Origin of the sequence: Stutzerimonas stutzeri, from assembly GCF_019090095.1 — a bacterium.
Taxonomy (GTDB): Bacteria; Pseudomonadota; Gammaproteobacteria; order Pseudomonadales; family Pseudomonadaceae; genus Stutzerimonas; species Stutzerimonas stutzeri_AN.
In genome coordinates this window covers 1,261,898-1,318,403 of the sequence record NZ_JAGQFP010000001.1, presented here as the reverse complement: position 1 = coordinate 1,318,403, position 56,506 = coordinate 1,261,898, and the positions used below count along the sequence as shown (strand labels likewise).

The 56,506-nt window shown below is 60.1% G+C and carries 54 protein-coding genes, 2 tRNA genes and 1 other RNA gene (2 of these 57 cut by a window edge); 46 read left to right on the top strand and 11 right to left on the bottom strand.

The window, feature by feature from the left end:
• The 9 genes from KVO92_RS05675 to KVO92_RS05635 form a co-directional block, all read left to right on the top strand.
• Window positions 1-1,818: the 3' portion of a chemotaxis protein CheA gene (locus tag KVO92_RS05675; RefSeq protein WP_217474649.1), read on the top strand. It extends 375 nt beyond the left edge of the window; the window shows 1,818 of its 2,193 coding nt (coding positions 376-2,193); its start codon lies off the left edge, out of view; it ends in the stop codon at window positions 1,816-1,818.
• A gap of 49 nt (window positions 1,819-1,867) precedes the next feature.
• On the top strand, window positions 1,868-2,974 hold the full coding sequence (locus tag KVO92_RS05670; RefSeq protein WP_217474648.1) for a protein-glutamate methylesterase/protein-glutamine glutaminase: 1,107 nt from the start codon (window positions 1,868-1,870) through the stop codon (window positions 2,972-2,974).
• A complete protein-coding gene (locus KVO92_RS05665) occupies window positions 2,974-3,714 on the top strand; it encodes a flagellar motor protein (protein ID WP_217474647.1) in 741 nt (246 codons plus the stop codon). The genes KVO92_RS05670 and KVO92_RS05665 overlap by 1 nt, the downstream gene beginning before the upstream one ends.
• 157 nt (window positions 3,715-3,871) lie before the next feature.
• Entirely contained in the window at window positions 3,872-4,699 is an 828-nt protein-coding gene (gene motD, locus KVO92_RS05660; protein ID WP_217474646.1) for a flagellar motor protein MotD, read from the top strand.
• An 89-nt stretch (window positions 4,700-4,788) separates the two neighbouring features.
• The gene (locus KVO92_RS05655; protein ID WP_217474645.1) at window positions 4,789-5,577 is read left to right on the top strand and encodes a ParA family protein; all 789 of its coding nucleotides are present in this window, start codon (window positions 4,789-4,791) and stop codon (window positions 5,575-5,577) included.
• Between the two features lie 85 nt (window positions 5,578-5,662).
• A complete protein-coding gene (locus tag KVO92_RS05650) occupies window positions 5,663-6,505 on the top strand; it encodes a chemotaxis protein CheW (protein WP_217474644.1) in 843 nt (280 codons plus the stop codon).
• A gap of 86 nt (window positions 6,506-6,591) precedes the next feature.
• A complete protein-coding gene (locus KVO92_RS05645) occupies window positions 6,592-7,071 on the top strand; it encodes a chemotaxis protein CheW (protein WP_122164264.1) in 480 nt (159 codons plus the stop codon).
• A gap of 3 nt (window positions 7,072-7,074) precedes the next feature.
• Window positions 7,075-7,488, top strand: coding sequence for a DUF2802 domain-containing protein (locus tag KVO92_RS05640; protein ID WP_217474643.1), 414 nt, complete (start codon window positions 7,075-7,077; stop codon window positions 7,486-7,488).
• A gap of 147 nt (window positions 7,489-7,635) precedes the next feature.
• Window positions 7,636-8,076, top strand: coding sequence for a rhodanese-like domain-containing protein (locus KVO92_RS05635; protein ID WP_217474642.1), 441 nt, complete (start codon window positions 7,636-7,638; stop codon window positions 8,074-8,076).
• Here the strand turns inward: KVO92_RS05635 and KVO92_RS05630 are convergent.
• Both KVO92_RS05630 and KVO92_RS05625 read right to left on the bottom strand, forming a co-directional pair.
• Window positions 8,057-8,380: an EscU/YscU/HrcU family type III secretion system export apparatus switch protein gene (locus KVO92_RS05630; RefSeq protein ID WP_217474641.1), complete on the bottom strand. Its 324-nt coding sequence runs from the start codon at window positions 8,378-8,380 to the stop codon at window positions 8,057-8,059. The genes KVO92_RS05635 and KVO92_RS05630 overlap by 20 nt on opposite strands.
• Window positions 8,377-9,900 carry a flagellar hook-length control protein FliK gene (locus KVO92_RS05625; RefSeq protein ID WP_217474640.1) on the bottom strand — a complete coding sequence of 508 codons (1,524 nt, stop codon included), beginning with the start codon at window positions 9,898-9,900 and terminating at the stop codon, window positions 8,377-8,379. Before KVO92_RS05625 ends, KVO92_RS05630 begins: the two co-directional genes overlap by 4 nt.
• Before the next feature lie 132 nt (window positions 9,901-10,032).
• Between KVO92_RS05625 and ccmA the strand changes: the two genes are divergently transcribed.
• The 15 genes from ccmA to KVO92_RS05550 all read left to right on the top strand — a co-directional run bounded on the left by ccmA (window position 10,033) and on the right by KVO92_RS05550 (window position 23,158).
• The gene (ccmA, locus tag KVO92_RS05620; RefSeq protein WP_217474639.1) at window positions 10,033-10,668 is read left to right on the top strand and encodes a cytochrome c biogenesis heme-transporting ATPase CcmA; all 636 of its coding nucleotides are present in this window, start codon (window positions 10,033-10,035) and stop codon (window positions 10,666-10,668) included.
• Window positions 10,665-11,336: a heme exporter protein CcmB gene (gene ccmB, locus KVO92_RS05615; protein ID WP_021207756.1), complete on the top strand. Its 672-nt coding sequence runs from the start codon at window positions 10,665-10,667 to the stop codon at window positions 11,334-11,336. The genes ccmA and ccmB overlap by 4 nt, the downstream gene beginning before the upstream one ends.
• 151 nt (window positions 11,337-11,487) lie before the next feature.
• Entirely contained in the window at window positions 11,488-12,243 is a 756-nt protein-coding gene (locus KVO92_RS05610) for a heme ABC transporter permease (RefSeq protein WP_217474638.1), read from the top strand.
• Window positions 12,240-12,416, top strand: coding sequence for a heme exporter protein CcmD (ccmD, locus tag KVO92_RS05605; RefSeq protein WP_217474637.1), 177 nt, complete (start codon window positions 12,240-12,242; stop codon window positions 12,414-12,416). The genes KVO92_RS05610 and ccmD overlap by 4 nt, the downstream gene beginning before the upstream one ends.
• Window positions 12,413-12,880, top strand: coding sequence for a cytochrome c maturation protein CcmE (ccmE, locus tag KVO92_RS05600; RefSeq protein WP_217474636.1), 468 nt, complete (start codon window positions 12,413-12,415; stop codon window positions 12,878-12,880). The genes ccmD and ccmE overlap by 4 nt, the downstream gene beginning before the upstream one ends.
• The gene (locus KVO92_RS05595) at window positions 12,877-14,850 is read left to right on the top strand and encodes a heme lyase CcmF/NrfE family subunit (protein ID WP_217474635.1); all 1,974 of its coding nucleotides are present in this window, start codon (window positions 12,877-12,879) and stop codon (window positions 14,848-14,850) included. Before ccmE ends, KVO92_RS05595 begins: the two co-directional genes overlap by 4 nt.
• A 1-nt stretch (window position 14,851) precedes the next feature.
• Window positions 14,852-15,382 (top strand): DsbE family thiol:disulfide interchange protein, encoded by a 531-nt coding sequence (locus tag KVO92_RS05590; protein WP_217474634.1) that lies wholly within the window; start codon window positions 14,852-14,854, stop codon window positions 15,380-15,382.
• On the top strand, window positions 15,379-15,852 hold the full coding sequence (locus KVO92_RS05585) for a cytochrome c-type biogenesis protein (protein ID WP_217474633.1): 474 nt from the start codon (window positions 15,379-15,381) through the stop codon (window positions 15,850-15,852). The genes KVO92_RS05590 and KVO92_RS05585 overlap by 4 nt, the downstream gene beginning before the upstream one ends.
• The gene (gene ccmI, locus KVO92_RS05580) at window positions 15,849-17,066 is read left to right on the top strand and encodes a c-type cytochrome biogenesis protein CcmI (RefSeq protein WP_217474632.1); all 1,218 of its coding nucleotides are present in this window, start codon (window positions 15,849-15,851) and stop codon (window positions 17,064-17,066) included. The genes KVO92_RS05585 and ccmI overlap by 4 nt, the downstream gene beginning before the upstream one ends.
• A gap of 23 nt (window positions 17,067-17,089) precedes the next feature.
• The gene (locus KVO92_RS05575) at window positions 17,090-17,518 is read left to right on the top strand and encodes a hypothetical protein (protein WP_217474631.1); all 429 of its coding nucleotides are present in this window, start codon (window positions 17,090-17,092) and stop codon (window positions 17,516-17,518) included.
• A gap of 123 nt (window positions 17,519-17,641) precedes the next feature.
• Window positions 17,642-17,938 carry a flagellar protein FliT gene (fliT, locus tag KVO92_RS05570; RefSeq protein ID WP_217474630.1) on the top strand — a complete coding sequence of 99 codons (297 nt, stop codon included), beginning with the start codon at window positions 17,642-17,644 and terminating at the stop codon, window positions 17,936-17,938.
• Window positions 17,939-18,251: 313 nt separating this feature from the next.
• Window positions 18,252-19,721 (top strand): sigma-54 dependent transcriptional regulator, encoded by a 1,470-nt coding sequence (locus KVO92_RS05565; RefSeq protein ID WP_217474629.1) that lies wholly within the window; start codon window positions 18,252-18,254, stop codon window positions 19,719-19,721.
• Between the two features lie 69 nt (window positions 19,722-19,790).
• Window positions 19,791-21,023, top strand: coding sequence for an ATP-binding protein (locus tag KVO92_RS05560; RefSeq protein ID WP_217474628.1), 1,233 nt, complete (start codon window positions 19,791-19,793; stop codon window positions 21,021-21,023).
• Window positions 21,024-21,027: 4 nt separating this feature from the next.
• The gene (locus KVO92_RS05555; protein ID WP_212619890.1) at window positions 21,028-22,428 is read left to right on the top strand and encodes a sigma-54-dependent transcriptional regulator; all 1,401 of its coding nucleotides are present in this window, start codon (window positions 21,028-21,030) and stop codon (window positions 22,426-22,428) included.
• 61 nt (window positions 22,429-22,489) lie between these two features.
• Window positions 22,490-23,158, top strand: coding sequence for a thiopurine S-methyltransferase (locus KVO92_RS05550; protein WP_217474627.1), 669 nt, complete (start codon window positions 22,490-22,492; stop codon window positions 23,156-23,158).
• Window positions 23,159-23,276: 118 nt separating this feature from the next.
• Here the strand turns inward: KVO92_RS05550 and htpX are convergent, their stop codons facing one another.
• The 3 genes from htpX to KVO92_RS05535 form a co-directional block, all read right to left on the bottom strand.
• Window positions 23,277-24,149 (bottom strand): protease HtpX, encoded by an 873-nt coding sequence (gene htpX / locus KVO92_RS05545; RefSeq protein ID WP_212619892.1) that lies wholly within the window; start codon window positions 24,147-24,149, stop codon window positions 23,277-23,279.
• Window positions 24,150-24,264: 115 nt separating this feature from the next.
• Entirely contained in the window at window positions 24,265-24,708 is a 444-nt protein-coding gene (locus KVO92_RS05540; RefSeq protein WP_217474626.1) for a hypothetical protein, read from the bottom strand.
• Between the two features lie 6 nt (window positions 24,709-24,714).
• Window positions 24,715-25,926, bottom strand: coding sequence for a pyridoxal phosphate-dependent aminotransferase (locus KVO92_RS05535; protein WP_212619894.1), 1,212 nt, complete (start codon window positions 25,924-25,926; stop codon window positions 24,715-24,717).
• Between the two features lie 263 nt (window positions 25,927-26,189).
• Here KVO92_RS05535 and msrB point away from each other — a divergent pair, with 263 nt between their 5' ends.
• From msrB to KVO92_RS05520, 3 genes are all read left to right on the top strand, one after another.
• Complete coding sequence (gene msrB, locus KVO92_RS05530) at window positions 26,190-26,588, top strand: peptide-methionine (R)-S-oxide reductase MsrB (RefSeq protein WP_212619895.1); 399 nt, start codon at window positions 26,190-26,192, stop codon at window positions 26,586-26,588.
• 32 nt (window positions 26,589-26,620) lie between these two features.
• Window positions 26,621-27,103 (top strand): glutathione peroxidase, encoded by a 483-nt coding sequence (locus KVO92_RS05525; RefSeq protein WP_217474625.1) that lies wholly within the window; start codon window positions 26,621-26,623, stop codon window positions 27,101-27,103.
• Window positions 27,104-27,172: 69 nt separating this feature from the next.
• Window positions 27,173-28,051, top strand: a complete 879-nt coding sequence (locus KVO92_RS05520; RefSeq protein WP_217474624.1) for an ATP-binding protein — start codon at window positions 27,173-27,175, stop codon at window positions 28,049-28,051.
• Window positions 28,052-28,341: 290 nt separating this feature from the next.
• Here the strand turns inward: KVO92_RS05520 and KVO92_RS05515 are convergent, their stop codons facing one another.
• The gene (locus KVO92_RS05515; RefSeq protein ID WP_217475434.1) at window positions 28,342-29,025 is read right to left on the bottom strand and encodes a glutathione S-transferase family protein; all 684 of its coding nucleotides are present in this window, start codon (window positions 29,023-29,025) and stop codon (window positions 28,342-28,344) included.
• 122 nt (window positions 29,026-29,147) lie between these two features.
• A complete protein-coding gene (locus KVO92_RS05510) occupies window positions 29,148-29,915 on the bottom strand; it encodes a hypothetical protein (protein ID WP_217474623.1) in 768 nt (255 codons plus the stop codon).
• Window positions 29,916-30,128: 213 nt separating this feature from the next.
• On the opposite strand from KVO92_RS05510, the gene KVO92_RS05505 reads away from it, so the two are divergent.
• The 3 genes from KVO92_RS05505 (at window position 30,129) to KVO92_RS05495 (ending at window position 31,590) form a co-directional block, all read left to right on the top strand.
• Window positions 30,129-30,204, top strand: a tRNA-Glu gene (locus KVO92_RS05505).
• Window positions 30,205-30,221: 17 nt separating this feature from the next.
• Window positions 30,222-30,297: transfer RNA gene (locus KVO92_RS05500), tRNA-Gly, on the top strand.
• 363 nt (window positions 30,298-30,660) lie between these two features.
• Window positions 30,661-31,590 (top strand): ZIP family metal transporter, encoded by a 930-nt coding sequence (locus tag KVO92_RS05495; protein WP_217474622.1) that lies wholly within the window; start codon window positions 30,661-30,663, stop codon window positions 31,588-31,590.
• Window positions 31,591-31,686: 96 nt separating this feature from the next.
• Here KVO92_RS05495 and KVO92_RS05490 read toward each other — a convergent pair whose 3' ends face one another.
• Window positions 31,687-32,673: an NAD(P)/FAD-dependent oxidoreductase gene (locus KVO92_RS05490; protein WP_217474621.1), complete on the bottom strand. Its 987-nt coding sequence runs from the start codon at window positions 32,671-32,673 to the stop codon at window positions 31,687-31,689.
• Between the two features lie 523 nt (window positions 32,674-33,196).
• On the opposite strand from KVO92_RS05490, the gene ffs reads away from it, so the two are divergent.
• From ffs to efp, 3 genes are all read left to right on the top strand, one after another.
• Window positions 33,197-33,293, top strand: an RNA gene (gene ffs / locus KVO92_RS05485) — signal recognition particle sRNA small type.
• A gap of 163 nt (window positions 33,294-33,456) precedes the next feature.
• Entirely contained in the window at window positions 33,457-34,596 is a 1,140-nt protein-coding gene (gene earP / locus KVO92_RS05480; protein WP_217474620.1) for an elongation factor P maturation arginine rhamnosyltransferase EarP, read from the top strand.
• 43 nt (window positions 34,597-34,639) lie between these two features.
• Window positions 34,640-35,206, top strand: a complete 567-nt coding sequence (gene efp / locus KVO92_RS05475; protein ID WP_212619908.1) for an elongation factor P — start codon at window positions 34,640-34,642, stop codon at window positions 35,204-35,206.
• Between the two features lie 125 nt (window positions 35,207-35,331).
• Here the strand turns inward: efp and KVO92_RS05470 are convergent, their stop codons facing one another.
• Both KVO92_RS05470 and KVO92_RS05465 read right to left on the bottom strand, forming a co-directional pair.
• On the bottom strand, window positions 35,332-36,780 hold the full coding sequence (locus KVO92_RS05470; protein WP_217474619.1) for an SLC13 family permease: 1,449 nt from the start codon (window positions 36,778-36,780) through the stop codon (window positions 35,332-35,334).
• Window positions 36,781-36,977: 197 nt separating this feature from the next.
• Window positions 36,978-38,327 carry a class II 3-deoxy-7-phosphoheptulonate synthase gene (locus KVO92_RS05465; RefSeq protein WP_217474618.1) on the bottom strand — a complete coding sequence of 450 codons (1,350 nt, stop codon included), beginning with the start codon at window positions 38,325-38,327 and terminating at the stop codon, window positions 36,978-36,980.
• 117 nt (window positions 38,328-38,444) lie between these two features.
• Between KVO92_RS05465 and KVO92_RS05460 the strand changes: the two genes are divergently transcribed.
• Both KVO92_RS05460 and KVO92_RS05455 read left to right on the top strand, forming a co-directional pair.
• Window positions 38,445-39,194, top strand: a complete 750-nt coding sequence (locus KVO92_RS05460) for a spermidine synthase (RefSeq protein ID WP_217474617.1) — start codon at window positions 38,445-38,447, stop codon at window positions 39,192-39,194.
• A 1,238-nt stretch (window positions 39,195-40,432) separates the two neighbouring features.
• Window positions 40,433-42,094, top strand: a complete 1,662-nt coding sequence (locus KVO92_RS05455; protein WP_217474616.1) for a DEAD/DEAH box helicase — start codon at window positions 40,433-40,435, stop codon at window positions 42,092-42,094.
• A gap of 258 nt (window positions 42,095-42,352) precedes the next feature.
• Here KVO92_RS05455 and KVO92_RS05450 read toward each other — a convergent pair whose 3' ends face one another.
• Window positions 42,353-42,793, bottom strand: a complete 441-nt coding sequence (locus tag KVO92_RS05450; RefSeq protein WP_217474615.1) for an REP-associated tyrosine transposase — start codon at window positions 42,791-42,793, stop codon at window positions 42,353-42,355.
• 988 nt (window positions 42,794-43,781) lie between these two features.
• Here KVO92_RS05450 and ihfB point away from each other — a divergent pair.
• The 11 genes from ihfB to KVO92_RS05395 form a co-directional block, all read left to right on the top strand.
• Window positions 43,782-44,066, top strand: a complete 285-nt coding sequence (ihfB, locus tag KVO92_RS05445; RefSeq protein ID WP_217474614.1) for an integration host factor subunit beta — start codon at window positions 43,782-43,784, stop codon at window positions 44,064-44,066.
• A gap of 117 nt (window positions 44,067-44,183) precedes the next feature.
• Window positions 44,184-45,491: a Wzz/FepE/Etk N-terminal domain-containing protein gene (locus tag KVO92_RS05440; protein WP_217474613.1), complete on the top strand. Its 1,308-nt coding sequence runs from the start codon at window positions 44,184-44,186 to the stop codon at window positions 45,489-45,491.
• Window positions 45,492-45,973: 482 nt separating this feature from the next.
• Entirely contained in the window at window positions 45,974-47,254 is a 1,281-nt protein-coding gene (locus KVO92_RS05435) for a Wzz/FepE/Etk N-terminal domain-containing protein (RefSeq protein ID WP_217474612.1), read from the top strand.
• A gap of 129 nt (window positions 47,255-47,383) precedes the next feature.
• A complete protein-coding gene (locus tag KVO92_RS05430; RefSeq protein ID WP_336512604.1) occupies window positions 47,384-48,952 on the top strand; it encodes an MBL fold metallo-hydrolase in 1,569 nt (522 codons plus the stop codon).
• Between the two features lie 84 nt (window positions 48,953-49,036).
• A complete protein-coding gene (gene tviB / locus KVO92_RS05425; RefSeq protein WP_217474611.1) occupies window positions 49,037-50,314 on the top strand; it encodes a Vi polysaccharide biosynthesis UDP-N-acetylglucosamine C-6 dehydrogenase TviB in 1,278 nt (425 codons plus the stop codon).
• 87 nt (window positions 50,315-50,401) lie between these two features.
• Entirely contained in the window at window positions 50,402-51,436 is a 1,035-nt protein-coding gene (locus tag KVO92_RS05420; protein ID WP_217474610.1) for an NAD-dependent epimerase/dehydratase family protein, read from the top strand.
• Window positions 51,437-51,455: 19 nt separating this feature from the next.
• Entirely contained in the window at window positions 51,456-51,983 is a 528-nt protein-coding gene (locus tag KVO92_RS22760; RefSeq protein ID WP_217474609.1) for an acyltransferase, read from the top strand.
• 96 nt (window positions 51,984-52,079) lie between these two features.
• On the top strand, window positions 52,080-53,261 hold the full coding sequence (locus KVO92_RS05410; RefSeq protein WP_217474608.1) for a hypothetical protein: 1,182 nt from the start codon (window positions 52,080-52,082) through the stop codon (window positions 53,259-53,261).
• 413 nt (window positions 53,262-53,674) lie between these two features.
• The gene (locus KVO92_RS05405; RefSeq protein ID WP_217474607.1) at window positions 53,675-54,502 is read left to right on the top strand and encodes a hypothetical protein; all 828 of its coding nucleotides are present in this window, start codon (window positions 53,675-53,677) and stop codon (window positions 54,500-54,502) included.
• Between the two features lie 8 nt (window positions 54,503-54,510).
• Window positions 54,511-55,647: a glycosyltransferase family 4 protein gene (locus KVO92_RS05400; RefSeq protein WP_254621289.1), complete on the top strand. Its 1,137-nt coding sequence runs from the start codon at window positions 54,511-54,513 to the stop codon at window positions 55,645-55,647.
• A gap of 51 nt (window positions 55,648-55,698) precedes the next feature.
• Window positions 55,699-56,506, top strand: partial view of a glycosyltransferase family 4 protein gene (locus KVO92_RS05395; protein WP_217474606.1) — the 5' portion only. The gene runs 326 nt beyond the window's last position; 808 of the gene's 1,134 nt are visible here — the first part of the coding sequence; the start codon lies at window positions 55,699-55,701; its stop codon lies beyond the right edge, outside the window.

The window sequence follows — 56,506 nt, the reverse complement described above, 5'->3', positions numbered from 1 at the left end:
CTGGCCGAGCCGGCTGGGGCGCCGGAGCCGGTAGTCGAAGCTGCGCCGGAGCCCGAGCCCGAGCCCGAGCCCGAGCCCGAGCCGGTCGCTGAGACAGCCGATAGCGAGTTCGAGCAATTCCTCGGCGCGCTGGATGAAACCGAGAACGCCGCTGCCGCTGGCGCAACGGACGAAATCACCGACGAGGAATTCGAGTCGCTGCTCGACCAGCTGCACGGCAAGGGCCAGTTCGTGGAGAAGCCCGGCGCCAATCCCGCGCCGCCGGCGGTTACCGCAACCGAAGCCCCGGCCGGGGATGAGATTACCGACGATGAATTCGAGGCGTTGCTCGATCAGTTGCACGGCAAGGGACAATTTGCAGCGCCGGCTGCCGCTGCGCCAGCGACGTCCGCAGAGCCCACGGCGCCAACCGCTGCGGCGGGCGGTGACGACATCACCGATGACGAGTTCGAGGCGCTGCTGGATCAACTGCACGGCAAGGGCAAGTTCGAGCCCGAGGCGACGGTAGCCGCCGTCGAAAAACCAGCACCGGCAGCAAACAAGCCCGCCCCGGCGAAACCCGCTGCGCCACCAGCGCCCAGCAAGGCGGCGCCGGCCAAGGCCGAGCCTGCGACCAAGGCCGCACCCGCCGCGGAAAAGCCGGCGAGCGAAGCCGAAACGACCGTGCGGGTCGATACCGCGCGACTCGATGAAATCATGAACATGGTCGGCGAGCTGGTGCTGGTGCGTAACCGCCTGGTTCGTCTGGGCTCCAACAGCGGCGATGAAGCCATGGCCAAGGCCGTGTCCAACCTGGACGTGGTGACGGCCGATCTGCAGAGCGCGGTGATGAAGACGCGCATGCAGCCGATCAAGAAGGTATTTGGCCGTTTCCCGCGACTGGTTCGGGATCTGGCGCGCAGCCTGAAAAAAGAGATCAACCTGGAGCTGGTCGGGGAAGAAACCGATCTGGACAAGAACCTCGTCGAGGCCCTGGCCGATCCGTTGGTGCACCTGGTGCGCAACGCCGTCGACCACGGCATCGAAACCCCCGAAGAGCGCGAGGCGGCTGGCAAGCCGCGGGTCGGCAAGGTGGTGCTTTCCGCCGAACAGGAAGGCGACCACATCCTGCTGATGATCACCGACGACGGCAAGGGCATGGACGCTGAGATCCTGCGGGCCAAGGCGGTGGAGAAGGGGCTGCTCGATCGCGATGCAGCGGAGCGCCTGAGCGATCTGGAGTCTTACAACCTGATCTTTGCCCCGGGCTTTTCGACCAAATCGGAAATCTCCGACGTGTCCGGGCGTGGCGTTGGCATGGACGTGGTCAAGACCAAGATTTCCCAGCTCAACGGTACGGTCAATGTGTTCTCCAACAAGGGCCAGGGCTCGCGCGTTGTCATCAAGGTACCGCTGACGCTGGCGATCATGCCGACGTTGATGGTGATGCTGGGTGACCAGGCGTTTGCCTTCCCGCTGGTCAACGTCAACGAGATCTTCCATCTGGACCTGTCCCGCACCAACGTGGTCGATGGCCAGGAAGTGGTGATCGTGCGCGACAAGGCGCTGCCCTTGTTCTACCTCAAGCGCTGGTTGGTCCAAGGCGCCGAGCGCGAGGAGCAGCGCGAGGGACACGTGGTCATTCTGAGCGTCGGCAATCAGAGCATCGGCTTTGTCGTCGACCAGCTGGTCGGGCAGGAGGAGGTGGTGATCAAGCCGCTGGGCAAGATGCTGCAGGGCACGCCGGGCATGTCCGGTGCGACCATCACTGGCGATGGTCGTATCGCCTTGATCCTGGATGTCCCGAGCATGCTCAAGCGTTACGCGCGCCGGATCTGATCACGAGGCAGCGGTTTTCGCCGACCGCTGCCGCCGCTAGGAGTGTTTTATGGCAGTCAAGGTCCTGGTGGTGGACGATTCAGGCTTCTTCCGCCGCCGTGTATCGGAGATCCTGTCTTCGGACCCCAATATTCAGGTAATCGGCACCGCGACCAACGGCCGCGAAGCGATCGACCAGGCGCTGGCGTTGAAACCCGATGTCATCACCATGGATTACGAGATGCCGATGATGGACGGCATCACGGCCGTGCGGCAGATCATGCAGCGCTGTCCGACGCCGGTATTGATGTTTTCTTCGCTTACCCACGAGGGTGCGCGCGTCACGCTCGATGCGCTGGACGCCGGTGCCGTGGACTTTTTGCCGAAGAACTTCGAGGACATCTCGCGCAATCCGGACAAGGTCAAGCAACTGCTCTGCGAGAAGATCCATACTATTTCGCGCAGCAACCGCCGTTTCAGCAGCACCACCAGCGCGCCAGCCGCTAGCGCGTCGCTAGCGCGTCCCGCCGGTTCCGGCAGCGCTACGCCAGCCGCGCCGCGACCCGCCGCGCCCGCGCATGCGCCCGCTTCCACATCGGCAGCTCCGCGGCGCAAGGCATATCGGCTGGTGGCCATCGGCACCTCCACCGGTGGTCCGGTAGCGCTTCAGCGCGTGCTGACCCAGCTACCCGCCAGTTTTCCGGCACCGATCGTGCTGATACAGCATATGCCGGCTGCGTTCACCAAGGCGTTCGCCGAGCGCCTGGACAAGCTTTGCAAGATCCGTGTGAAGGAAGCCGAAGACGGTGACCTGCTGCGTCCGGGGCTTGCGCTGCTGGCCCCGGGCGGCAAGCAGATGATGGTCGACGGGCGCGGTGCGGTGCGCATCTTGCCGGGGGACGAGCGGCTTCATTACCGGCCCTGCGTGGACGTTACCTTTGGCTCGGCTGCCAAGGCGTTCCACGACAAGGTGCTGGCGGTCGTGCTGACCGGCATGGGCGCAGACGGCCGAGAGGGCGCGCGCATGCTCAAGCAGAGCGGTAGCCAGGTATGGGCGCAGGACGAGGCCAGCTGTGTCATCTATGGCATGCCGATGGCCGTGGTCAAAGCCAACCTCAGTGATGCAGTGTATGGGCTCGACGATATCGGTCGTCACCTGAGCGAGGCCTGCCTCTGATGGACGTGCTCAGCCTGATCGGGCTGGTCCTTGCGTTCGTCGCCATTGTTGGTGGCAACTTTCTCGAGGGCGGTCACGTCTCGGCGTTGCTCAACGGTCCGGCGGCGCTGATCGTGCTGGGTGGCACTCTGGGCGCCGTCCTGCTGCAGACGCCGATGGCCGTCTTCATGCGCGCCATGTCCATTCTCGGCTGGATCTTCTTTCCGCCGCGTATCGACATGGCCGGCGGTATCAGCCTGGTCACCGGCTGGAGCGCCACTGCGCGCAAGGAAGGGTTGCTTGGGCTCGAGCCGATCGCTGAAACCGAAGCCGACCCCTATGCGCGCAAGGGCCTGCAGTTGCTGGTCGACGGTGCCGAGCCGGAGGTGATCCGCAGCATTCTCGAAGTCGACCTGTACACCCAGGAAACCCGCGACCTTCGCGCTGCGAAAGTATTCGAAAGCATGGGTGGCTACTCGCCTACGGTGGGCATCATTGGCGCGGTGATGGGATTGATCCACGTGATGGGCAACCTGGCCGATCCGAGTCAGCTGGGTAATGGCATCGCGGTTGCATTTGTCGCCACCATTTACGGTGTCGCCTTCGCCAACCTGTTGGTGCTGCCGGTGGGCAACAAGCTCAAGAGTGTCGTGCAGAAGCACACCGCGTACCGCGAGATGTTGCTCGAAGGCGTCCTGTCGATCGCCGAGGGAGAAAACCCGCGGTCGATCGAAATGAAGCTGCAAGGCTTCATGGACTGAGTGATGCAAGCCCGACGGCGCACATTCCCGCCGCTGGGCATATGAGAACCAACATGGCAAACGCTCGAATCAAGACCGCAATCGCTTGCCCTGCCGGCACCGGGTCCGTACGCGCTGCCGTGCCCGCTGGCCCGGCTGTCGAGAGGGCGGTCTGATCATGGCGCGGCGCAGGCTGCACGAGGAGCCGGAGAATCACGAGCGCTGGCTGGTTTCCTACGCGGATTTCATCACCTTGCTGTTTGCCTTCTTCGTGGTGATGTACTCGATCTCCTCGCTCAACGAGGGTAAATACAAGATTCTGTCCGACTCGCTGGTCGGAGTCTTCAATCAGCCGGATCGCGCCGTCAAGCCGATCCCGATCGGTGAGGAGCAGCCGCGGACCAGCCAGCAAGACCTTAGCGCCAGCGACACGGCTCAGGCGGGCGATGCGCCGGTCGATCCCTTGGACAGCATCGTGCGCAGCATGCGTGCAGCCTTCGCTGACCTTATCGGGTCGAATCAGCTGACGGTGCGAGGCAATGAGCAATGGGTCGAGATCGAGCTCAATTCCAGCTTGTTGTTCCCCAGCGGCGATGCGCTGCCCAACGACCTGGCCTTCGGCATTCTCGACAAGGTTGCCGGTATTCTGGCGCCCTTCGATAACCCCATCCACGTGGAGGGGTTCACCGATAACCTGCCGATCAGTACCGACAAATATCCGACCAACTGGGAGCTGTCGGCCGCACGGGCGGGGAGTGTGGTACGGATGCTGGCGGCAGGTGGCGTCGACGCCTCCCGCCTGGCGGCTGTCGGCTATGGAGAATTTCAGCCCATTGCCGATAACTCGACGGCAGAGGGGCGGGCGCGCAACCGCCGCGTCATTCTGGTGATTTCGCGAAATCTCGACGTGCGCCGCAGCGTGACCGGTGTCGGTAGTGCCAACGCGCGAGTTGCTGGCGGCGTTGGTAAATCTGGCACACAACCTGCACCAGCTACGGCTCAATAGGGGCCGCAGGCGGCGCCGTCAAATCCCCGTCGTCGGTTCGCTCGGCACGGCAGTTCCCGGTCTGGTTCGATCCGGATGGAAGAAGAGTTATGAGAGTCTGGGCTGTAGCCAATCAGAAAGGTGGGGTGGGTAAAACCACCACGTCCATCGCGCTTGCCGGTTTGCTGGCCGACTCGGGCAAGCGCGTCGTGGCGCTCGATCTGGATCCCCATGGTTCGATGACCAGCTATTTCGGTCATGATCCCGATAATCTCGAGCGCAGCGTTTTCGACCTGTTCCAGCACCAGGGGTCCGTTCCGGAAGGCCTGCCCTGGCAGCTGCTGCTGCCGACGAGCCATGAGCGCATTTCGCTGCTGCCCTCCAGCACGGTCCTGGCAACGCTGGAGCGCCAGTCGCCTGGTCAGAACGGTCTCGGCCTGGTCATCGCCAAAAGCCTGTCGCAGCTGTGGCAGGACTTCGATTACGCCATCATCGATAGCCCGCCGCTGCTGGGTGTGTTGATGGTCAACGCGTTGGCGGCGAGTCAGCAGCTGGTCATTCCGGTGCAAACCGAGTTCCTGGCGATGAAGGGCCTGGAGCGCATGGTCAGCACACTCGCCATGATCAACCGGTCTCGCAAGCAGGCTTTGCCCTACACCATCGTGCCGACCATGTTCGATCGCCGCACCCAGGCCTCGATGAACACCCTCAAGGTGCTACGCAACAACTACGAGGCTAATCTCTGGCAGGCATTCATTCCGATCGATACCCGCCTGCGCGATGCCAGCCGTGCCGGTGTCACACCGTCGCAGCATGATCCGAACAGCCGAGCGGTGCTGGCCTACCGAGCCCTGCTCAAGACCCTGCTGGCTGCACAAGCTTCACCGCAGGTCGCCTGATGACGACGTACGGCCCCCATCTCGGTTCAAGTTCACCGGGTCTGTGGCCGATAGCCTATCCAGTTGGTTCGCACGAGTTGGTTTCATGAGCCGTACCCTCCTTAAAGAAAGCCGTTCGCAACAGACGCTGCAGTCCTACCTCGACGCGCTCCTGCAGGACGCGGTGATGGAACTGGCCGACTCGGTCAGCCAGGATGAATTCAAGGCGGCCGTGCTGGAAGAGCAGCAACGCGACGTCCAGCGGGTGCATCCGCTGCGATCGCTGGCGCCGCGCGCACCCGAGCCCGAGCCGAAACCGGTGGCCGAACCGGTAGCGGCGCCGGCCGAGCCGCAGGCATTGCTGGTGCTGCAGCCAGAACCCGAGCCAGAGAAGTTCCTGACACCGATTGAACCGGTGGCCAGTTTCGAGCCGCAGGTCAAGCAGCCTGGCGGACCGCTGATGCATCGGTGCGGCCAACCCGAGTGGGGCGAAGAACCCTTCGAATGTCTGCTATTCGATGTGGCAGGCCTGACCCTGGCGGTCCCGCTGGTGAGCCTGGGTTCGATCTACCCGCTGGAAGGCCACGATCTGACGCCGCTGTTTGGGCAGCCCGCCTGGTTCCTCGGCATCCTGCCCAGCCAGGCAGGTAACCTGAAAGTGCTGGATACGGCTCGCTGGGTCATGGCCGAGCGTTATCGTGACGACTTCCGCGAGGGGCTGCAGTATGTGATTTCCGTGCAGGGCTACGACTGGGGGCTGGCCGTACACCAGGTCAGTCGCTCGATTCGCCTCGATCCGAAGGAAGTCAAATGGCGCACGCAGCGCAGTCAGCGGCCTTGGCTGGCCGGGACGGTGATCGAGCATATGTGCGCGCTGGTGGACGTGACCGCGCTGGCGGAGCTGATCGCCAGTGGGGCGACGCGTCACCTCAAGGGCGTGCCGTCGTAAACGAACCGAACATTCAGGGAGGCGCCTGAGCGCCTCCGGTAACCGATAGAATCAACCGCCATTGCGGTACATGAAGAGGTGGGGCTATGAAGATGACTTCCGCGCAGGGTTCCGATGATCCGGTTCTGCAGTGGGTAACCTTTCGTCTGGACAACGAGACCTATGGCATCAACGTGATGCAGGTCCAGGAAGTGTTGCGCTATACCGAAATTGCGCCGGTTCCAGGTGCGCCTAGCTATGTGCTGGGCATCATCAACCTGCGTGGCAATGTGGTGACCGTGATCGACACCCGCCAGCGCTTCGGGCTGGAAACCGCACCGGTGTCGGACAATACCCGCATCGTCATCATCGAGGCGGACCGCCAGGTTGTGGGCATTCTGGTCGACAGCGTTGCCGAAGTGGTCTACCTGCGTCAGTCGGAGATCGAAACCGCGCCCAACGTCGGTAACGACGAGTCGGCGAAGTTCATCCAGGGCGTGTGCAACAAGAACAACGAGCTGCTGATTCTGGTCGAGCTGGACAAGATGATGAGCGAAGAAGAATGGGCGGAACTTGAGAGCATCTGATAGATGATCGCATCGCTGGTAGCGGCAGTCGTCGCGCTTGCTCTGTGCTGCCTGGCGCTGCTGGGCGGCTGCATCTGGCTGTTCCGGCGTCAGCAGCAACAGGCGCGGGCCCAGGCGCTCGAAAATGCGGCGCGTGACCAGCGGATCAAGGAGCTCAGCGCTCGGCTCGACAACTACCTCGAAGGCAGCGTCAACATGGGCAAGTCGTTGCGCGAGCTGTCGCGCATCGTTGCCCCGTTGCCTGAAAAGCTCAGCCAGCTCGAGCAACGCGATCCGAACAACTACACCTTCTCCCAGGCGGCCAAGCTGGTCGGTATGGGCGCTAGCGCCGACGATCTGGCGCAATTCTGTGGGCTGTCCCAGTCCGAGGCCGAGCTGATGCGCAAGCTGCATCAGACGAAGCGCAACACCGACTGACCCTCGTCCCCGTCAGGTGGCCGTTTGGCCGGTGAAACCTACCGGTCACACCGGCGCACTGAACGATATGGGTATTGCTTCCTCCAATTTTGGACAAGGCTGTGCCGTGCCCGGCGCAGACCTGTGCCCCGATGGGAGGAGGATGTGATGCTACGCATTCTGATGGCGTGCCTGCTGGTGAGCCCGCTCTGGGTCGATGCGGCCGAAGCGCCACTCGAGATCGACGGCGCGATGACCATCAACGTCTACCAGGCCAGACACCTTCACGAGCTGGGTGCGGTGTTCATTGACGTGCGGCCGAGTCGCGAGTGGGGCTGGGGGCACATCGATGGCGCCGTACACATGGACCTGGCGCGCGAATTCTTTGGGTTGTCGCAGGGCGACTGGCCGAGAAACGTACCACTGGTGGTCTACTGCGACAGCGAGGTCTGTCCCGCCAGCGCCGAGGCGGTTCGGCTTGCCGTCGCATGGGGTTACGAGCAGGTGTTCTATTTCCGCCAGGGCTATTTCGCCTGGGTATTGGCAGATTTTCCCCAGCAGAAGGGACTTTCCACCGGCATTACCACGCTTAACGCTCAGGCCCATTGAGCCGTGGTATCAGTGTCGTGTCCGCTTGCCCGGTGAAGCCAGCAGGGCACTTGCCTTTGAGGTACCAGGCGAACGCGATGATCTCCGCAATGGTGCGATAAAGCGCCTCGGGGATGGCGTCGCCCAATTCCAGGCGCGCCAGCAATTTCACCAGCTCGGCATTCTCATAGATCGGCACCTCGTGTTCGCGGGCGATCGCCAGTATGGCTTCGGCGAGTTCGTCGTCGCCCTTGGCCGACAGCGTCGGTGCATTGGCGCCGTCGTAGCTCAGCGCGATGGCCTGGCGTGGCGTGTCGAGTGTCATGCGGTTTCATCCACGAAGCGTTGATCGAGGGAGGTGCGCGGCCCTTGTGGCGGCATGCCTTGCCGGCAGGCGAGTTCGCCCACGTTCAGTCCGGCCGTGAGCAGCCGCTGACGTAGATGCTCGAGCTCCGCTGTAATCAGGTTGGCCGTTGCGCTGCGTTCGGCCCAGATCTGGCTCGACAGGCTGCCCTGGAACAGCTGCGCCTGTACTTGCAGTGGCCCCAACGGCACGACATCGAAGGCCAGTTCGACTCGCCAGAGCGTTTCTGGCTTGTCCTTGGGAGACTGTGGCGGCGGTTCTTCGCGCTGAAACTTGACCTGCAGCGGGACGATGTTCTGCTGGTCACGCATCGGGACCTCGATCTGCCAGGTGGTGACCTGAACGCCCTCGGGGTTGGTCTGGGTCTGAGCGAGGCTGGACAATTGGTGGGTCTGGAGCCGTGAGATCGCCGCCGCGGCGAGTTTCAGGATCAATTCCAGGTCCGCCTCGTCCTCGGCGTTGGGCAATAATCGACTCGGCAAGGGGAAGCTTTGCGCCAGGTAGCGGGCGTTCGACTGCCCGAGCGCTCCCAAAGCGCTGCGAGCAAAGGCAGGTAGCGCCTGTCCCAGTGCGGCGCCGGCTTGTGCGGCAGTCAGTGGTCCGCTTGCCGGCAGCCCCGGTAGCTGAGCGATCAGACGGAGCAGGGCGGCTTTCATATCGGCTGGCAGCGTGTCGGCCTGTCCGCTCAGCAGGCCGGCTTCCAGAAATACGCCGCTGCGAGCCAGGGCCTGGGCCAGGGTCTTGGTATCGGTGAGCTCCTGCATGTTCGGTACCAGGCCCAGCAGGCGCTCGGCGGCACCGCGCAATTCGCCGGGCAATGTCGAGCCGGTTCCAAGCGCATTGAGCAAGCCGTCCAGCGAACCTTGCCGACCATGCTGCTCGGTCAGTTGTTGGCCCAGCACCAGTTGGTCCAGACGGCCGCTCAAGGGCATGAACGACAGCGCCTGATCGCCCTGAACGCGTGCGGTAATCAGGCTGCCGGGCGCCAGGGGGTGGGGTGACTCGACGCTCAGCTTTTGCCCGGCCAGTGGTGAGTTGAGCAGGCTGATCACGACCTTGAACAGAATCTTGCCGTCTTGCTGCGTCTGTTGGCTAGCGGTCACCTTGCCTTGTACCACGGTACCGATCGGTAACTGGGAGAGGTCGATGCTGCTTTGCGGCTGACGGCTGCCGGGTTGCAAGGCGGCGATCAGGCGCAGGTCGGAAACGGCGGTCACCAGCATGGCCGTGCCCGGGGCGGCCGCTTTCGGGCTACTGGTTTCAACGGTTGCCTGGCGCCCGCTGTTCAGCGTCAGGCGCAGCGTGAGCTGGAACGTCTGCAGTGCCTCCTTGATGCTGATGACCTCGGCATCGGCACTTTCCCCGGCTGCGAGCAGTCCCTGCAGCGGCTGCAGCAGCTTCAAGACCATCTCGGTCGAGCTCGTCGCGGGCCGGGCCGGGCCGGACGGGGCGATTGCCTGGGTACTCTTGATCTCGGTCATTATTACTTAAATGCTCTTACAACCTTTCGCCGTTGTGGCCTTTGGCGCGCGGGCCCGGCATGTATAATTCCGGCCGCCCGGCCTGCCATCGGTATAGCGGCTGGGCTCACTCCATCTTGAGGTAGCCCTAGCGTGTCCAGTCCCTTTCTAGAAGCTGTGGCGCTGTCCTGCGAGCGGGACTGGCGTCTCCTGTTCGAGAGGTTAGACCTGCGGATCGCCGAAGGGGAGATGTTGCAGATCGCCGGCCCCAACGGCAGCGGCAAGACCAGCCTGCTGCGACTGCTGTCCGGTCTGATGCAGCCGACCGCCGGCCAGGTGCTGCTCAAGGGGCGGGGGCTGGAAAGCCAGCGCGGCGAACTGGCACGCAACCTGTTGTGGATCGGCCATGCGGCAGGCATCAAAGGGCTGCTCACCGCGGAGGAGAATCTCACCTGGTTGTGCGCCTTGCACCAGCCTGCAACGCGCGATGCCATCTGGCAAGCGCTGGCTGCGGTCGGGCTGCGCGGCTTCGAGGATGTACCCTGTCATACCCTGTCTGCCGGGCAGCAGCGACGTGTCGGGCTGGCTCGCCTGTATCTCTCGCCGCCGCCGCTGTGGATTCTCGACGAGCCGTTCACGGCATTGGACAAGAGCGGTGTGGCGCAGCTGGAACGGCACCTGGCCGGGCATTGCGAGCAGGGCGGAATGGTCGTGCTGACGACCCACCACTCGCTGGCCGAGACACCGGCCGGCTTCCGTGAGATCGACCTGGGGCAGCGCGCCGCATGAGCAATGTCTTCACGCTGTTGCTGGCGCGCGAATCCCGTCTATTGTTCCGTCGCCCGGCCGAGCTGGCCAATCCGCTGGTGTTCTTCGCCATCGTCATCGCCTTGTTTCCGCTGGCCGTCGGGCCCGAGTCGCAATTGCTGCAAAGCATCTCGCCCGGCTTGATCTGGGTTGCCGCGCTGTTGGCCGTACTGCTCTCTCTGGATGGGCTGTTTCGGAGCGATTTCGAAGATGGCTCGCTTGAACAGTGGGTCGTTTCGCCGCACCCGTTGGCGCTTCTGGTGCTCGCCAAGGTGCTGGCACACTGGCTGTTTTCCGGTCTGGCGCTGGTGCTGCTGGCGCCACTTCTGGGTCTGATGCTGGGCATGCCGGCCAGTGCGCTGCCGGTGCTGCTGATGTCGTTGTTGCTCGGCACGCCGATCCTGAGCCTGCTGGGCGCGGTCGGCGCGGCATTGACCGTCGGACTCAAGCGAGGGGGGCTGCTGTTGGCTTTGCTGATCCTTCCACTCTATATCCCGGTGCTGATACTCGGCAGCGGGGCGTTGCAGGCCGCACTGCAGGGCTTGCCTGCGTTGGGTTACCTGTTATGGCTGGCCAGTCTGACCGTTCTGGCGGTTACCCTGACACCCTTTGCCATAGCCGCCGGGCTGAAAATAAGCGTCGGCGAGTGACCGAGTGCACGATGTATCTTTTCGGGAGCGTAACCGATGAGCCGAGTCGATGGGCGGCCAGGACAACGATGAATTTATTGATCGCGAATAAGCGGCGACTGTCCGGTTTCGGAGCAGTATCGGCTGGCGTTTTGGATGTGAGGCAGGCGCTATGAACTGGACATGGTTCCATAAACTGGGTTCGCCCAAATGGTTCTACGAGATCAGCAGCCGCTGGCTGCCGTGGCTGGCCTGCGCGGCGTTGCTGCTGATCGTCGTTGGAACAGTCTGGGGGCTGGCCTTTGCGCCGCAGGATTACCAGCAGGGCAACAGCTTCCGGATCATCTATATCCATGTGCCGGCAGCGTTCCTGGCGCAGTCGATCTACGTCATGCTGGCCGTCGCCGGCGTGGTTGGACTGGTCTGGAAGATGAAGCTGGCCGACGTCGCACTGCAGCAGGCTGCGCCCATTGGCGCCTGGATGACCTTCATCGCCCTGGTTACCGGTGCGGTGTGGGGCAAGCCGACCTGGGGCGCCTGGTGGGTCTGGGATGCGCGCCTGACGTCGATGTTGATTCTGCTGTTCCTGTACTTCGGGGTGATTGCGCTGGGGCAGGCCATTAGCAACCGCGACAGCGCGGCGAAGGCCTGCGCCGTCTTGTCGATCGTCGGCGTGGTCAACATCCCGATCATTAAATACTCGGTCGAGTGGTGGAATACCCTGCACCAGCCAGCCACCTTCAGCGTGGTGGAAAAGCCGGCCATGCCGGTCGAGATGTGGCTGCCGCTGCTGGTCATGGTGATCGGCTTCTATTGTTTTTTCGCCACGGTCCTGCTGATGCGCATGCGCCTGGAAGTGCTGCGTCGTGAATCTCGAAGCAGCTGGGTCAAGGCTGAAATCAAGGCGCTGGTGGGGCGGGCATCATGAATTTTTCGTCGTTTTCCGAGTTTGTCGCCATGGGCCACCATGGCCTCTACGTCTGGACCTCTTATGGCATCAGCCTGGCGGTCCTGATTCTGAACGTGGCGTCGCCGGTCATGGCGCGTCGTCGTTACCTGCAAGACGAGGCGCGCCGTTTGCGCCGGGAGGAAATGAAGTGAATCCTGTGCGCAAGAAGCGTCTGTACATCATCCTGGCCATCCTGGCGGGGGTGGGGATTGCCGTGGCGCTGGCCTTGTCCGCCCTGCAAGAAAACATCAACCTGTTCTACACACCCACCCAGATCGCCACCGGTGAAGCGCCGCAGGGTACCCGAATCCGCGCCGGTGGCATGGTCGAAGAAGGGTCGGTGCAGCGCAGCAGCGATTCGCTGACCGTTACCTTCCGCGTCACCGACTACGCCGAGACGGTCACTATCCGATACCAGGGTATTCTTCCCGACCTGTTCCGCGAGGGGCAGGGTATCGTCGCGCTCGGGCGCCTGAACGAAGACGGCGTGCTGGTGGCCGACGAAGTGCTGGCCAAGCATGACGAAAACTACATGCCGCCGGAGGTCAGCTCAGCGCTGGAAAAAAGCGGCAAGAGCAAACCCTACGGTGCTGGCATGCAGGAGGGGGCGAAATGATCCCGGAGCTCGGTCATCTGGCAATGATTCTGGCGTTGTGCCTGGCGGTGGTGCAGGGCACGCTGCCGCTGATCGGCGCCTGGCGTGGCGACCGGCAGTGGATGGGCCTGGCCCAGCCTGCGGCGTGGGGTCAGTTCTCCTTCCTGGTCTTCTCCTTCGCCTGCCTCACCTATGCGTTCATGGTGGATGATTTCTCGGTCGCCTACGTCGCACAGAATTCCAACAGCGCGTTGCCCTGGTACTACAAGTTCAGTGCGGTGTGGGGCGCGCATGAAGGTTCGCTGCTGCTCTGGGCGCTCATCCTGTCCGGCTGGACCTTTGCGGTGTCGATCTTCTCGCGGCAACTGCCCGAGGACATGCTGGCCCGTGTGCTGGGCGTGATGGGACTGATCAGTATCGGCTTTCTGCTGTTCCTGATCGTCACCTCCAACCCGTTCGACCGACTCCTGCCGCAGGCGCCGATGGATGGCCGTGATCTCAATCCGCTGCTGCAGGACTTCGGTCTGGTTGTGCATCCGCCGATGCTGTACATGGGGTATGTCGGGTTCTCGGTGGCCTTCGCCTTCGCCATCGCGGCGTTGCTCGGCGGTCGCCTCGACGCTGCCTGGGCGCGCTGGTCGCGTCCCTGGACGCTGATTGCCTGGGCATTCCTCGGCACCGGTATCGCGTTGGGCTCGTGGTGGGCCTACTACGAGCTCGGTTGGGGCGGCTGGTGGTTCTGGGATCCGGTCGAAAACGCCTCGTTCATGCCGTGGTTGGTGGGCACCGCGTTGATCCACTCGCTGGCGGTCACGGAAAAGCGTGGCGCCTTCAAGAGCTGGACGGTGCTACTGGCGATCGCGGCTTTCTCGCTTAGCCTGCTGGGGACCTTCCTGGTTCGCTCCGGTGTGCTGACGTCGGTCCACGCCTTTGCCACCGACCCGGCGCGTGGGGTCTTCATTCTCGCCTTCCTGCTGGTGGTCATCGGCGGTTCGCTGACGCTGTTCGCACTGCGTGCACCGGTCGTGAAGAGCCAGATCGGCTTCGGGCTGTGGTCGCGCGAGACGCTCTTGCTGGTCAACAACCTGCTGCTGGTCGTCGCCACCTCGATGATTCTCCTGGGCACCCTGTATCCGCTGCTGCTCGATGCGCTGTCCAACAGCAAGCTCTCGGTGGGGCCTCCCTACTTCAATGCCATGTTCCTGCCGCTGATCGGTGCGCTGTTGCTGGCGTTAGGCGTGGGTGTCCTGGCGCGCTGGAAGGATACGCCGGTGAAATGGCTGGTCGGCATGCTGACCCCGGTGCTGATCACCAGCGCCGTGCTCGGCGGACTGGGCTCGATGCTGTTTGCCGACTTCCACTGGGCGGTGCTGGCGGTATGTCTGCTGGCGGCCTGGGTGGTCAGCGCGGGTGTTCGTGACCTGCTGGACAAGACGCGGCACAAAGGTCTGGTCAAGGGAATGCGCAGCCTGGCTCCGAGCTATTGGGGCATGCAGTTGGCGCACTTCGGGCTGGTGGTTTGCGCATTGGGCGTGGTGCTCACCAGTCAGCAGAGCGATGAGCGCGACCTGCGCCTGGCGCCCGGCGAGTCGACGCAGCTCGGTGGCTACCACTTCGTGTTCGACGGCGCCAAGCATTTCGAAGGCCCGAATTTCACGTCGGACAAGGGCACCATCCGGGTCTTCGACGGCGACCGCCAGGTCGCTACCCTGCACCCGGAGAAGCGTCTCTACACCGTGCAGCAGATGCCGATGACCGAAGCGGGCATCGACGCCGGACTGTTCCGTGACCTCTATGTTGCCCTCGGCGAGCCGCTGGAAAACGGCGCCTGGGCGGTCAGGGTCCATGTCAAACCCTTCGTGCGCTGGATCTGGCTGGGCGCTTTGCTGATGTCGCTTGGCGGCGTGTGTTGTGTGTGCGACAAGCGTTATCGGGTGAAGGTCCGGACTCGGGTCCGTGATGCCCTCGGTATGGCCGAGCAAGGAGCCTGATATGAAAAGACTGTTGATGTTGCTGCCACTGGCGATCTTTCTGGTCGTCGCGGTGTTTCTCTATCGGGGCTTGTTCCTGGATCCGACCGAGCTGCCCTCGGCGCTGATCGGCAAGCCGCTGCCGTCCTTCTCGTTGCCCTCGGTGGAAGACCCCCAACGCCTGATAACCGCCGACGACATCAAGGGCAAGCCGGCCCTGGTCAACGTCTGGGCAACCTGGTGCGTCGCCTGCAAGGTCGAGCACCCGGTGCTCAATCAACTGGCCAAGCAGGGCGTGGTCATCTACGGCGTCAACTACAAGGACGACAACGCCGCGGCGCAGAAATGGCTGCGCGAGTTCCATGATCCCTACCAGCTGAATATCAGTGACGCGCAGGGCACCCTGGGCCTGGACCTGGGCGTGTATGGCGCGCCGGAAACCTTCATCGTCGACAAGCAGGGCATCATTCGCCACAAGTACGTCGGCGTGATCGACGAACGCGTGTGGCGTGAGCAGATCGCCGCCCTGTATCAGGAGTTGGTTGAAGAATGAAGCTGCTGATTCGCGGGATGCTGCTGGCGCTGTGCCTGGTAGGCGGGGCGCAGGCGGCGATCGATGCCTATGAATTCAATACCGACGCCGAGCGTGAACGCTACCGTACCCTGGTGGAAGAGCTGCGCTGCCCGAAGTGTCAGAACCAGAATATCGCCGACTCCAACGCGCCCATCGCGACGGACCTGCGTCGGGAGATCTATCGCATGGTCGAGGAAGGCCAGAGCAACGAGCAGATCGTCGACTACCTGGTGGCACGCTACGGCGATTTCGTGCGCTACAAGCCGCCGGTCAATGCCAAGACCCTCGTCCTCTGGTATGGCCCCTATGCGCTGCTCGTGCTCGGCTTGGGCGTGCTGGTATTCATTCTGATGCGGCGCCGGCGAGCGGCCAGCGATCCATCGTCGAAGACTCTTTCAGAGGCCGAACGCGAGCGCCTCGCCACGTTGCTGGATAAAAAACAACCATGATCGATTTCTGGATAGGTGCGGGCCTGCTGTTGCTGGTCGCCCTGGCGTTCCTGCTGTTGCCGTTGATGAGAGGCCGCCATTCACAAGCGGAAGAGGATCGGACCGCGCTCAACGTCGCGCTTTATCAAGAGCGGCTCGCCGAGCTGGCTGGCCAGCAGGCGGCCGGTACGCTCAGCGCTGAACAGTTCGAAGCGGGGCGGGCGGACGCGGCGCGCGAACTGTTGGACGATACCGAGGGCAGCGATGTCCATCGTCGTAGCAACCTGGGCCGAGCCATACCGCTGGTTGTGGCGATCCTCATGCCATTGCTGGGCTACGCGCTCTACCTGCATTGGGGCGCGAGTGACAAGGTTCAGCTGACGCGGGAGTTCGCCAACCAACCTCACTCCATCGAAGAAATGGTCGGGCGTCTGGAGCGGGCGGTGAAGGCCCAACCCGATTCCTCCGAGGCCTGGTATTTCCTGGCGCGCGCCTACATGCGCGAGGATCGTCCAGCCGATGCGGCGACCGCTTACGAGCAGTTGATCAAGCTCGCGGGTCGCCAGCCGGATTTGCTGGGGCAGTGGGCGCAGGCGCTTTATTTCGCCGAGAACCGCCAGTGGTCGCCGAAGATGCAGGCCTTGACCGACGAGGCTCTGCAGGGCGATCCGCACGAGGTGACCAGCCTCGGTTTGTTGGGCATCGCTGCTTTCGAGGAACAGCGTTTCGACGAGGCGATAGGCTTCTGGGAGCGGCTGGTGGCGACCCTGCCGGCCGAAGATCCTTCACGGGCCGCCATCGAAGGCGGTATCGCCCGGGCTCGCGAACAGCTTGGCGAGCCGGCGACCGCGAGCGTCGAGAAGCCGACCGGCGAGGCAGCACCTCCCACAGGTTCCGGATTGGCCGTCGAGGTGCGACTGGATGCGGCCTTGACCGACAAGGTGCGCTCCACTGACACGGTCTTCGTGTTCGCACGGGCGGTATCCGGCCCGCCGATGCCGCTGGCGGTCAAGCGCCTGACGGTGGCCGACCTGCCCGCGACCGTCAATTTGAGCGATGCCGATGCAATGACCCCGCAGCTTCGCTTGTCCAACTTCGAACAGGTCAAGTTGGTCGCCCGCATCTCGCGCGATGGAAACGCTACCCAAGGACAATGGCAGGGTAGCAGTGGCCCGCTGGCGCCGACCGCGGAAGGCGTGGCCAAACTGACCATCGATCAACCCGCAGCGCCCTGACCGCAGGGCTCAGAGGCAGAGCAATGGCAAGCGATTCGGTATCGTCAGCGGCTTTTCGGCTGTCCAGGCTCGCGAGCGTAACGACCCTCGCATTGTTGCTGGGCGCCTGCGCCGGCAATCCCTACCAGACGTCGGAACCGAGCCGTCGGCCGAGCCCGCCGGCGTCGGTCCCGCGTGAGCCGGTCGTCACACCGCCACCGGTGCGTACACCGCCGGCGCCACGCCCGCCAGCCACGCAGAAAAGCCATCCGCGCTACGCGCCACCGCCTCAAGGCGCGGCGCACTGGGATAACCGCCTGGGCGTCTATGTCGTGGAAGGGCGCGACCTGTTCTACCGCGAACGGCTGTACTACCGCTGGGATGGCGATTGGTATTGCTCCGGTCGTCCGGATGGCCCCTGGGAACCGGTTGCGCCGCCCAGCGTGCCGACCGGACTGCGCGGCCTGCATTGATCCTGCCGAGCACCGGCGACCCCACGCCTCGTGTTAAAGGCGCGTCGCCGGCTGCCGATAACGGTTTCAGAGCCGACGAGCGTGCCGGCGTACCCATCGTCATCAGTCATCCGGAGCGAGTCCATGAGTGCAGCAGTCAAACGTCTTGAGGAAACCGGCATCGCGTTGCGTGACGCCTTGGCCCATCAAGACTGGACCGCCATCAGCGTTCTGGATCTGCAATGCCGGCAGGCGGTCGAAGCCGCGGTGGCCGAGTCCGATGAGAACGAGTCCGCTGTTCGTCAGGGCCTGCAGGAGCTGGTGGGCCTTTATCGTGAACTGGTTTCCACCTGCCAGACCGAGCAGCAGCGTATTGCCGATGAGCTGCGCCAGCTCAACCAGTCCCGGCAGGGCGCCAACGTCTACCAGCTGTTCGGCTGACCGCGAGCAGGTCAGCAACGCTGCGATGGCCCGCTGCCCGATATTCCTGGGCAGGGAATGTGGCATGTTTATGGCGCAACGATTTATCGCGCAACGATAAATGTCGCGCCGCGGTGGGTCCTCCGTGCCTGCCGTTTAATTTCCTGTTCTGTATCAATACTTAGGTAGGTTCTCCCTATTTTTGTCGGTGAATCACGTCATAAATTTGACTCAAGTCGTTTTTTTTAATTAACTACTGACTATCTGCCGACGATGTAGCCGTTTCTACGAGACGTGCGCAGGCTTCCTTCCAGCCTCTAGAGCTATAAACAAGATGTGGCGTGAAACCAAGATTTTGTTGATAGATGACGATCGAGACCGTCGCCGCGACCTGGCGGTCATCCTCAATTTTCTCAGTGAGGATCATCTGGCCTGCGCCAGCGATGAGTGGCAGGACGTCGTCGGGGCGCTGGAGTCGAGCCGCAGTGTGCTCGGTGTAATGCTTGGCGATGTGTCGACCAAGGGCGGCGCGGTGGAGCTGCTCAAGCAGGTCAGCAAGTGGGACGAGAATCTGCCACTCATGCTGATCGGCGAGCCCGTGCCGGCGGATTGGCCTGACGAAATCCGTCGCCGCGTGTTGACCAGCCTGGAGATGCCGCCGAGCTATAACAAGCTGCTCGATTCGCTGCACCGCGCCCAGGTCTACCGGGAGATGAACGACCAGGCCAAGGCCCGCGGCCGGCAGCGCGAACCCAATCTCTTTCGCAGCCTCGTCGGCACCAGCCGTGCGGTACAACACGTTCGGCAGATGATGCAGCAGGTAGCCGACACCGAAGCGAGCGTGTTGATCCTCGGGGAGTCGGGTACGGGCAAGGAAGTCGTTGCGCGCAACCTTCACTATCATTCCAAACGCCGTGGCGGGCCGTTCGTTCCGGTCAACTGCGGCGCGATTCCTGCCGAGCTGTTGGAAAGCGAACTGTTCGGTCATGAGAAAGGCGCCTTCACGGGCGCCATCACGTCCCGAGCCGGTCGTTTCGAGCTGGCCGAGGGTGGCACGCTGTTCCTCGACGAGATCGGTGACATGCCGCTGCCGATGCAGGTGAAGCTGCTACGGGTGCTGCAGGAGCGCACGTTCGAGCGCGTGGGCAGCAACCGAACGCAGAACGCCGACGTGCGCATCATCGCGGCGACCCACAAGGATCTGGAAAAGATGATCGTCGACGGAAGCTTCCGCGAAGATCTGTACTACCGCCTGAATGTGTTTCCGATCGAAATGGCGCCGCTGCGCGAGCGTATCGAAGACATTCCGCTGCTGATGAACGAACTCATCTCGCGCATGGAGCACGAAAAGCGCGGCTCGATTCGCTTCAACTCCGCCGCGATCATGTCGCTGTGCCGTCACGACTGGCCCGGTAACGTCCGTGAGCTGGCCAACCTGGTCGAGCGTATGGCGATCATGCATCCCTACGGCGTCATCGGCGTGATGGAGCTGCCGAAGAAATTCCGCCATGTCGATGACGATGACGAGCAGTACGCCATCGGAATGCACGATGAGATGGAAGAGCGCGCCGCGATCAATGCGCCCATCGTTTCCGCGGACGCGCATGCGATGCTGCCCGCCGAGGGCCTCGATCTGAAGGACTACCTGGGCAACCTCGAACAAGGGCTCATCCAGCAGGCGCTCGATGATGCCAACGGCGTTGTAGCGCGTGCCGCCGAGCGCCTCCGCATCCGACGCACCACGCTGGTGGAGAAGATGCGAAAGTACGGCATGAACCGTCGCGACGACGATCTCGACGAGTGAATACCCGCCACGCAGCCGATCGGCTGCGTGGCACCCTCCTGGAAAATCGCCAGGCATGATCCTTGCTGGATGAGCTGCACCGACCATCTTTTGACGGATAGTGCAGTGACTTCAGCGTCCGCTTCATCAGCGTTGACTCCGCCCCCTGGCGAATCGCCTACCGAGCTTGAACATTCGCTCGAGCTGATTGCGCGCGTTTCCGGCCGCCTGGGTGAGTCTCAACAGCTGTTACAGGCACGTGTCGCCGAGCTGAAAGGGCAGTTGGCCGAAACCAGCGCCAAGGAGCTGCAGGCGTTCGACGAAAAAGAGCGCCTGGCCAGACGCCTACAGAGCCTGTTGGATCTGCTGCCCGGCGGCGTCGTCGTCATCGACGGTCAGGGCGTGATTCGTGAAGCCAACCCGGTGGCGTTGGAACTCCTTGGCGCGCCGCTCGAAGGTGCGCTTTGGCGCGAGGTGATCGCTCGCAGCTTCGCGCCGCGCAGAGACGATGGTCACGAAATATCGCTGAAGGACGGGCGCCGCCTGTCCATCGCCACGCGCTCGCTCAATGGCGAGCCAGGCCAGCTGGTACTGCTGACGGATCTGACCGAGACCCGCCGGCTGCAGGAGCAACTGGCGCGTCATGAGCGCTTGTCCGCGCTCGGTCGGATGGTGGCTTCGCTGGCCCACCAGATCCGCACACCGCTTTCCACTGCGCTGCTTTATGCCAGCCATCTGGAGCAGGGCGGGTTATCGGCTGAACACCAGCAACGCTTCGCCGGGCGGTTGAAGGACCGTCTGAACGAACTGGAGCATCAGGTCCGCGACATGCTCGTGTTCGCGCGCGGCGACCTGCCACTGGAGGATCGCCTGGCCCCTGCCGACTTGATGGACGCCTTGCATGCCGCGGCAGCCGTTCGGCTGGATGGCGTTGCGGTCCGTTGGCAGTGCGATGCCGGCGACGGTTCGCTGCTGTGCAACCGCGACACCTTGGTCGGGGCGTTGCTCAATCTGATCGAGAACGCGCTCCAGGCTGCGACCGACGCGCCTCGGCTGAAGGTGCATCTGTATGCGCGGGCGTCATGGCTGTATGTCAGCGTCAGTGACAGCGGGGCTGGGATGGATGCCGCGACCCTGATGCGACTCGGTGAGCCGTTCTTCACGACCCGTGCCACCGGCACTGGGCTGGGCCTGGCTGTCGTCAAATCGGTGGCGCGCGCTCATTCGGGCGCGCTCAGCCTGCGCTCCAAGCCCGGCCGGGGCACCCGTGCCTTGTTGCAGCTGCCGCTGCTGCCGACGGCTGTGGCGTCCATTTCGGAGTAGATCCATGACCGCAACGATTCTGTTGGTCGAAGACGACCGCGCTTTGCGAGAGGCTCTGGGCGACACGCTCGAGCTCGGCGGCTATCGCTACCTGGCGGTGGACAGCGCAGAAGCTGCACTGCTGGCGCTGAACAAACAAGACTTCGGCCTCGTCGTCAGCGACGTCAACATGCCGGGTATGGACGGCCATGCGCTGCAGGTACTGGTCCGCCAGCGTTATCCGCAGGTGCCTGTTTTGCTAATGACCGCATACGGCGCGGTGGAGCGGGCAGTAGAGGCAATGCGCCAGGGGGCGGTGGATTATCTGGTCAAGCCGTTCGAACCGAAGGTCCTGCTCGAGTTGGTCGCCCGGCATGCTTGCGGGCAGCTTGGTGCAGCGGATGCCGAGGGGCCGGTGGCGGTCGAGCCGGCGAGCCGCCAGTTGCTCGCGCTGGCGGCGCGGGTCGCGCAGAGTGACTCGACCGTGCTGGTTTCCGGTGAATCAGGCACCGGTAAAGAGGTGCTGGCCCGCTACATCCACCAGCAATCCAGCCGCGCCAACAAACCATTCATCGCTATCAATTGCGCAGCGATCCCGGACAACATGCTCGAGGCGACGCTGTTCGGCCACGAGAAAGGCGCCTTCACCGGCGCCATCGCGATGCAGCCGGGTAAGTTCGAGCTGGCCGAAGGCGGGACGCTGCTGCTTGATGAAATATCCGAGATGCCATTGGCACTGCAAGCCAAACTGCTGCGCGTGCTACAGGAGCGCGAGGTCGAGCGCGTCGGGGGACGCAAACCGATAGCGCTGGATATTCGCATCCTTGCCACCACCAATCGAGATCTGGCTGAGGAGGTGCGCAGCGGGCGCTTTCGAGAGGACCTCTTCTACCGCCTTTCGGTCTTTCCGCTTGCCTGGCCGCCGCTGCGTGAGCGACGGGCGGATATCGTGCCGCTTGCCGAGCGGCTGTTGCGCAATCATGCGGGCAAGATGCGCCAAACCGGCGTGCGCCTCAGTGACGAGGCGTGCCAGTGCCTCATCGAACATGCTTGGCCCGGCAACGTACGCGAGTTGGATAACGCCATTCAACGGGCGCTGATCCTGCAGCAAGGCGGCGCGATCATGCCAGCCGATCTTTGCCTGACCGCTGCGGTCGGCGCCACGCTCGGTAGCGTATCGAGCCCTGCGGTGCCGGTAGTCCGCTTGCCCATGTCGCCTCCTGCGCAGACCGAGGCGGCCGGCGCCCTTGGCGACGACCTTCGTCGCCGAGAGTTCGAACTGATCCTCGATACGCTGCGCAGCGAGCGCGGGCGGCGCAAGGAGACTGCCGATCGACTGGGCATCAGCGCGCGCACCCTGCGTTACAAGCTGGCGCAGATGCGTGACGCTGGCGTAGACACCGAATCGGCTCTGCGCCGGGCCTGAATCGAGCGCTGCAACGCGGCTCTGATAAGCTACCGTCATCAGCGCTGACGAGGGTGTAGGTGTGGACGAAGGCTTCTGGCAACGACGTTGGGCACGCAACGAAATCGGTTTCCATCTGAACGAGGTCAACCCTTATCTACGCCGTCACTGGCCGGATCTGCGGCTGGCCGATGGCGTTCGGGTGCTGGTGCCGCTATGCGGCAAGAGTCTCGATATGGCGTGGCTGGCCCAACAAGGCCATGCGGTGCTAGGGGTGGAATTGAGCGAGCGCGCCGTGGAGGATTTCTTCCGTGAGCACGACCTCGGCGCCGAGGTCAGCGTGGAGGGCGACTTTCGGGTCTATCGTGCCGGGACGCTGGAGATCCGTTGTGGTGATTTCTTCGCGCTCAGCGCAGACGACGTTTCCGATTGCCAGGCGGTCTACGACCGCGCTGCGCTGATTGCGCTCCCGGAGGCCATGCGTAGGCGCTATGTCGAGCACCTTGGAAACATCCTGCCGTCGAACTGCCGAGGCCTTCTGATTACGTTGGATTACTCGCAGGAACAGATGTCGGGTCCGCCGTTCGCCGTGAGCGATGCGGAGGTCCAGCAAGCGTTGGGTAGGCGTTGGCGAGTCGAGTTGCTGGAACGGGCGAACGTGCTCGACGAACGCAACTGGAAGTTTCTACAGCGTGGGCTGACGCGTTTGGAAGAGAGCTGCTATCGACTTGAAGCGCATCTAGCGCGCTGATGACGCCAGCGAGAAGCGTTGAGCGCGTTGACGGGCGCGGAGCAACGGCGCCCAGGACATCCCAAGTGAGACCTCAATAAAAAGGGCGGCCGATGCCGCCCTTGTCTCGATCCGTTGATCAGCCGCGCTGACGCAGGGCTTCGATACGGTCTTCCAGCGACGGATGGGTCATCAGCAACCCGGCCAGGCCGTTGCGCAGGGCGCCGTTGATGCTGAATGCCTTGAGGCTGTCGGGCATATCGACCGGAACGCCCTGTTCCGCCTGCAGGCGCTGGAGCGCCCCGATCATGGCACGAGTACCCGCCAGCTGCGCACCAGCCTCGTCGGCGCGGAATTCACGTTTACGCGAGAACCACATGACGATGATGCTGGCGAGGATGCCCAGCACCAGCTCGGCAAAGATGGTTGCGATGAAGTAGCCAATGCCGTGGCCGTCCTCGTTCTTCAGGATGGCGCGGTCGACGAAGCTGCCGAAGATCCGCGCGAAGAACATGACGAAGGTGTTCACCACGCCTTGGATCAGGGCAAGCGTCACCATGTCGCCGTTGGACACGTGGCCGATTTCATGAGCGAGGACCGCCTTGACTTCATCCGGCGAAAAACGCTCGAGCAAGCCCTGGCTGACCGCTACCAGTGCGTCGTTCTTGTTCCAGCCGGTCGCGAACGCGTTGGCTTCGTAGGCGGGGAAGATTCCGACTTCGGGCATCTTGATCCCGGCTTCGCGGGACAGCTGCTCGACCGTTTGCAGCAGCCACTGCTCATGGCGCGTGCGGGGCTGGCTGATGATCTCGGTCCGCGTGCTCATCTTCGCCATCCACTTGGAGATGAACAGCGAGACCAGCGCGCCGGCGAAGCCAAAGACGGCACAGAACGCCAGCAGGCTGCCGTAGTTCTGACCGGTGTAACGATCCACTCCGAGCAGCTTCAGGGTGATGCTGGCAACGACCAATACAGCCAGGTTAGTGGCCAGGAACAAGAAAATGCGCATCATATTTGCGGCAAACTCCAAGAGGAACAGTAAAGAACGATAGGCTATATAAGGTGCGGGTCGGCGCTATTCAACCGGGCGACTATTTCAAGCTATGTCGCCTGCCGTGTCGGCGCGCTCAGACGCGGCCGGGCGATGGCTGGCTCAAGAGGTGGCGTGTCAGCTGCGCGAGGCGCTCGCCATGCCCTTCGCGCAATGCCTGGCGTAGCTGATAGGCCAGGCTCGACTGTACGCGGCGTACGCTGGCGGGCAGGCTGTCGTGGTCGTTGGCGGGCTCGGAGAGGCTGCTGGTCAAGCGCAGAAAGGCCTTCTCGGTCAGCGTCGCCTGGTCGATGGCGAGAAACTGGATGGTGCTTTCGAAGCGCAGATAGCCCTCATCGGCCAGCCATATCAGCGCGCCCAGGCAGCTCTGATGGCGTGTGCTGGGCAGGCCGAACTCGTCTGGCTCTTCATGGCCAATCAGATCGTCGACGTAAAGCGTGATCTTGCGCGGGAACGCCTGATAGAGCATCAGCAGGCCGGCGGCGGCGTCGTGGTAGAAGTCGTCGACCTGCAGATCCATCGATGCTTACTGGCTATAGGTCTTCAGGAAGCCGCCGATGCGGCCGATCGCCTGCTCGAGGTCGTCGACGCGGGGCAGGGTGACGACCCGGAAGTGGTCCGGCCAGGGCCAGTTGAAGGCGGTGCCCTGGACGATCAGCAGCTTTTCCGACAGCAGCAGATCGAGCACGAACTTTTCGTCGTTGTGGATCGGGCAGACCTTGGGGTCGATCCGCGGGAAGGCATAGAGCGCACCCATCGGCTTGACGCAGCTGACCCCGGGGATGTCGTTGAGCAGTTCCCAGGTGCGGTTGCGTTGTTCGAGCAGACGGCCCGGCGGCAGTACCAGGTCGTTGATGCTCTGATAGCCGCCCAGGGCGGTCTGAATCGCGTGTTGTGACGGCACGTTGGCACACAGCCGCATGTTGGCCAGGATGTCGATGCCTTCGATATAGCTTTGCGCCTTGTGCTTCGGGCCGGTGATGACCACCCAGCCGGAACGGAAGCCGGCAACGCGGTAGGACTTCGACAGGCCGTTGAAGGTCAGGCAGAGCACGTCTGGTGCCAGCGAGGCGGTGCAGACATGGACGGCGTCGTCGTAGAGGATCTTGTCGTAGATCTCGTCGGAGAACAGCACCAGCTTGTGCTGGCGCGCCAGCTCGACCATGCCTTCGAGCACTTCGCGTGGATACACGGCACCGGTCGGGTTGTTCGGGTTGATCAGCACCAGTGCCTTGGTATTCGGCGTGATCTTGGCCTTGATGTCGGCCAGGTCCGGCCACCAGTTGGCTTGCTCGTCGCACAGGTAATGCACCGGCTTGCCGCCAGCAAGGCTTACTGCGGCTGTCCACAACGGATAATCCGGGGCGGGGATCAGCACTTCGTCGCCGTTGTTGAGCAGTGCCTGCATCGACATCACGATCAGCTCGGAGACGCCGTTGCCGAGGTAGATATCCTCAATGGTCACGCCGTCCACCTGCTTTTGCTGGTAGTACTGCATGATCGCCTTACGCGCGCTGAACAGGCCTTTCGAATCGCTGTAGCCCTGCGCGGTCGGCAGATTGCGGATCACGTCCTGCAAGATTTCTTCAGGGGCTTCGAAACCGAACGGCGCCGGATTGCCGATGTTCAGCTTGAGGATGCGATGGCCTTCCTCTTCCAGGCGTTTGGCGTGCTTGAGCACTGGCCCACGGATGTCGTAGCAGACATTGGCGAGCTTGTTCGATTTGCTGACCTGCATGATCCTGAATGTCCCGAAGTGAAGACGCGCCCGGCTCTTGATGGCTGGCGTCGTTTGGCATGAACCCGGGCGCCTTGGCAGCCGGAAACCCCGCTGCCAGACTAGGCGTCTAAGAGCAACGCATCATACGTGCGGCCCGATCCTCGGAAAAGGTACAGATCCGCCTTATTTAAGAGCGGCTCTGTTTCCGCTTTCGCTCGCGGCCACGCCCGCCAGGCCCTCGGGTTGCGGCGAAACGGGAACAGACCCTTAGGAGGTTACCGATGGACAAGCTTGAAAAACCGCTCGAGGCCTGGCGTGAAGAACTCTCCGACGAGCAATTCCAAATCTGCCGACTCGGCGCGACCGAACGTCCGTTCACTGGCAAATACAACGAGACCAAGGCTCCGGGCATCTATCACTGCGCCTGCTGTGACGCGCCATTGTTCGATTCGGACGCCAAGTTCGATTCCGGCTGCGGTTGGCCGAGCTACTTTCAGCCGGTCAGCGACACCGCCATCCGCAGCCTCGATGACTTCAGCCACGGCATGCACCGTATCGAGGTCAAATGTGCTCGCTGCGATGCCCATCTGGGGCATGTCTTTCCGGACGGCCCGGCGCCCACCGGCCTGCGCTACTGCATCAACTCGGTATCGCTCAATCACAAGCCGCGCGAGGCCTGAACGGCCATCGCAACGCATCATCAGGTGCCGCCATGCGCGATCCACTGCTTGAAATTCCCTGCACCACCATCGATGGGCAGCAGACGACGCTGGCCGATTTCAATGCCAAGGCGATGCTCGTGGTCAATACGGCCAGCAAGTGCGGTTTCACGCCTCAGTACAAGGGGTTGGAAGCGCTTTGGACGCGCTATCGTGAGCAAGGGCTCGTAGTGCTGGGCTTTCCCTGCGACCAGTTCGGCCACCAGGAGCCGGGCGACGAGGAGCAGATCGCTGCCTTTTGCGAGCGCAACTTCGGTGTCAGCTTTCCGCTGTTCGCCAAGGTGCTGGTCAATGGCGGCGACGCCCATCCCTTGTTCGCAGCCCTGAAGAAGCGTGCGCCTGGCTTGCTCGGCAGCAAGGCCATCAAGTGGAACTTCACCAAGTTTCTGATTGCCGATGAAGGCCGGACAGTGGAGCGCTTCTCCTCGCGTACGCCGCCGGAAGCGTTGGCGTCGCGCATCGAGGCGCGGCTGTGATTGCCCCGCTGTGCCGTGCCTGAGTGGCGCGGCAGCTTTTACTGCATTTTTTTGTCTGGAGTCGCTTCAATGGATGTCGAGCTGAAAGCTTTTTTGCAGCGTGCTGAGGCGCTGATGACGCGTCTGGAGCCGTTGCTGCCGGCGCCGAGAGCGCCGATCGACTGGGCCGCCAGTCTCGCCGCGCGCTGGCACCGCGAAGGGCAGGGTGGTTATCTGCAGCCACTGAGCGTCTCGCTCGATCTGAAGCTGGCCGATCTGATCGGCATCGACCGCCAACGGGAGCTGCTATCGAACAATACCCGTCAGTTCGTTTCAGGATTGCCCGCCAATCACGTCCTGCTCTGGGGCGCGCGTGGCACGGGTAAATCCTCGCTGATTCGCGCGCTCTTGGCCGAGCACGCTTCTGCGGGGCTGCGTCTGATTGAAATCGAGCGCGATCATCTGGCGGATCTGCCGAAGGTCGTCGATCAGCTTTCCGGGCAGCCGCAGCATTTCGTCGTGTTCTGCGACGACCTTTCGTTCGAGGCCGGCGAAGGCGATTACCGCGTGCTGAAAAGCGTTCTGGACGGTTCTCTGGAGCGCGCGCCGGAAAACGTGCTGCTGTACGCCACCTCTAATCGGCGACATCTCGTGCCCGAGCGGCAGAGCGATAACGAAAACTGGCAGATGATCGATGGCGAACTGCACCCCAACGAAGCGGTGGAAGACAAGATTGCGCTGTCGGATCGCTTTGGCCTGTGGCTGTCGTTCTACCCCTTCAGTCAGGAGCATTACCTGAACGTAGTGCAGCATTGGGTCGGCTCGCTGGCCGAGCAGGCCGGGCTGAGCTGGAAGTGGGATGACGCGCTGGAGAAGGATGCGATCCGCTGGGCGACGGCTCGCGGCAATCGCAACGGCCGCTGCGCCTATCAATTTGCCCGGCAGTGGGTGGGCATTCAACTGCTCTGAGGTGCGCCAGGGACGCCCTTGGCAGGACCGTCGTGTTCGACCGCCGCCCGCGTTCGCCGCGGGGGCGCCTTCTGCACAGCGGCTTCGTGCCTTTGGACGTTTGTAGGCGGCCTGGCTCTTCGGGTCAGACTCCTGCGCCTCGCTCGGCCGTTACCTACGCTCGCTGCGCCTCCGACAACAGAGGCGTGGCGCGGCTTTGAACGCTATGTAGGAGGCCCGACCTCGGGCCGAAGCTTTTGATCGTTTTGGCTTTTCAGGGCCAGGCTTCAGGTTCCTACCACGGCGAGACCTCAGCTGGACTGGCTCGCTTGTTTACCCATTTCGATGAGTTTAGCAGTGGTCCGCTGTTCGCTGGGCAGCACACTTTGCAGCGATGGCCGCTCTTTCATTCTCGCGAAGTGCGCAGCCAGCGCCGGCCAACGGTCCGCGTCGAGCCGTTCGCCGCCGTGCTCCATGTTGATCAGTTGGCAGGTGAAGGCGATGTCGGCCATCGACAGCCGGTCGCCCACGAAGAACGGCTTCTCGCCGAGCTGGCGTTCCAGGTAGTCGAAGTGAGGCGGAAGCTTCTGGGTCAGCGCACTCTGCACGCTCTCTTCGTTGCACGGATGGCCAGAACTCGGTTTCAGCACCCGGTTGCGGAAAATGCCGAACGTCGTCAGCGGGGCGAGTTCGTAGTCGGCGTATTTTTCCAGCCAGCGGATTTGCGCACGTTCCACTGGGTTGCTTCCATACAGCGGAGCGGTCTGCGCGTAGGTCTCTTCGAGGTATTGGCAGATCACGCTCGAGTCGGCCAGGCAGAGGTCACCATCTTTCATCGCCGGAATGCGCCCCAGCGGATTGAGCTGCAGATACCACTCGGGAGGCGTAAAAGGCATGACGATTTCGAGTTGATAGTCCAAGCCTTTTTCCAGCAAGCACAGGCGCACCTTGCGAACGAAGGGCGAGAGCGGGGCGCCGAATACAGTCAGTGACATCGAGTTTCTCCACGCGGGCACGGTGACGGCGAAAAGGGGCGGGGAGGCCAGCATCGATCACCTGCGCCAGGCGCGGCAGACGTCCATGGTTCGGCTACTGGTTCCGCAGCGCCCGTTTCAGCCTAGTAGATGTTGTTTTTCTTCCAGTCGTCTTCGCTTTCCATGCTTTTCAAACCTTCGGCCAGCTCGCTGGGCTCGTCAAGCTTGGGTTGCTGTTGCGTCTGCTCGAGCTTGTTGGCATGGGCGTAGTGCGCTTCGAGCGGCTTCAATAGGGCTTGGTAGTCGGCCGGGTTTGGCTGTTTGCGAATATGCTGAATGCCGCGTTCGAAGGCGAGGCGTGCCTTGTGCGCACTGCCTTGTTGCAACGCCTGTTGACCTACGTTGGTGAAGTATTCGACATGCAGCATGACCATCATGCGCTGAATCTGCTGCAGCCAGCGCTTGGCCGCCGGGGTGTCGAGCTGCTGTTGCTTGTTGGCCCATACGATCTGCGCGTGCAGATCCTCGAGCAACAAACGAACCTCCTTGGCCTGCGCCTCGGTGGTCACCTTGACCGGCGGATTCGGAACAGGGATGTCGTCGCCCTTCGCTACAGCGCTGCGCAGCGCATCGATTCGGGTGCTGAGCGTCGCGTTCTTCTTGTCCAGCGGCAGCAGCTGTTCAGCCAGGTGCAATTCCAGACGCGTCAGCAGCGACTTGAGCGGCGGCGTCATCATCTGGCCTGGCATGTGGTCGGACAGATTGGCGCAACGCCGCATACGGTCGCTCAGTTCGGCGCGTAAGCGTGCCTTCTCCAGGTTGTTCTTCTCTACGATCTGGTTGATCACGCCAATCGCTATCAATATGAACAGGCCAGCAATGACCAATCCTGTAATCAGAACCGGGGACACGGGGCGCACCTCTCTAACCGACGGTTGTGTGCCGAGTGTAGAGCGTTGGATGGCAAGCTGATAGCTCGGCACTACCCACCGGATCGGTGCCGAAAAAATTTTCACATGACGCTTGACGGCCCTGGGTAGGCTCCATAGAATGCGCGCCACTTGCAGCGAGAAGCACATCGCAGACGCTGGAAGCCGGAATGAAAGCTGAAGTTTCCGGGCTGCGTCCCCTTCGTCTAGTGGCCTAGGACACCGCCCTTTCACGGCGGTAACAGGGGTTCGAGTCCCCTAGGGGACGCCATTATTGCGTCAAGTCAAGCGGGAATAGCTCAGTTGGTAGAGCACGACCTTGCCAAGGTCGGGGTCGCGAGTTCGAGTCTCGTTTCCCGCTCCAAATTTGCTTCAAGCCTCATCGAAGGTGACGAAGCGCAGAAAAGCGACCCAAGGGTCGCTTTTTTTGTTTCTGCGTTCTGCCCCCCTCGGCATTCGCCCTCTCTACTCATCCTGTTGCTGGTGCGCGCCGCATGTCGCGAAGCGCAGGGCTGCTGGGCGCGCGCTTCGAAATCTCCCCGCCGTATCGCTGACGCCGCCACGCGCGGCGCGCGCTCAGTCAAACTCGGCGAGTGGCTTATGGTCATATCCGTAAGACGCTCGAAGCGCCTTGGCGGACTGATGTCTGCCAGTCGCTCGCAGCTCGATCGCTCGTACGTCTCCCTAGGTTACGGCAGGCGATAACCATTATTTCGGGGCCTCATTCATGGCAAGCACTCAAAGCGCCGCAGCGACGCTACGCGCGGCATGGATCGCGCACGCTCAGGCAAATCCCATCGTCACGCTTGGCCTGATAGGTACAGTGCTGGTGGTCGTTTCGTTGTCGATCGCGAGTGGCTACAACGCATTCCAGAACGGCAACGAGAGCAATGTCCGCTACGCCTTGCTCGGCGGTAGCGCAGGTTTCGCCGCCACGGCGTTGGGTGCGCTGATGGCGGTCGTGCTGAACAACATTTCCACGCGGACCCAGGACAGCATGCTGGGCTTTGCGGCCGGCATGATGCTCGCGGCCAGTTCGTTCTCGCTGATTCTCCCGGGGCTGGCCGCGGCCCGTGAGTTGTTCGACAGCGGCGTGCTGGCGGCATTGACCGTCGTGGCTGGCCTCGGAATCGGTGTGCTGCTGATGCTCGGGCTGGACTATTTCACGCCGCACGCGCACGAGAGCGCCGGCGCGTTCGGGCCGAACCACCAGCGCATGAGCCGGGTCTGGCTATTCGTGTTCGCCATCGTTCTGCACAACGTTCCGGAGGGCATGGCCATCGGCGTGAGTTTCGCCAACGGCGACCTGAACGTCGGCCTGCCGCTTACGACAGCAATTGCCATACAGGATATTCCCGAAGGGCTGGCCATCGCGTTGGCTTTGCGAACCACCGGGCTCTCCGCCGGGCGATCGATTGTGGTCGCTGCGGCGTCCGGCTTGATGGAGCCGCTCGGTGCTCTGGTCGGGCTGGGCATTTCCAGCGGTCTGGCCGTTGCTTACCCGATCAGTCTCGGATTGGCCGCCGGCGCGATGATCTTCGTGGTTTCGCACGAGGTGATTCCCGAAACCCACCGCAACGGCCATCAGACGCCCGCGACGGTCGGGTTGATGGGCGGTTTCGCGGTCATGATGTTTCTCGATACCGCGTTGGGCTAGGCGCCTTGCGTCAGCTTGACGGTTGCTCGAATGAGCTGTGTGCGTAGTCACCAGGCCGACACGCTTGGTGGCGACCTGGGCGAGGGCAGTGGTCTGCTATAGCTGCTCGAGCAGCCGCCGTGCGGCTTCCTGGCCGCTGAGCCAGGCGCCTTCGACGCGCCCCGAGAGGCACCAGTCCCCGCAGGCATACAGACCGAGATGGGTGTCGGCGAGCGCACCCCATTCATGGGACTGGGTCGGGCGCGCGTAGAGCCAACGATGTGCGAGGGTGAATTCCGGCGCGGGCACCACGCAGTCGATCAGCTCGGCAAAGGCCCCGAGCAACCGCTCGACCACCAGCTCGCGGGACAGGTCCAGATGCTGCCGGCTCCATGCACTGCTCGCATGCAGGACCCAGGTGTCCAGCGAGCCCTCGCGCCCTGGCTTGCTGCGGTGGCGTGCCAGCCAGTCCAGCGCATCGTCCTGAACGAAACAGGCCTCGAGCTGGGTGTCCAGCGGTGTCGGAAACCCCAAGGCCACGGACCAGGTGGGCTCCATGGCCACGCTGGCGGCCACGGCGGCCAGCTTCGGTGCCGAGGCCAGCAGGGCGCTGGCCTGGGGCGCCGGGATTGCAATGATCACCTGGCTGTAAGGCCCGTGGTTGTTGCCTTCGGCATCGACCAGCGTCCAGTACTCCTCCCCTCGAAACGCCTCGGTGACACGGCACGACAGCTTGGCTGGCAGCTCGCCGAGCAGCCCGGCGGCGATCGCGCTCATACGGGGCACGCCGACCCAGCGCACTTGCTCGTCCGCCGAAGGCGACAGTTGGCCGCCGTGGGACTGGTAGAGATTGGGTGACCATTCGCCAACCCAGCCAGCGCTTTGCCATTGCCGCACGGCCTCGGTAAAGCGCCGGTCACGTGCGGTGAAATACTGGGTGCCAAGGTCAAGGTGGCCGGCGTCGCTGCGCTTGCTGGACATACGTCCACCGAGGCCGCGGCTCTTGTCGAACAGCTGCACGGATTGTCCGGCCGCATGCAGAGCCTGCGCCGCGGAGAGTCCTGCAATGCCGGTGCCGACGATGGCAATGGGAGCTTTGCTCATGCTTACCTCTTTCGATAGCGCCGCCAGACTCCGCTGCGCGACAACTGCGCTGGTTCGTTCGGTCCTGGTGCCGCGTTCCGGAGGAAAACGGCCGTGCTTTTGCACTCCCTTATCCTCAAACAGACCGTAGGTTTTGCATAGGGGTTCGGGTCGATAGAAGACGTAAGGCGACGTTATTTCAGCCAGGCTGACGGGCGGTGAGGTCGCCCCGTATGATCCTCTCGATCGGAGAGAGGCGTGCGCTGGCGGCCATCGCTGGGGGCAGGGTGTGGTATGGGGCGTGGGCCGCGCCTCGACTGCACATGAAATCGAAACAAGCGGCAATCATTGTGTTCGGTTCGGGCCTGCATTCGCCGCGGGGGCGCGGTTCCCACTGGAGCGTCGTCCGTCCGGCAAGCTATCCCGGTCGACACTAATGCCCGACGAGTCAATGCGTTAGCGCATCAAGGATTGGTTGTAAGTTAGGAATAAGCCGGTACAATGGCGCCGCTCGCCGCCAGGCGGGTTTTGTTATGGTGGGCCCTGCCGGTCCCCCCGCAACGATCAGCCGTGAACCCGGTCAGGCCCGGAAGGGAGCAGCCGCAGCGGTGACATTGTGTGCCGGGGTGTGGCTGGTAGGGTTCACCTCCATAACGTCTTACCATCCCCCTTTTGTTTGTCGCCCTGGTGCCCTAGGCTCCGGCGAATAGCCGTGCCTGCCATTCGCGCGGCCACCATACTTGTATCCCTTGTCGCCGCACGGTGAGAGCAGGGACGGTGAAATTTTTCAGAGGAGCATCGGGTTTGTCGGTCAGAGCGAGCTGGGACATCTTCTGCGTCGTTGTCGATAACTACGGCGACATCGGTGTGACCTGGCGCCTGGCGCGGCAGCTCGTGGCAGAGCATAAGCAGCGGGTGCGATTGTGGGTGGACGATCTGGATACCTTCGCGCGGCTTTGCCCAGGTACCAGCGCTACGGCTGCTCAACAATGGCATGAGGGCGTCGACGTGCGCCACTGGGCACCGGACTGGCCGGGCGCTGAGCCGGCGGATGTGGTGATCGAGGCCTTCGCCTGCCAACTGCCAGCGGCCTATATCGAGGCGATGGCCCGTAGCGAGCGCCGTATCCTCTGGCTCAATCTGGAATACCTCAGTGCCGAGGACTGGGTGGTGGGCTGCCATGCGTTGCCTTCGATGCAGCCAGATGGCTTGCAGAAGTACTTTTTCTTTCCTGGCTTCGAGCAGGGCACTGGTGGCTTGATTCGCGAAGGCGATCTGCTGGCGCGGCGCGAGGCCTTCCAGCGTGATCCGGCGATGCGCGAAGCCTTTTTGCAGAGCTTCGATCTGAGCGTGCCGCCGGGAGTGCGCACGCTCTCGCTGTTCGCTTACGAAAATCGCGCGGTCGCCGGCTGGCTCGACGCACTGGCCGCCGACTCGCAGCCGTCACTGCTGTTGGTTCCCGAGGGGCGTGTGCTCGGTGACGTGGCGAGCTGGCTGGGCCTGGATGCGCTCAGCGCAGGCGACCGCCATGCCCGTGGCGCGCTGCAGATCGCGGTGCTGCCGTTCATGACCCAGAATCAGTACGACATGCTGCTATGGTGCTGTGACTTCAACGCGGTGCGCGGCGAGGAGTCGTTCATCCGTGCGCAATGGGCGGGTCGGCCGCTGGTCTGGCACATTTATCCGCAGGAGCAGGACACTCACTGGGACAAGCTCAACGCCTTCCTCGAGCTTTACCTGCACGACCTGGACCCCGCGCCGGCGGCTGCGTTGCGGGCCTTCTGGCACGCCTGGAACGCAGGGGAGGGAAGCGCTGCGGCCTGGTCCGCGTTGCTCGAGCACGAGGCTGAGCTGCGCGCGCATGCCGAACGCTGGACCCATAAGCAGGTCGCCAACGGCGATCTGGCTGGAAAGCTGGTGTTTTTTTACACAGATTGGCTATGATACGCGGCCTGTTTTTTGTCTCTAATTCCATTCGGATGTTCGTATGAAAACCGCACAAGAGTTCCGTGCCGGCCAAGTGGCCGTTATCAACGGCGCACCCTGGGTCATCCAGAAAGCCGAGTTCAACAAGTCCGGTCGTAACAGTGCCGTCGTCAAGATGAAGCTGAAGAACCTGCTCAACGGTTCCGCTACCGAGACCGTGTACAAGGCCGATGACAAGCTGGAGCCGGTAATTCTCGAGCGCAAGGAAGTGACCTATTCCTACTTCGCCGACCCGCTCTACGTCTTCATGGACGAAGAGTTCAACCAGTACGAAATCGAAAAAGAAGACCTCGAAGGCGTGATGACCTTCATCGAAGACGGCATGACCGACGTCTGCGAAGCCGTTTTCTACAACGACAAGGTGATCTCGGTTGAACTGCCGACCACCATCGTTCGCGAAATCGTCTACACCGAGCCGTCCGTACGCGGCGACACCTCCGGCAAGGTCATGAAGACCGCCCGCCTGAAGAACGGTGCCGAGCTGCAGGTTTCCGCCTTCTGCGAAATCGGCGACTCGATCGAGATCGACACCCGTACCGGCGAGTACAAGTCCCGTATCAAGGCCTGATCCAGGCTATCGCGGACAACCCGGGCCGATGCCGGGCGACTCGAACACAAACCCCGCTTAGGCGGGGTTTTGTTTTTCTGGGGTCCATGACGGCTGGCACCTCCCGCCCTCGGAGCGTTGACGTCTCAGCCGCCCCAGATCCAGCCAACTAGTAAGTAACAGAGCAAGGTGACCAACACGACGCCGAACAGGTTCAGCACGAAACCCGCTTTGATCATCGCCTGGATGGGCATCTGGCCTGTGCCGAATACGATCGCGTTGGGTGGCGTCGCCACGGGCATCATGAAGGCGCAGCTGGCCGCAACAGCGGCAGGAATCGCGAGCATCTCAGGTGACATTCCCTGTGCAACCGCCAATGCCCCCAGCAAGGGCAGAAAGGCTGCGGCGGTCGCCGTGTTGGAGGTGATTTCCGTGAGAAAGATGATCACCAGCGAGACGAGCCCAATCATCAGAATCAGCGGCAGGGCTCCGGAGGCGCCCAGGTTCCCGGCAATCCATTCGGCCAGGCCTGACGCGCCGATCACGCCGGCCAACGACAGGCCACCACCGAACAGCAGCAACACGCCCCACGGTGCTTTGTTCGCCTGCTCCCAGTCCATGAGAAAGACGCGCTCACGCAAATTCACTGGAATCAGGAACAGTGCCAGCGCGGCCGCGATGGCGATACTGGTGTCGTTCACGCCCTCAACATAGCCAACGAGGAAAGGCTGCAGCATCCAGGCGGCCGCGGCCAGCGCGAAAACCATAGCGACCATCTTCTCCGCGCGAGACATGGGGCCCAGCTCGGCCATTTCCTTTTCCAGGAGATCACGGCTGTCGCCGCCGGCGAGCTTGAAGCCACCGCGCGTCAGCCACCACCAGATGAAAATGAGCATGCCAATGCTCAGCGGCAGCCCCAGCAGCATCCATTGGCCGAAACCGATCTGCACGTCGTAAGTCTCGCGCATGAAGGCTGCCAACAGTGCGTTGGGTGGCGTGCCGATCAGCGTCGCGATGCCGCCGACGCTGGCTGCATAGGCAATTCCCAAGAGCAGGGCGATGGCGAAACGGCTGCCTTCTCTTTCGTCGCTGCCAGTGACCAGCAGGCCGATGACCGACAGGCCGATGGGCAGCATCATGATGCTGGTCGCGGTATTGCTGACCCACATGCTGATGAACGCGGTGGCGATCATGAATCCGGCAATCTGACGGCTGGGCTGGTTGCCCACGGCTAGCAGGGTAGCCAAGGCAATCCGCCGGTGTAGGTTCCAGCGCTGCATGGCCAGGCCGAGCACGAAGCCGCCGAAGAACAGAAAGATAGTCGGGTTGGCATAGGGCGCGGTGGCCTTGGCCAGCGTATCGATACCCAGCAACGGAATCAGCAGGATCGGCAGCAGCGAGGTTGCCGGGATCGGAATCGCCTCGGTGGACCACCAGACCGCCATCAGGCCGGCCAGGCCCATCGTGAGCCAAGCCTCATGCGAAAGCCCGCTCGGAGGCTCGGTCAGAATGCACAACAGCAAAAGAAACGGACCTAGAAACAGACCGATGGAGGCCGCTACGGCGGCGCCCTTGTTCTGTGGTGAATCGGACATGCAAGGTTTCCTCAGTGGGGCGATTCGGCTGCGAGCGCGTAGGAATCGGACCAGAGCGGCGCGAATGTTACAGTCCGTTGTTGATGATTATGCGATTCCGCATCGATAAGCAGTCGTCCATGCTGCGCTGATGCTTAGACCTGTCGTGCAGCCTGAGGTTTGGCGCGGGCCGCGCCAAAGCCCATCGAGAGGGGCTGTCAGCTCGGCCGCACCTGCTTCAGTGTTTCGGCGATCAGGAAAGCCATTTCCAGCGACTGGTCGGCGTTGAGGCGCGGATCGCAATGGGTGTGGTAGCGGTCGGAGAGGCCATCCTCGGTGATCGGGCGCGAACCGCCGATGCACTCGGTGACGTTCTGTCCGGTCATCTCGATGTGAATGCCGCCCGGATAACTGCCTTCGGCGCGGTGTACCTCGAAAAACTGCCGCACTTCGGCCAACACCCGTGCGAAGTCCCGCGTCTTGTAGCCGCTGGAGGCCTTCATGGTGTTGCCGTGCATGGGATCGGAACTCCACAGCACATGCCGGCCTTCGCGCTGCACGGTCTGGATCAGGCGTGGCAGGCCATCCTGGACCTTGTCGGCGCCCATCCGCACGATGAGGTTCAGGCGACCCGGATCGTTCTCCGGATTGAGGATATCGATCAGGCGGATCAGCTCGTCGCTATCCATGCTCGGCCCGACTTTCACGCCGATCGGGTTACCCACGCCGCGGAGAAATTCCACATGGGCGCCGTCCAGCTGTCGCGTCCGGTCGCCGATCCACAGCATGTGGGCCGAGCAGTCGTACCAGCCACCGCTGAGGCTGTCCTGTCGAACGAAGGCCTGCTCGTAGTTCAACAGCAGCGCCTCGTGAGCGGTGAAGAAATTGGTCTCGCGCAACTGAGGTGCGTTGTCCATGCCGCAGGCGCGCATGAATCTCAGCGCCTGATCGATCCGCGCGCCCAGCTGGTGGTACTTCTCGGCCATTTGCGAGTTGGCGATGAAGTCGAGGTTCCACTGATGCACCTGGTGCAGGTCGGCAAAACCGCCCTGCGCGAACGCGCGTAGCAGGTTCAAGCTGGCCGTGGACTGATGATAGGCCTGCAGCAGACGCTCCGGGTCCGGCACGCGGCTTTTCTCATCGAAGCCGATGCCGTTGACGATATCGCCGCGGTAAGCGGGCAGGGTGACGCCGTCGATGGTCTCGTTGCCGGACGAGCGCGGCTTGGCGAACTGCCCGGCCATGCGACCGACCTTGATCACCGGACAGCCCGCAGCAAAGGTCATCACCACCGCCATCTGCAACAGCACCTTGAAGGTGTCGCGGATCTTCGGTGCGGAGAACTCGGCGAAGCTTTCTGCGCAATCGCCGCCCTGCAGCAGGAAGGCACGACCCTGGGTGACCTCGGCAAACTGTCGGCGCAGCTCCCGTGCTTCACCGGCGAAGACCAGCGGCGGCAGGCTCGCCAGGGTGTTTTCTACACGCTGCAGATGCGCCGCATCCGGGTATTCGGGCTGTTGCTGGATGGGTTTGGCTCTCCAGCTGGTGGGGCTCCAGGCGTGGCTCATGGCTGTCGTGTCCGTCCGAAAAAAGTGCGCCGATTTTACCTGATGCGCTCCCTCGGCGCTGATAGCCGTTGCCAATCGGGCTGGGTAAGATGCGCCGACTGGTTTGGAGTGAGCGCAATGGATAAGCAGGAAGTGTTGCTGGCCGAAGTGAAAGATGCCTTCGGCCTGATCCGTGTGCTGGAAGTCGGCGACTACCGTTTCCTCGAGTTTGGCGCGGCCGTTGAGCAAAGCTGTGTTTTCACGCGTGATCCCAGCTGGCTTGAATACGACTACACCCGCGCCATGTTGATGGGGGGCTTGATGCATGCAGCCCCCGAGACGGCGCTATTTCTCGGGCTGGGTGCCGGCACCCTGACGCAGGCGTGCCTGGAGTTCCTACCGCTGGAAGACGTCGAAGCCATCGAGTTGCGTCCGGATGTGCCGGACCTCGCGATGCGCTATCTGGGTTTGCAGGATGATTCGCGGCTGTATGTTCGTATTGGCGACGCGGTGGAACTGCTCGATTCAGCCGAGACGGCCGACCTGATTTTCGTCGATCTCTATACCGATATGGGGCCGGCAGCGGCGCACCTGGCGTGGCGCTTTCTCGAACGCTGCCAACAGAGGCTCAACCCCGACGGTTGGCTGATCATCAACCAATGGGGCACCGATGATGACAAGCCGCTCGGCGCGGCGCTGCTGCGCGGGCTGTTTCATCGGCACTATTGGGAATGCCCGGTGAAGGAGGGCAACGTCGTGCTGTTCGTGCCCGCTGATCTCGACCAAGTCCTCGACATCGCCGCCCTGCGCGAACGCGCCACGGCACTCGCGCCACGCCTGGGCTATTCGCTGGACTCGCTGATAGAGGCACTGCGTCCGGCGAGCTGACGTAAGGCGATTTAAAAGCCAAAAGCTTCGCCCCGGGGGCGGGGCTCCCACAGGGTGGCGCAAAGCGGTGCGCTGGCCTGCTTTTGACATGCCCCATCACCCGCACCCTCTGCTTTTGGTAGGAGCCACGCCCCTGCGGCGAAAGCGGGCTGACTGCCCGTTCAAAAGCCAAAGCTTCGCCCCGGGGGCGGGGCTCCCACAGGGTAGAGCAAAGCGGTGCGCTGACCTGCTTTTGACATGCCCCATCACCCGCACCCTCTGCTTTTAGTAGGAGCCGCGCCCCCGCGGCGAAAGCAGGCTGACTGCCCGCTCAAAAGTCAAAGGCTTCGCCCCGGGTGCGGGGCTCCCACAGGGGCAGGGCAGATCGCGCTGACCTGCTTTTGACATGCCCCATCACCCGCACCCTCTGCTTTTAGTAGGAGCCGCGCCCCCGCGGCGAAAGCAGGCTGGCTGCCCGCTCAAGCCAAAGGCTTCGCCCCGGGGGCGGGGCTCCCACAGGGGCAGTGCAGATCGCGCGGGCCTGCTTTGCCATGCCCATCACCCGCACCCTCTGCTTTTGGTAGGAGCCGCGCCCCCGCGGCGAAAGTGGGCTGGCTGCCCGCTCAAAAGCCAAAGGCTTCGCCCCGGGGCGGGGCTCCCACAGGGTGGCGCAAAGCGGTGCGCAGGCCTGCTTTTGACATGCCCCATCACCCGCACCCTCTGCTTTTAGTAGGAGCCGCGCCCCCGCGGCGAAAGCAGGCTGACTGCCCGCTCAGCCAGAAGCTTCGCCCCGGGGGCGGGGCTCCCACATGGGGCAGGGCAGATCGCGCTGACCTGCTTTTGACATGCCCCATCACCCGCACCTCTGCTTTTGGTAGGAGCCGCGCCCTCGCGGCGAAAGCGGGCTGACTGCCCGCTCAAAAGACAAAAGCGTCGCCCCGGGGGGCGGGGCTTCCACAGGGGCAGGGAAGATCGCGCGGGCCTGCCATCCAAACCTAACTCCGCAGACAAATTACACGCACAGCTTCACAGAATTCCGGTATAGTACGCGCCGGCTGAAACCCAGCCCGCGTTCAGGTACTGCAACACACGAAGCGCTGCTTCGGCTGCTGTCCGCTTCTCGCGGCTGTCCTAGACGATTCATCATTCATTACGTTTTCGCAAACCCCGCCGACCAGGCTGCCAGGGTGACCTTCGGGTTTTGCATGGCATGCGCAGCTTCGGAACATGGGTCTTTGCGGAGCATCAGGAAAAGACCCATGACCCAAGAAATCGGCGGCTTTGCCGCACTCGGTATTCATCCCTCCGTACTCGCTGCCGTAACCGCAGTGGGCTACGAAGAGCCTTCGGCCATCCAGAGCCAGGCTATCCCGGTTATCCTCGGCGGCCACGACATGATCGGCCAGGCCCAGACCGGCACCGGCAAGACCGCGGCGTTCGCACTGCCCATCCTCTCGAAAATCGACCCGGCCAAGCGCGAACCGCAAGCGCTGATCCTGGCGCCGACTCGCGAACTGGCCCTGCAGGTCGCCACTGCATTCGAAACCTACTCCAAGCAAATGCCGGGTGTTGGCGTCGTCGCTGTCTACGGCGGTGCCCCGATGGGCCCGCAGCTCAAGGCCATCCGCCAGGGCGCGCAGATCATCGTCGCCACCCCAGGCCGTCTGGTCGATCACCTGAGCCGCAACAGCGCGCTGCTGTCGACCATCCAGTTCCTGGTGCTCGACGAAGCCGACGAGATGCTCAAGCTGGGCTTCATGGATGACCTCGAAGTGATCTTCGAAGCCATGCCGGAAAGCCGCCAGAGCGTGCTGTTCTCCGCGACCCTGCCGCACTCCATTCGCGCCATTGCCGAAAAGCACCTGCGCGAGCCGCAGCACATCAAGATTGCCGCCAAGACCCAGACCGTCGCTCGTATCGAGCAGGCGCATCTGATGGTCCACGCCGACCAGAAGATTCCCGCGGTGCTGCGTTTGCTGGAAGTCGAAGACTTCGATGCCCTGATCGCCTTCGTGCGTACCAAGCAGGCCACGCTGGATCTGGCCGCCGCGCTGGAAGCCAAGGGTTACAAGGCCGCTGCGCTGAACGGTGACATCGCTCAGAACCAGCGCGAGCGCGTCATCGAATCGCTCAAGGACGGTCGCCTCGATATCGTTGTCGCTACCGACGTCGCCGCCCGTGGTCTCGATGTGGCGCGCATCACTCACGTATTCAACGTGGACATGCCGTACGACCCCGAATCCTATGTGCACCGCATCGGCCGTACCGGTCGTGCGGGTCGCGAAGGGCGTGCGTTGCTGCTGGTCACCCCGCGTGAGCGCCGTATGCTGCAAGTCATCGAGCGCGTCACCAACCAGAAGGTCGCCGAAGCTCGTCTGCCGAATGCGCAGCAAGTCCTGGACGCGCGCATCAAGAAGCTGACCAACAGCCTCTCGCCGCTGGTGGCCGATGCCGAAGCCAGCCATGGTGAGCTGCTCGACAAGCTGGTTGCTGATATCGGCTGCACGCCGCGCGCTCTGGCCGCTGCGCTGCTGCGCAAAGCCACTAATGGCCAGGCGCTGACCCTGGCTGAAGTCGAGAAAGAGCAGCCGTTGGTGCCGACCAGTGGCCCGCGTGAGCGCTCCGATCGTCCAGAGCGCAGTGGTGACCGCGAGCGTCGCGCACCCGTGCCGTTGGCTGAAGGCCGTGCCCGCTGCCGTACACCGCTGGGCGCACGTGATGGCATCGCTGCACGTAACTTGCTCGGCGCCATCCTCAACGAAGGCGGCCTGGCCCGCGAAGCGATCGGCCGCATCCAGGTGCGTGACAGCTTCAGTCTGGTCGAACTGCCGGAAGAGGGGCTCGAGCGCCTGCTCGGCAAACTCAAGGACACCCGCGTCGGCGGCAAGCAGCTCAAGCTGCGTCGCTATCGCGAGGATTGATCGTCTTTGCGTTGAATAAAAAGGGTGAGCTTATGCTCACCCTTTTTTGTTTCCTAAAGCGGTATTCGCCCCGAGGTCGGGGCTCCCACAGACCCACCCTCAGCCGCGTGCTTTTGTAGGAGCCGCGCCCCGCGGCGAAAGCAGGTCGGGGCTTGCCCCATCAATTCACCCCTGCCATTCCAACTCCTCACCGCACCGCTCCTGTAGGAGCCGCGACCCCGCGGCGAAGCAGGCCGCAGGGATGCCAATAATCTCAACCTACAACCAAACCGCATCCCAATGCGGATAGTCACCAATCTGATCTACCAGCCCCGCCCTCAGCGGGTTCGCGACGATGTATCGCGCTGCCGACTTCAGATCATCCCCGGTACGTAGCGCTCGGTCATGAAAGCCTGCCTGCCAGATAGATTGCCCAATCTGCCTGGCTGAGATCGATTTGACCCGCCCAACGAGCTGAGGCAGCGTGCCTTGGTCTAACTGGACCAGCCAGTGAAGATGATCAGGCATTACGACAAACGCCCATGTCCTGCTGGTACCCCTTGCTTCATCGGATTGCATGGTACGAATCAACGCTCGTGCCGCGGCCATGTCACGAAACACCGGTTGTCGATCCTGAGCGACAGTGGTGACCAGATAGATCTGGCCCTGGGCAGACCAGCGGCCTTTACGAAGTCGGCTCGATGCAGAATAAGCGTCCATGCTCTTTCGTCCTTTGCTCGCTATTTATGCAGCTTAGCGTCGATGCGTACCGTCGTTAGCGATCCGTTCCTCACCATCCGACATCGCTCAATCGTGAAAACGCTTCGCCCCGAGGTCGGGGCTCCCACAACCAAACCCCACCCCGCCCGCTTGTGGGAGCCGCGACCCCGCGGCGAATGCAGGTCAAAGACCTGCCCAGCCCCCCGCCAACCTTCACCCCAAGCCCCAGCCCTTTCCAAAACCCAAACCCCTTGACTCCATGTAGGAGCCGCGCCCCCGCGGCGAATGCAGGCCAAAGGCCTGCCCAGCAAACCACCAACCGTCACCCCAAGCCCCAGCCCTTTCCAAACCCAAACCCCACCACGCCATGTAGGAGCCGCGACCCCGCGGCGAATGCTGGCCAAAGGCCTGCCCAGCCCCCGCCAACCTTCACCCCAAGCCCCAGCCCTTTCCAAAACCCAAACCCCTTGACTCCATGTGGGAGCCGCGCCCCCGCGGCGAATGCAGGCCAAAGGCCTGCCCAGCAAACCACCAACCTTCACCCCAAGCCCCAGCCCTTTCCAAAACCCAAACCCCTTGACTCCATGTAGGAGCCGCGCCCCCGCGGCGAATGCAGGCCAAAGGCCTGCCCAGCCCCCCACCACTCTTCACCCCAAGCCCCAGCCCTTTCCAAAACCCAAACCCCTTGACTCCATGTGGGAGCCGCGACCCCGCGGCGAATGCGGGCCAAAGGCCTGCCCAGCAAACCACCAACCTCCACCCCAAGCCCCAGCTCTCTCCAAGAATCCAAACCCACCACATCATGTGGGAGCCGCGACCCCGCGGCGAATGCGAGCCAAAGGCCTGCTCAGCGACCCACCAACCTGCACCCCGAGCCCCAGCCTCCAAAAAACCTGACCCAAACGTCCAGGCTGTTCAAACTCTGAACAACATGCTACAAACGATCGCAACCCAAATGATCTAGCCGCTTGAAAACGAAGGAAAAACCATGACCAAGTCGGAGTTGATCGAACGTATCGTCACCCATCAAGGCCTTCTTTCGTCCAAGGATGTCGAGCTGGCCATCAAGACCATGCTCGAGCAAATGGCTCAGGCGCTCGCCACCGGTGACCGCATCGAGATCCGCGGTTTCGGCAGTTTTTCTCTCCATTACCGCGCACCGCGCGTAGGCCGCAACCCCAAAACCGGCCAATCCGTCCCGCTCGACGGCAAGTTCGTTCCGCATTTCAAGCCGGGCAAGGAGCTGCGGGATCGGGTTAACGAAGACGAGTAACTCGCTATCTGGCCTGCCATCGTTGGCAGAGTCGAGAGATCAAAAGCTGTTAAAAATCATCAGCTCACCTGAACTTGTGGTCTGCAATATGGACTAATCCCGGTTCGCTTATTGGCAATGAAGCGCATCCATAACAAGGAACTGGGGAAGACCGTGCAGCACCAAACCTCTACACCCGAAGAAATAGATCTCGTCGAGCTGTTTCGCGCGCTATGGCAGCAAAAGCTGCTTATTGTCGGTGTGACGCTAATCGTCGCGCTCATCGCTGCAGCCTACGCATTCCTTGCGACGCCCTACTACGAAACCAAGACTTACCTGCGACCCGTCCCGCACAGCAGCCTCGATCAACTCAACGAGACCGGCCTCTACAAGCTCAGTCCGGAGGAGGCGATCAACCGGGTGGCGAGCGGTCTTTCGTCCTACGACAACCGGTTGGAGTTTTTCCTGAGCCATCAGGAGCTTTTTCAGAATATTCCCAAGCAAGGTGATTCACTTGAGCAGACCTTCGCCGAATTCAATGAAAAAGCCTTCGAAATGCTATTCCCGGACCCCAAGCGCACCGATAACCGCAGTGCGTTCGTAGGCCTTAAGCTCACCTATCCGAAAGGGATGGAAGGAGCCTCGGTTGTAAATGAATTCGTTGCCTACGTACTGGAACTGGAGCGTCGCGAAATCGCCGAGGATCTGGATAGCCTGATCGGCAACCGATTGGCCAGTCTGGAGACGAACATGGAGGCGCAGCGCGCGAACTACAACGCCTCCAAGGAAGCGAAGATCGCCACGCTCCTCGAAGAAAGCGCCCTCAAGCGTGCCCAGCTACAGGACGAACTCAAGGCATTGCGCGAGGAGTTGAAAACGCGCCGCACCAACCGTATCCAGGAGCTGAGCGAGGCCATTTCCATTGCCGAGTCGCTAGGGATCCGTACACCAACGACGCCGTCAGCCATGGCTGAGGCCCCCCGCGGTGGCGCGCAGGTCATTCGGACTGAGGTGACCAATCAGGAAATGCCGTTGTATTTCATGGGCACCGAAGCGTTGATGGCTGAGCGGGACGCGCTGGCCAACCGCAAATCCGACGACTTTATTGAGCCTCGTATCGCTGAAATCCAGTCAGAGCTGGCGATGCTGGAAAACAATCGAGAAGTGGAAATCCTGAAAGAACGCGAAAGTGAGGATCTCTACCTCACCAACCTGGCAGAACTGCGAGAAGAAGCCGCTCGTTTGAAGGCTATCAAGCTCGATACCGAGCGTCTGCGGTTGGTGCGGCTCGATCAGCCGGCGTTGCAATCGAACAATGCTGTTAAACCCAAGAAGGCGATGATCTTGGCTCTTGGACTCGTACTGGGTGCAATGCTCGGCGTCTTTATCGCGCTGATTCGCAGTCTGGTAAACCGCAGCTCCGATCCACAGCCGATTTACCGATAGCCAAAGCCAATCCCTGGGCCGGGTGCTCTTCTGTTGGGAGTGCGCCCTCGCGGCGAATGCGGCTTACCTGACCCATCCAAGCTTCGCTCCAAGGCGGGCCTCGCTTACATACCGACAGCCCGCACCAACCGTCTTTGTAGGAGCCGCGCCCCCGCGGCGAATACAGGCTGCAGGCCTGCCGCCCTAAAGCTTCGCGCCGAGGCTGGCCCTCTGCGCCTACCCGCAGTCCGTACGAATCCGCATTGCGAAAGGCGCGCCCCGCAGCGAATGCAGCTTTCAAGAACAGCTCGATCTGGCAAGGGGAGCCGCTGGTCGGGTGTGGCATTTGACAGCACGTCTATCTCAGTCGCTCCGCTTGTTTTTTGTGCACTAGGTGGCAAAATAGCGGCCCGCAAAAATGGTGACGGAACTTTTCGCTTTTTTTGTGGTAGCCGACCCCGGCGCCGCATTCAGCTGCGCTCCAACACGAGATGGAATTCGACGTGAACGCTGTAGCCTCTCCCGAAGCTCTCACTCCGGTGAGCTCTAACGAAATTGATTTATTGCAACTTTTCAGCGTGCTATGGAAGCAAAAAACGCTAATCGTTGCGGTCACTGTTTTCGCCGGCCTTATCGGAATTGCCTACGCGTTGCTCGCTACGCCTTATTACACCGTGCAAAGCGTGCTGCGTCCTGCTGCGATCAAGGATCTCGATGAGCTCAACCATCTGGGCATCTATAAGTTGTCACCCAAGCAAGCATTGACACAGGTGGCCGCAGCACTGGATTCCTATGAAAACCGCCTGAGTTTCTTCCGTGACAACCAGCCGCTTTTCGCTGAGCTTGCTCAGCCAGGTCGGAGTCTCGAGCAAACGTTTGAAACCTTCAATGATGAAGCCTTCAAGCTCGTACAGCCCGACCCAAAAAAAGCCGAGAGCACAACCCCTTTCGTAGGTATCCAGCTGACCTATCCGGAAGGCATCAATGGCGTGCAAGTGGTCAATGGGTTCGTTCAGTACTCGCTCGATAGCGTGCGCAAGCAGATCGCTGCGGACCTCGACACCCTGATCGGCAACCGCCTGAGCCAGCTGGAAAAGAACATGGCCGCCGCCCGCGCCAACTACGAGGCGAGCAAAGAGATCAAGATTGCCAAGCTCAGCGAGGCAGACGCGCTCAAACGCGCTCAGTTGAACGATGAGCTTTCCGCGCTGCGTCAGCAATTGAAGACTCGCCGTGATAACCGCATCAACCAGCTCAACGAAGCGATTCGTATCGCCAGCTCGCTGGGCATCACCAAGCCCACCACACCGTCATCGCTTGGCGCCGCCGAGATTACCAGTCAGGGCAGCGTCATCCGTACCGAAGTGAACAACCAGCAGATTCCGCTGTACTTCATGGGTAGCGATGCGCTGGAGGCAGAGCGCAAGGCGCTGCTGGCTCGTCGCTCCGACGATTTCACCGAGCCGCGCATCGCACAGATTGCCCGGGAGCTCAAGCTGCTGGAGCACAACCGTCAGATCGAAACGCTGAACAGTCGCGAAAACGAAGACCTTTTCCTCAAAGACCTCGCTGGCTGGCGCGAAGAAGCTGCGCGTCTGCGAGCCCTTCATCTCGACACCAATGCACTCGAACTGGTCTCCGTGGACCAGAGTGCGGTAGCGCCAACCCGGCCGATCAAGCCTAAAAAGGTGCTGATCGTCGCGCTGGCCCTCGTGCTCGGTGGCATGCTCGGACTGTTCATTGCCTTGGTGCGTAACCTGCGCCGCCCAGCTGTACAGATCTGACCGCCCATCCGTCGGCTGGTGGTAGCCAGCCGACGAGCGTCCAACTCGTATAGAATCGCGTTTCATTTTCCATGCGGACTCGTGGCTAGTTTGTCACGAGTGTTTTACGTATTAGTTAAGGGAATAACCGTGCAGTATCCGATCATTGAACATCACGGAGCCAAGGATGGCGTGACGGGCTCCTGCCATCAGCTTCGTATGAACGTCTCGGCCAGCGTGCTGATCGATTGCGGGTTGTTCCAGGGCAACGATGCTTCATTGCCCGGCGGATCGGAGGCGGACCGACTGTCCATCGAGTTTCCACTCGATACGGCCAGGGCGCTGATCGTCACCCATGTTCACATCGATCACGTCGGCCGGATTCCCTATCTCCTTGCGGCGGGCTTCGACGGCCCCATCCTGTGCAGCGAGCCTTCGGCGAAGCTGCTGCCTGTCGTCCTGGAAGATGCCTTCAAGGTTGGCATCAGCCGTGACCAGGCGCAGGTCGAGCGCTACATCGAGCAGGTCGAGAAACGCATCATCGCGTTGCCTTACCAGCACTGGTTCACCCTGCTCGAAACTGAAGACTTGATCGCGCGCGTTCGCTTGCAGCGAGCTGGCCACATCCTCGGCTCCGCTTATGTCGAGTTCGACCTGAACTACCTGCGCCGGAACGAGAGCAAACGCATCGTGTTCTCCGGCGACCTGGGTGCACCGCACGCACCCTTCCTGATGCCGCCGCAGCCGCCCGAACGCGCCGATATCCTCGTGTTGGAAAGCACTTACGGCGACCGTCTTCACGAAGACCGCAGCACCCGCCGCCAGCGCCTCGAAGCCGTTATCGCACAGGCTCTGGAAGACCCAGGCACCGTGCTCATTCCAGCTTTCAGCATCGGCCGCACCCAGGAACTGCTCTACGAACTGGAAGACATCATTCAGAGCAAACAAAGAACAGCCGCAGATCAGGCCCCTCTGCCTGCTGAGGAAAGGACTGACGTGAGGCGAAGGGCCGGCGACGAAGCCCCGGCCAGCTCCGATATGCCCCATCTCCCCTCCGGGGAGAGGGCTGGGGTGAGGGGAGCAGAGCCCAGCGATAACACCAAGCCCCACACGGAACCAAACTGGCCCGAACTCCCCATTATCCTCGACTCACCGCTCGCGAGCCGCTTCACCGACGCCTACCGGGCGCTGCAGCCCTATTGGAACCAAGAGGCGCGTGAACGTGTCGAATCCGGGCGCCGCCCGTTGGCCTTCGAGCAACTCATTACCATCAATAGCCACGGTGATCATCAGCGCATCGTGAATCATCTGACCCAGACTGCACGCCCAGCCATCGTTATTGCCGGTGGCGGCATGTGCAGCGGCGGTCGCATCGTCAATTACCTAAAGGCCATGCTAGGGGATAAACGGCATAACGTTTTGTTTGTCGGCTACCAGGCCAAGGGCACGCCCGGGCATGAGATTCAAACCTACGGACCCAAGGGTGGTTATGTGTATCTGGACGGTGAACGCATTGACGTGCGCGCAGGCATCGCCATTATCGGCGGCTACTCGGCGCATGCGGATCAGAAGGGGTTGGTAGAATTCGTGACCGGAATGCAGGAGTGGCCGGGGGAGATTCGAGTGGTGCATGGGGAGGAGGGAGCGAAGCGAGAATTGTCCGCTCAACTCTGCGCACTATATGCAAATAAGGGCAAGGATGTGTACGTCACTGCCTGATCATATTTATACGGAGCAACAGCGTGCTGAGCCATAGGGCAATAGAGCGCTGGGTTCAAATTCTAACGTTCAGATGGATTTATTATGGTTAGCTTGCAAGAAGTGAAACTCGCCGTCATTGGCTTGGGATATGTCGGCCTACCGCTTGCCGTTGAATTTGGGAAACGTCGTGCTGTGGTTGGGTTCGACATTAACAACCCTCGAATCGAAGCTTTACAGGCAGGCCATGACGCTACCCTCGAAGTAAGCGATGTCGAACTCAAGCAAGCTGAGATGCTCACTTATACCGCTAAGCTCGAAGATCTTAAAGATTGCAATGTATTTATTGTCACAGTCCCCACACCGATAGACGAGCATAAGCAGCCTGATCTCACGCCTTTGATCAAAGCTTCCGAGAGCATCGGAAAAATATTGAAAAAGGGCGATATCGTAATCTACGAGTCCACCGTATATCCGGGAGCCACCGAGGAAGATTGTGTGCCAGTCTTGGAAAAAATTTCCGGGCTGCAGTTCAACGTGGATTTCTTCGCGGGCTACAGTCCGGAGCGAATCAATCCAGGTGATAAAGAACATCGCGTTACGACCATCAAGAAGGTCACGTCCGGATCTACCCCTGAAGTCGCTGGCCTGGTTGATGATCTTTACAACCAGATCATCACGGCCGGGACCCATAAGGCAACCAGCATTAAGGTCGCCGAGGCTGCTAAGGTCATTGAAAATACCCAGCGCGATCTAAACATCGCGCTGATCAACGAGCTTGCAATCATCTTCAACAAGATGGGAATCGACACCGAGGCAGTACTCCAAGCAGCTGGAACGAAATGGAACTTCCTGCCTTTCCGCCCTGGTTTGGTCGGAGGTCATTGCATCGGAGTTGATCCTTATTATTTGACTCATAAAGCTCAGAGCATTGGTTATCATCCTGAAATTATCCTTGCAGGCCGCCGATTAAACGACGGTATGGGTGCTTACGTTGTGTCGCAGCTGGTTAAAGCGATGCTTAAACGACGAATCCATGTCGATGGGGCGCGCGTCCTGGTACTCGGCCTAGCATTTAAGGAGAACTGTCCCGATCTGCGCAACACGCGTGTTGTGGATATTATCGGCGAGCTAGCTGAATACAATATCGGCGTGAATGTCTACGACCCTTGGGTCAGCGGTACGGAAGCTCAGCATGAATATGGAATCACACCGATATCCGAACCGGCAATTAACGCCTACGACGGTATCGTGCTTGCGGTAGCACACAATGAGTTTCGTGATTTGGGTGTCGAGAATATACGCCAGTACGGAAAGGCTGAGCACGTTCTATATGACCTTAAATATGTGCTGAACGCCGAAGAATCCGACCTGCGTTTGTAATGTCCAGATGGCTAACCCGGTCGCGGGAATTAATCGAATGCATGTCCTGCTTGATGCATCAGTATAATTAATGAATAAGTGAATGCTATGACCCGATACGAATCATTACTGAACGAATTGCCGTTAAGTCCTAAAACGTGGCTTATAACTGGTGTGGCGGGCTTCATTGGCTCAAATTTGTTGGAAACTTTGCTCCGACTCGATCAGTATGTTGTTGGCTTGGATAATTTTTCCACCGGCCACCAGCGCAATTTAGAAGAAGTCAAAAGTTCGGTGAGCGCTGAGCAATGGGCGCGGTTCAGATTCAACGAGGGCGATATCAGAAACCTAGACGTTTGCCACAGGGTCTGCGCTGGGATTGATTATGTCTTGCACCAAGCTGCCCTTGGTTCCGTACCCCGCTCAATTAACGATCCGATAACCACGAACAGCACTAACATAGATGGATTTCTTAATATGCTGGTAGCCGCTCGTGACGCTCAGGTGAAGAGCTTCACTTATGCCGCCAGCAGTTCGACCTATGGGGACCATCCGGGGTTGCCAAAAGTTGAAGATGTGATCGGAAAGCCACTTTCCCCGTATGCTGTGACCAAGTACGTCAACGAACTATACGCTGATGTTTTTGCCCGTACTTACGGTTTTAATACTGTAGGTTTGCGCTATTTCAATGTCTTCGGAAAGCGCCAAGATCCCAGCGGGGCTTACGCCGCGGTAATACCCAAGTGGATTTCAGCAATGATTCGAGGGGAGCATGTCTATATAAATGGCGACGGCACAACTAGTCGAGATTTTTGCTTTATAGAAAACACAGTTCAAGCCAATCTGCTCGCGGCGACCTCCATAGAAAAGTGCTCCTTGAACCAAGTTTACAATGTTGCCGTGAATGCACGCACTAGCCTGAACGAATTGTTTCATTTGCTTAAAGATGAACTAGATGAAAGGGGCATGACTGTTACGCAGCGGCAGCCTTTTTATCGTGATTTTCGTGAAGGGGATGTGCGCCACTCGCAAGCGGATATTAATAAAGTAAAGAACCTTTTAGGTTATGTGCCATGTTACGACGTAAAAATTGGAATAAGTTCAGCTATGCCATGGTATTTGGGGTTTTTAGGTGCTAAATAAAATTATCCTTAGATGCTCAATGATCAAAAAAAAGACGGGGCGGTTATATTCGTACTTTTGCTATTATATATTTGGTGGGGTTAGCTCAGCGCGTGCAGCCGGTGTAAAGGTCGGAGAAAGGTGCCGTATTTACATAAAAGATTTCGGCAGCGAACCATTTTTAATCTCCATTGGGGACAACGTTACTATTACTGCGGGAGTAAAGCTAATCACCCACGATGGTTCGTTGAGTCTAGTAAGAGACGCTCAGGGTAGACGATTTTATTATGCGCCTATACAAATAGGTGATGATGTTTTTATCGGCGTAAATTCAATAATTCTTCCTGGAGTAACTATCGGTCGTGAGGTGGTTGTTGCCGCTGGTTCTGTAGTTACAAAAGACATACCCTCTGGCGTGGTTGTTGCGGGTGCGCCAGCTAAAGAAATAATGAGCTTCTCTTCATGGAGGGAAAGTAAGCTTCGCTTCCCATCCGAATGTTCTTTGCAGGAGTTTGATGCTGGAGAATACATCGAAAAAGTTAGGGCGGCTATAGCTCAACAGAAATAACGAAGCGTACCAGGAGTGTCTTCGCTAATAAATAGAAAATGCTTAATATAAATATATTGGCTGGCCAAACGTGCCGGGCCATGAGAGGGATTGTAATTGCTGCTCCGAATTATTATCGGTATAGCTAGTAAATCTTTGGGATTATTTGCTCAGCTAATAATCGCTGCCTTTATATTTCATTACTATGGCGCGGCGGAAGCAGGCATATTTGGAGTGCTGCAGGGCGTGACGACTGTGTTGCTCATGTCCTTATCAATGGCGATGCCACGGTTGGTTGCAGTAAAGCATAGATATTTTTCATATACCTGTTTCGTTGGCTTGACGTTTGTTGCAACAATTCTTTCGGCGTTTTTTTATTCCCTGATTGTTTATCATTTCATTGAGTGTGACTTATTTGTTGCGACTTTAATTTTTCTGATTAAAGCATGCGACTGCATGTCTGAAGTTAATGCAGTTGTGTATAGGCGTCGGAACTTAGATGCGCGTTTTGCTACAGCGCAACTGGCTCGTCTAGTCTGGGTCTTGTGCATGGCTGGCGTGTCATATTTATATCTACTGACGGTCGCCTCTTTTCTCCTAATGGTTCTGTTTGGTTATGTTGCTATATTGTTAGCAGATTTTAAATATCTGAAATTGTCCTTGAGTCGGTTTTCTCTCTATGGATCGGTGCGGACCTATGGTCGGCTATTAAAAGGGGCTTACCCTAACGTCTATGGGGCGTTTATCTCAACTGCAATAACTACTAGTCCGCGCTATGTGGCTTTATGGTGGTTTGGGGTCGAGCTTTCTGGGTTGTATTATATGGCCTCATATGTGTATTTGATTGTTACCATGCTGTGGTCAATTATAATACAGCTTACGATTGTATCTACGAAGGATCTTATTAAAAGTTGGCGCCTGATTGAGCGGCGAATATATATCGGGATGCTGGCCTTTTACATCGTCATGTTCGTTATACTATTAACCGCCGGCGACTGGATGGTGAGGCTTTTGTTTGCGGATAAAGCCAATAATGGCGTTCTGGACATTTCTCTTTGGCTTGTGGCTGCATCAATCCCGCTTGTCGTTAGAGATCTCAATGGGTATCGAATGATTAAGTTAGGTCTTTTGGCTGGCTACAATCTTTCTTCTGTCGTAGGTCTTGTGTTTTTTTGGCTGAGTTGGTGGCTTATTTCTAGCAAGGCTGTATTCGTGGATATAGGTATGGTCTTATTTGCTGCAAATTTGGTCTCTTTGCTGCCTATCATATTCCTTTCGACTAGAGGGCTGAGGAAGTGATTTCGGCTTCTTTTTTATTTTTCTTCATTTCTGCTATTTCTGTTGTTCTCTGGGTTATATGTAGAAAGAGAGTTTTCGATATACTCAGTATCTATTGCGCCTTTCTGTTTCTATTTTCAATTTCATCTGTTTTTGGGTTGGTTTACGATCCTTTTTTTCACGTATATAAAAGGGTTGATTCTTCGGTATGGATAGTTCACGGGATTTCTTTTTCTTCTTTAGGAATTCTAATATTGTGTAAGGATTATTTTGCTGTTCGTAGACGCCCGATCCCTGTTTTACCCTCTAGCTTGCCTGGAGCCTTATTTTTAATCCTATGCTTGCTTCTATCTACGTCTATCCTTGTCACCAAAGCCCCTGGGATGATTTCAGCGCGTAGCAAAGTCGAGATGCTGGAGACCGCAGGAATAGAAATGGTTCTGCTTTCGTCGCTCTTGCCCGTTGCTTTTGCTTATGCACTTGCTACACGACGCTACGTTTTCGCGGCTGTAGCTTTATCGATCATCTTATTCCTTTTCGTTGTCGGTACTCGTAGGCCTCTTGTCTTGGCGGTTTTAGTTTTGTGCGCGGTTTTGTATTTTGGAAAAACAATTTCCTTAATTTCTAAATGGAAAGCTATATCTATAGGTGTTGTTTTTTCCGTTTTAGTAATGGCCGGAAAGACGTTTTATGGGGCTGTTATGGCCGGAGGACTTGCTGCGGTCCCTGCTTGGCTGGATGATTTCGACTTAGAGACACTGATGAAAGGTGCGGAGTTTCTGAATACCTCCGCCATATTGCAAGAGGTGATTGTTACCGATTTCAATATTCCTTGCTGGGTTCCTCTAGCCGGGTTGTTAAGTTTTCTTCCCGTGCCGCTGTCTCAGTATGGGTTAAGTTCTTCTTTGTTTAATGATCTTTTTCAACCGGAGCTTTTTCCCTCTATTAAGTATGGGATGGCATATAATCCTTGGGCAGAGGCATTTTCCGCTTGGGGGTGGGCTGGTATTCTTGTATATTCCATATTTCTTCCTGGGATAATGGTGGCATTTGAAGGTGTTTATCATCGATATAGGCAAAGTCCAGTTGGTGCTATTTTTTTGGTAATGAGTTTATTAGGCGCGTTCTGGATGCATCGTAACTCGATGGGGTCCCTTTTTGCTTATTTTAGGAATGCATTTTATCCTAGCTTTATTATATACTTTATATCTTTGCTTTTGTTTGCCTTGTGTGCGGTTTTTATGGGTCGTAAGTTTCGGTAGGTAAGTTCATGGCTATTAAGGTGATTCATATTATCGCCGGTTTAGGCGTCGGTGGTGCGGAGTTGATGCTGCAGCGCCTAATTCAGAGTAGCCACCCGGCAGAGTATGAGTATAAGGTTATATCACTGACTAATCTTGGACAGGTTGGTGAGAGGTTGGAATCATTTGGTATTAGGGTAGTTGCATTGCGAATGCGCGGAGGGCTTGATCTGCTTCCGACATTTCTTAGCCTTCGTCGACAGATCACCGAGTTTGAGCCTGATATAGTGCAAACTTGGATGTATCACGCCGATTTCTTAGGCGGTCTCGCAGCTCGTTCCGTTGGGGTTCGTCGGGTTGTCTGGGGAATACGCACTACTGAAATAAAGGCTGGTGGCTCGCTTTTAACCCGGTTAATCAGGAAGATGTGCGCACTGCTTTCGCCATATATACCAAGTAGAATTGTTTGCGTAGCAGATGCTGCTCGTAAGGTCCATGAGCGAGTTGGCTATGCTTCGGAAAAAATGTTGGTAATCCCCAATGGCTTTGATATTGATAAATTAATGGCGGCGCCGGATCAGGTGAAGGCTGTCCGCCAAGCGGCTGGAATAGCCGACAATGAGACGGTTATTGGCTCGGTCGGTCGATTTAATGCGGTTAAGAATCAAAGGGATTTCATTCTAGCAGCTGCTCTTCTTGTCAAAAAACATAATAATCTCCGTTTTCTCATGGTTGGGCGCGGGCTAGACGACACTAATGTAGATTTGCATAAATGGATCGAAGAAACTGGGAGGCCGGAGTGTTTTATTCTTCTTGGTGAGCGTTCGGACATACCGTCCTGTCTTGCCGCGATGGATATCTTTTGCTTGCATTCTCGTACGGAGGGCTTCCCTAACGCGCTAGGCGAGGCGATGGCCTTGGCTAGGCCTTGTGTGGTTACGGATGTAGGGGATGCTGCGTTGTTAGTCGGAGGTGCAGGCATTGTTGTACCAAAGGAAAACCCTCTAGCTTTGGCGGAGGGGCTTGAGAAGTTGTTGTCGCTTAGTTTTCTAGAGCGCTCCAAGTTAGGACGTTTGGCGAGATTACGCATTATCAATGATTTTACTATGAAGCACGCCAGTAGTAAGTTCGAGCGGCTTTACCATGATTTGATTGCTGAGGCTTAGTGTTGTTGGAGTTTCTTGGGTGCCCGCTTTAGCTTTAAGGCCATTTTCGGAATGACTGAAAAGAAAATTCTATTCCTTGTCAATGCGCCAATGTTTTTCTTGTCGCACCGTTTACCTCTAGCAATTGCGGCGAAAGCTGCAGGATACGCAGTGCATGTGGCTACAGCTGACGAATCAGGTAGAGAGCTTATAGAAAATGAAGGTTTCATTTTTCATAATATTCCATTTGCGCGCAGCGGGCAGAATCCCCTATACGAGATCGGTACATTTATTCGGCTGCTTTATATTTTTAGGAAAGTAAGGCCAGATCTCGTTCACGCAATAACAATAAAGCCTGTTATATATGGTGGCATTGCAGCACGCTTAACTCGAATAAGGTTTTTTGTTGCCGCTGTCTCTGGCTTGGGCACAGTTTTTCTAGCTAGATCAACTGCCGCACGGCTCCGCCGACGGGTGGTAATAGCCTTATATCGCGCTGCGTTCCGTCGGCGTGGCTTGGCCGTTATTTTCCAAAATCCAGATGATCGCGATACGATGCTTGAACTAGGCATCTTGAAGTCGCGTCAGGTGAGGCTAATTCGTGGTTCTGGTGTTCGTCTCGCGGACTATCTCTATTTGCAAGAGCCTACCGGTAGACCCGTGGTGGTGATGGCTGCTCGTTTGTTACGAGACAAAGGTGTGTTCGAGTTTGTCGAGGCAGCGCGCTTGTTGCGTGACCGTAACGTTGATGTTGAGATGCGGTTGATCGGATCCCCAGACCCAGGTAACCCTACCAGTGTTAACCAGCAGGATCTTGATCGCTGGGCTCGTGAAAACCTTGTTCGCTTATTGGGCTATCGTACGGATATCGCAGAGCAGT

Excerpts from the sequence above, each read along its gene's own strand:
- KVO92_RS05670 (WP_217474648.1), top strand. The coding sequence starts at position 1,868 with ATGGCAGTCAAGGTCCTGGTGGTGGACGATTCAGGCTTCTTCCGCCGC.
- KVO92_RS05665 (WP_217474647.1), top strand. The coding sequence starts at position 2,974 with ATGGACGTGCTCAGCCTGATCGGGCTGGTCCTTGCGTTCGTCGCCATT.
- motD (WP_217474646.1), top strand. The coding sequence starts at position 3,872 with ATGGCGCGGCGCAGGCTGCACGAGGAGCCGGAGAATCACGAGCGCTGG.
- KVO92_RS05655 (WP_217474645.1), top strand. The coding sequence starts at position 4,789 with ATGAGAGTCTGGGCTGTAGCCAATCAGAAAGGTGGGGTGGGTAAAACC.
- KVO92_RS05650 (WP_217474644.1), top strand. The coding sequence starts at position 5,663 with ATGAGCCGTACCCTCCTTAAAGAAAGCCGTTCGCAACAGACGCTGCAG.
- KVO92_RS05645 (WP_122164264.1), top strand. The coding sequence starts at position 6,592 with ATGAAGATGACTTCCGCGCAGGGTTCCGATGATCCGGTTCTGCAGTGG.
- KVO92_RS05640 (WP_217474643.1), top strand. The coding sequence starts at position 7,075 with ATGATCGCATCGCTGGTAGCGGCAGTCGTCGCGCTTGCTCTGTGCTGC.
- KVO92_RS05635 (WP_217474642.1), top strand. The coding sequence starts at position 7,636 with ATGCTACGCATTCTGATGGCGTGCCTGCTGGTGAGCCCGCTCTGGGTC.
- KVO92_RS05630 (WP_217474641.1), bottom strand. The coding sequence starts at position 8,380 with ATGACACTCGACACGCCACGCCAGGCCATCGCGCTGAGCTACGACGGC.
- KVO92_RS05625 (WP_217474640.1), bottom strand. The coding sequence starts at position 9,900 with ATGACCGAGATCAAGAGTACCCAGGCAATCGCCCCGTCCGGCCCGGCC.
- ccmB (WP_021207756.1), top strand. The coding sequence starts at position 10,665 with ATGAGCAATGTCTTCACGCTGTTGCTGGCGCGCGAATCCCGTCTATTG.
- KVO92_RS05610 (WP_217474638.1), top strand. The coding sequence starts at position 11,488 with ATGAACTGGACATGGTTCCATAAACTGGGTTCGCCCAAATGGTTCTAC.
- ccmD (WP_217474637.1), top strand. The coding sequence starts at position 12,240 with ATGAATTTTTCGTCGTTTTCCGAGTTTGTCGCCATGGGCCACCATGGC.
- KVO92_RS05595 (WP_217474635.1), top strand. The coding sequence starts at position 12,877 with ATGATCCCGGAGCTCGGTCATCTGGCAATGATTCTGGCGTTGTGCCTG.
- KVO92_RS05590 (WP_217474634.1), top strand. The coding sequence starts at position 14,852 with ATGAAAAGACTGTTGATGTTGCTGCCACTGGCGATCTTTCTGGTCGTC.
- KVO92_RS05585 (WP_217474633.1), top strand. The coding sequence starts at position 15,379 with ATGAAGCTGCTGATTCGCGGGATGCTGCTGGCGCTGTGCCTGGTAGGC.
- ccmI (WP_217474632.1), top strand. The coding sequence starts at position 15,849 with ATGATCGATTTCTGGATAGGTGCGGGCCTGCTGTTGCTGGTCGCCCTG.
- KVO92_RS05575 (WP_217474631.1), top strand. The coding sequence starts at position 17,090 with ATGGCAAGCGATTCGGTATCGTCAGCGGCTTTTCGGCTGTCCAGGCTC.
- fliT (WP_217474630.1), top strand. The coding sequence starts at position 17,642 with ATGAGTGCAGCAGTCAAACGTCTTGAGGAAACCGGCATCGCGTTGCGT.
- KVO92_RS05565 (WP_217474629.1), top strand. The coding sequence starts at position 18,252 with ATGTGGCGTGAAACCAAGATTTTGTTGATAGATGACGATCGAGACCGT.
- KVO92_RS05560 (WP_217474628.1), top strand. The coding sequence starts at position 19,791 with ATGAGCTGCACCGACCATCTTTTGACGGATAGTGCAGTGACTTCAGCG.
- KVO92_RS05555 (WP_212619890.1), top strand. The coding sequence starts at position 21,028 with ATGACCGCAACGATTCTGTTGGTCGAAGACGACCGCGCTTTGCGAGAG.
- htpX (WP_212619892.1), bottom strand. The coding sequence starts at position 24,149 with ATGATGCGCATTTTCTTGTTCCTGGCCACTAACCTGGCTGTATTGGTC.
- KVO92_RS05540 (WP_217474626.1), bottom strand. The coding sequence starts at position 24,708 with ATGGATCTGCAGGTCGACGACTTCTACCACGACGCCGCCGCCGGCCTG.
- KVO92_RS05535 (WP_212619894.1), bottom strand. The coding sequence starts at position 25,926 with ATGCAGGTCAGCAAATCGAACAAGCTCGCCAATGTCTGCTACGACATC.
- msrB (WP_212619895.1), top strand. The coding sequence starts at position 26,190 with ATGGACAAGCTTGAAAAACCGCTCGAGGCCTGGCGTGAAGAACTCTCC.
- KVO92_RS05525 (WP_217474625.1), top strand. The coding sequence starts at position 26,621 with ATGCGCGATCCACTGCTTGAAATTCCCTGCACCACCATCGATGGGCAG.
- KVO92_RS05520 (WP_217474624.1), top strand. The coding sequence starts at position 27,173 with ATGGATGTCGAGCTGAAAGCTTTTTTGCAGCGTGCTGAGGCGCTGATG.
- KVO92_RS05515 (WP_217475434.1), bottom strand. The coding sequence starts at position 29,025 with ATGTCACTGACTGTATTCGGCGCCCCGCTCTCGCCCTTCGTTCGCAAG.
- KVO92_RS05495 (WP_217474622.1), top strand. The coding sequence starts at position 30,661 with ATGGCAAGCACTCAAAGCGCCGCAGCGACGCTACGCGCGGCATGGATC.
- KVO92_RS05490 (WP_217474621.1), bottom strand. The coding sequence starts at position 32,673 with ATGAGCAAAGCTCCCATTGCCATCGTCGGCACCGGCATTGCAGGACTC.
- efp (WP_212619908.1), top strand. The coding sequence starts at position 34,640 with ATGAAAACCGCACAAGAGTTCCGTGCCGGCCAAGTGGCCGTTATCAAC.
- KVO92_RS05470 (WP_217474619.1), bottom strand. The coding sequence starts at position 36,780 with ATGTCCGATTCACCACAGAACAAGGGCGCCGCCGTAGCGGCCTCCATC.
- KVO92_RS05465 (WP_217474618.1), bottom strand. The coding sequence starts at position 38,327 with ATGAGCCACGCCTGGAGCCCCACCAGCTGGAGAGCCAAACCCATCCAG.
- KVO92_RS05460 (WP_217474617.1), top strand. The coding sequence starts at position 38,445 with ATGGATAAGCAGGAAGTGTTGCTGGCCGAAGTGAAAGATGCCTTCGGC.
- KVO92_RS05455 (WP_217474616.1), top strand. The coding sequence starts at position 40,433 with ATGACCCAAGAAATCGGCGGCTTTGCCGCACTCGGTATTCATCCCTCC.
- KVO92_RS05450 (WP_217474615.1), bottom strand. The coding sequence starts at position 42,793 with ATGGACGCTTATTCTGCATCGAGCCGACTTCGTAAAGGCCGCTGGTCT.
- ihfB (WP_217474614.1), top strand. The coding sequence starts at position 43,782 with ATGACCAAGTCGGAGTTGATCGAACGTATCGTCACCCATCAAGGCCTT.
- KVO92_RS05440 (WP_217474613.1), top strand. The coding sequence starts at position 44,184 with ATGAAGCGCATCCATAACAAGGAACTGGGGAAGACCGTGCAGCACCAA.
- tviB (WP_217474611.1), top strand. The coding sequence starts at position 49,037 with ATGGTTAGCTTGCAAGAAGTGAAACTCGCCGTCATTGGCTTGGGATAT.
- KVO92_RS05420 (WP_217474610.1), top strand. The coding sequence starts at position 50,402 with ATGACCCGATACGAATCATTACTGAACGAATTGCCGTTAAGTCCTAAA.
- KVO92_RS22760 (WP_217474609.1), top strand. The coding sequence starts at position 51,456 with ATGATCAAAAAAAAGACGGGGCGGTTATATTCGTACTTTTGCTATTAT.
- KVO92_RS05405 (WP_217474607.1), top strand. The coding sequence starts at position 53,675 with ATGGTTCTGCTTTCGTCGCTCTTGCCCGTTGCTTTTGCTTATGCACTT.
- KVO92_RS05400 (WP_254621289.1), top strand. The coding sequence starts at position 54,511 with ATGGCTATTAAGGTGATTCATATTATCGCCGGTTTAGGCGTCGGTGGT.